Below are 56,134 nucleotides of genomic sequence, written 5' to 3' on the forward strand. Positions count from 1 at the left end.
TGCTTTCATCAGGACAAGAGTTGATCAGCATGGTTGAGTCCGGTGAAGTTGCACCAACAACAGCCGTTGCTTTAAGCCGTGAGCATGGTGCCAGCGCTGGCCGGATTGCTACACAGCAACTGGAAAAAGCCAAAGCCAGCGGGAAGAAGAAACTGACCCGTTCCGCAGCTATGCCTCAGTTCAGCGCAGCCAAAGCCCGCCGTCTGGTCGAGCTACTGTGTGATGCCCGTTACATGGGTGTAGTTGATGGTGAAGCAGTGCTGTATCACGATGATAAATATACTGCTGAAGTCATTTCCATCCTCAACGAATACCGCGATGCCAATGAGCAGAACGGGGAGGGCGAATAATGCCTTACCAACTCATCTACGCCGATCCCCCGTGGCCCTACAACAACAGCATCAGCAATGGTGCTGCTACCGATCACTATCAAACCATGTCGATGACTGACCTTAAGCGCCTGCCCGTGTGGGCGCTTGCCGAAGAAAACGCGGTGCTGGCTATGTGGTACACCGGCACCCACAACCAGGAGGCCAGAGAGCTGGTGGAATCGTGGGGATTCCGTGTGCGCACTATGAAGGGCTTCACCTGGGTGAAACTGAATCAGCTGGCCGAGAAGCGCTTTAACCGCGCACTGGAAGAACAATCCATTCACGACTTTAACGACCTGCTGGACATGCTCAACGCTGAAACCCGTATGAATGGCGGCAACCACACCCGCAGCAACACAGAGGACGTATTGATCGCCACACGCGGCACAGGGCTACCACGCGCCAGCGCATCGGTTAAGCAGGTTGTGTATTCATGCCTGGGCGAACACAGCGCCAAACCTTGGGAGGTGCGTAACCGCCTGGAGAAACTTTATGGTGACGTGTCACGCATTGAATTATTCGCGCGTACCGCCGCCGAGGGGTGGGATTGCTGGGGTAATCAGTGTGACAGCAGTGTGCAACTGATCGCCGGGAGGGTGGCGTAATTATGATTGCTCATTTCAAATTTATGATGGTTATCATAATCACATGGATCACTGGTTTGGCGCTTGGTTGGATGGTGACGCACGCGGAGTGGTTTCGAATTACATGCTCAATTTTGTTTTGCTGTGTAGCAGTCTTTTGGCTTTCATCATTCCTGAGCAGGAGGTTTTTGTAGGATGAAATTAACCCTGCCATTCCCCCCAACCGTAAACACCTACTGGAGAAACACCAGAAAGGGAGTATTAATCAGCGCCTTCGGGCGCTCTTTCCGTTCAGAGTCCATTGTGTCGGTCTGGAAGCAGTTGAAGCGCAAACCCAAACCGATCACCACTGATGTTCAGGTGAATGTGATCCTGTTCCCGCCATCCAGTATAAGGCGAGACCTTGATAACTACCAGAAAGCGCTATTCGACAGCCTGACTCATGCCGGTGTATGGCTGGACGATAGCCAGATTAAGCGAATCATCATCGAATGGGGGCCAGTTATCAAAGGTGGCAGGGCAGAAGTGACAATCAGTGATTATCAGGCGGTGGCAGCATGAGGGCATTACTTACCGCTGAACTGGTCCCAAACATTGGAATTGTGTTGTTAAAGCCTGGCCGTGATTTGCTCCCGTTATTCCGTGGCCGGGTGCTGATCAGCACTCCACCGGGTGAACTGGCAAACCTTCCATCGGGCTTAATCAACGACAGCAGCCAGCCATTACTGGACGAAACCCAGCTGAAAGACTTCTTCTCTGCTGACAAAGTGATCATCGCTGCTGGTGGATGGGAAGCGCATGATGCGTGGGTGCAAAAAATTAACGCCTGCCAGCGTGAGGAAAAGGAATCCTATCATCATCCGCATTACACTACCCTGCGGACCGAATCGGGCACGGTTTGCCTGTGCTATCACCATGATAATTACTGCCGGGCGAATGGTTTGCCGGAGCAGCTGGAAGAGGTTGCAGCGGGCAATCTGGCGAGGTGGATTATCGAATCAGCATGCTTGCAGATGGGGTTAGGTGTTGACCATCGCATGACGTTACCTGAGCTGTGCTGGTGGGCATCAATCAAAGACGTGATCGACCTTATCCCGGAAGCGCCAGCGCGGCGTGTTCTGCGCATGCCAGCAGAGAAAAAGGCTACTGGCGCAATGAAGGAATCGCACATCCAGCCGGAGAAGGCCGCACGGGAAGTGATTCAGGAAGCGGCAGAAATAGTTAAAGCCGTTGTTGGCCTGGCTATCGACCCTGAATCGCCAGAGTCATTCATGAAGCGCCCAAAGCGCAGACGCTGGGTTAACGAGAAGTACACACGGTGGGTCAAAGCGCAGACCTGCGCCTGTTGTAATAAGCCTGCGGATGACCCGCACCACATCATCGGACACGGACAGGGAGGGATGGGAACTAAGGCACATGATTTATTTGTGATACCGCTTTGCAGGGCGCATCACGATGAACTTCACCGGGACCCGGTGGCGTTCGAAGACAGATACGGCAGTCAGCTTGAACTGCTGTTCAGATTCCTTGATCACACGATTGCAGTCGGGGTTATCGGGACGGCGAAAAAATAAAACGGCATGGAGATAAAAGGGCATGAACCTTGAATCAGCGTTAAAGCACTTTGCCCCGAAGGGTATGAATATCAGCGATAGTTCACGCGCAACAGCGAGTGAAGCGCTAACCGGCACAGATGTTATGGGGGCCTTAGGTATGTGCCAGGCTAAATCCCCGTTGGGTTTCTCTGCTGTACTGGCTAAGGCTGGCATCAGCGAAGAAGACAAAGAGCGAGCAATTCAGCATCTGCTGGCATACGCACGCGAGAACACGCCACGACTTATCGTTAAGGGTGCCGGGAATAATCTCGGCAAATGCCTCGCCATCCTTTGCAGGTTGGCATTCGAAGAATATACCCGCTCTGCCGCAACTACTCATACCTGCCCGGACTGTCAGGGCAGAGGCGTTATTAACGGGATTGCTAATGTTCTGGTTCATCCGGGATGCGGAGAAAAAACACCGGCAAAATATCGTATCGAACCTACAGAAACGCAGTGCGTGACGTGTCACGGCAAAGGAAAGATGTCGGCTCGCTGCCGCTGTAATGGTTCTGGCCGTGTTCGTGATATTGAGCAATCCAGGATTAGAGGATGCATTGTTGAAAAGGATTGTGAGCGGTGCAGCGGAGTAGGTTTTCGCAGAAGCCCGGCAAGTAGGGCATTTAAGGTGATAAGCCACCAGCTTAAGGATTTACACATCCGCACCTGGACACGGAACTGGAAGCCATTTTTAGACGAGCTGGTAACAAAACTGGAATCAGAAGAGAATCACGCTGATCTGGTATTTAAGAAGGCGACACGTTCATCGTCATTTGCTGAATAATCGCACCATGTTATCAACAAATAGCTTGCTTTTGTCCGAAAATGGATTAATATCTTCCTCATGGTGGGCGTTCTGCACATTTACCCCAGCATCACAACGCGGAACGCACACAACTGACCCTGCCATCTGGCGGGGTCTTTTATTTTCTGCGTTTTTAAAATTAACCCTGCGGCTGACGAGCCAGGAAATTACCGCCGATGTGCGTCAGGGTTTTTCTCCATCTAGTAAACAAAAATGTTGACCAAGTAATCATTAATGCTTACCATAATCACATGTTCAACAGAATGGAGGAAAGGTGAAGCAAAGCGAGTTCAGGCGGTGGCTTGAATCTCAGGGGGTCGAAGTTTCAAACGGTACTAACCATCTGAAACTGAGATACAACGGGAAGCGAAGCGTAATGCCAAGGCATCCCGGCGCTGAGATAGCAGAACCACTGCGAAAGGCCATACTTAAGCAGTTAGGCCTGAAATAACAAACCAGCCCTTCGGGGCTGGTACTCGCGGAGATTCATCAAAACGATATGCGATACCCTATAAATCTTGAGCCATGCGACGGCGGATTTTTCGTATCGTTCCCGGATATCCCGGAGGCTTTGACACAGGGTGAAACCCGTGAAGAGGCTTTAGATATGGGGCTTGATGCGCTGGTGACGGCCTTTGAGTTCTATTTCGAAGACGGTAATAAAATCCCCGCGCCGGGGGAAGTAACCGGTGATTTCGTGGAAGTACCTGCAAGCGTGGTGGCGAAAGTCATCATGCTTAATACGTTTGTCGATTCCGGCTTAACCCGTGTTGAGCTGGCTAATCGCATGGGTGTTAAAAAGCAGGAAGTGACCAGAATATTCGATCTTCAGCATTCCACGAAAATAGACACTATCCAGAAAGCGATTTTAGCGCTCGGTAAGCGATTAGATATCGTCGCTGCTTAATTTTCGCTAACAACATGCTCAAAGGCTCACTTCGGTGGGCCTTTTCTATTTTCGCCCCTGCCAATCAATGTGACCTCACTGGATTTCCCTCAGTGGCGGAGGGCGATTTTTCTTTGTTACTACAGACAGCCACCCCAAACAGCGGGAGGTGGAGATGAAGCGCATGCCGGAAAAAGACGTTGGGTTTTGGGCCAGCCTGATCGCCTGGTTATATGCCCACAAAAACGAATCGGGTTATGCCGGTCTGGCGGGTGTTATGGCGATCCTCAGAGCAACTTACATTGGCAAAGATACGTGGCCACGGCGTTTGCTGGATGCGGCTATGTGCAGTGTCTTTGCTTTTTTTCTTCAGCCAACACTACAGGTGCTCGGCGCAGTATTTAACTGGAATTTCAGCGACGACACGACACGCGTTGCGGCTGTGTTCCTCGGCTTTCTCGGTGTTGACTGGCTTTCATCAAAGCTGCGCCGGGTTCTTGATAAGCGGTTAGGGGATAACAATGCTGACGGCCAATAAATTTCAGCTGGCAACAGGAATCTCCCTGGGAGCCGCTGCAACATGGTTTCCATCTGTCGCCGCTGCAATGGCTGATTTCCAGATCAACACCCCGTTACGGCAGGCCCACTTTCTGGCGCAGACCGGGCATGAATCAGCTGGTTTCACCAAAGTGGAAGAGGGTCTGAATTACAGCGAGAACGCGCTGACGTCAATGTTTCGCAATCGCATCACCGCAGAGCAGGCCCGCGCATACGGCAGAAACGCAATGCACGCCGCTAATCAGCCAATGATTGCCAGCATCATTTATGCCAATCGTAACGGCAATGGTGATGTTAAGTCGGGTGATGGATATCGCTATCGCGGCAGGGGGTTAATTCAGATCACCGGTAAAGCCAACTATGCAGCGCTTGTTAAGCAACTGAGCGCTGACATTGTGGCAAACCCTGATTTGCTGACCGGCTATCAGATGGCGGCAGCATCAGCGGCGGCATGGTGGAAGAATCACGGCTTAAACGAGCTTGCCGATTCTGATGATGTTGACCGCATCACCAGAATCATTAACGGCGGCACGAACGGACTGGACGACAGGAAATCCCGCTTAACCAAAGCTAAGGGGATTCTATGCTCAACGTAATCAGCTTCATCCGAAATTATTCACACCTCATCATCATTGGCCTCATCTGCGTTTGCCTGTGGGGACTCAATGCCCGTAATTCACAATTGTCTGCGACTAATGACCGGCTGGAAAAGCTAACCGACAGCAAAGACAGCCAGATTAATGACCTTCGTTCCAAGAATGATGATCTCGCCACCAGCGTGGATAACCTTGCCAAAGCAGTAGACCGGCAAAACGTCGTGATGCAGCAGGTTGCAGATCAGCGCGCCGCAACAGCAGAGCAAAACAGGAAATTGCAGGATGAAATCAAGCGTTATCTCGCAGCGGATAAATGTGCTGCTGCTGCCGTTGACAGTCGCGCTGTTGAGCGGTTGCGCGAAGCAGCAAAGTCAGCCAGTGGTGGAGTACCGGACAATCAGCCAGCCACGGCTAAACCTGCCAGTGGAACTGACAAGCCCGATTAGTGTTCCTGCCGTCCCGGACCCGATGACATTCGGGGATAGTGTCGGGCTTAACGCTCAGTTATACGACGCGCTTGGCCTGTGTAACTTACATCGCGCTGCGATACGCAACATTGAGGCAGGACAGAAATGAAATTCATTGAATGGCTGAAAAGCCTGTTTATTAAACCCAAAGAAGAGAAAAGCGAAATGCCTGATGAAAATGAAGTAGTACAAACTGAACAACCGGCAGCAACTGACATCACTGAAGTGGTACTGGCAAAACTGAAAGAGCTGGTGGTTGCTGCTGGTGATAAGGCACATACGGTGATTGATGACCTGATCGCCGTGGCTAAAAAGCTGGCGTAATCATCACAAGGCGTATTCCTGTGAATGCGCCTGATGATGATCATTCGCGAGGCCATTATGAGCAACCTGAAGATAAAAGATTGTCAGGGTGTAACGCGCTGTGTTATCAGTCAGTATCCCGATGCACCAGTAACTAAAGCGCCGTCTGAATATGAAGACAAGCAGCAAGAGGAAAGCTTGGTTGCAGCAACTGTATTCACCATGATCGTGTTGGCAATTATCTGCCTGCTTTGCCTGACACAAACAGGCAGGGAAATTTTGCAGGCGTTATGCTGGGGCATGGCAATTGGCGTGATTGTCACAATGGCCTCCCGCTAAAGAATCCTCCGACAAGGGATAACGGTTAGCCACGCTGTGAAGCGTTGTGAAACTGTTTAAATCTGCGGGAGCACTCAAAGTTGAAGTGATCTATTCGCAAAATACAAATTAGTCAACTAATCTTCTTCTAATCTATCCGAGAAGAAGATTAGCTGACTTTGAAAACTATCGATATAAATATTTTCGCAATAGAAATTAAAAAATTGGCAGCTGAGCATCAATCGGGTAGACCGCTTAGTGAAGTTAAAACTGACGTGGATGGAGTAATTCAATCGCTCAGAGTGATTATTGGTCCTGACAAGGAAGCTCAGATTGAGAATTGGTCATTCCTTCTTGAATCATTAGATGGATACCGTAATAGTAGAGCAGATCCGAAATGGAGTACGGTGATTTCTCATGCTATAAAGAGAATAAAAAACCGCAGGAGTAGCGCGAAATTCAGCCGCGGACGTTTTATTAAAAATTAATCTCAATAAGCAGCTCATTTTTTAGAGCCGCTTATAAGAGTATCCGTCAGTAGCTGTTTTTATACAGTCTATATGCTTAGGGCCGCTGGTGAATGTTGCGAAACTTTAAATTGGCTAACGACAGGGGAAAATATCACTGATTAGAGATAAATTTACCTGCCAACAGGGTATCTCTTAATGCAGAATATGTAATGCCACGCCCAATATTAAAGTCCTCTCTTGAAGGAGTAAAGACCTGCAACATTCTTTCAGAGGATTCATAAGTTGGGTAATCAGATTTTTTAGAGACTTCTTGTCTGTTAAAGCGCCCCATTCTTACAAGCATTTCTGCAATACTAATCAGCCTGCTCTCAGCCTTACTATTGAAACCAGGGAATGTAAGTGAATTCTCCGGTGAAAAACCGGGAACCTCTTTTGCCAGGAGAGCCTGCTCTGTGGATGATAGACGTTCATATGTGAATTTAAGGATGTCGTACATCACCAGAACATCGCAAACATGTTTAACCTCTGTAGGGTTGTCAGCGTTACTGGATAAAGAATCATACTCCCATTCAAGTGCCCAAAGGTTGTTAGTTTCTACAGCTTCTTTAATGAAATTCACGTCGAGACTATTTTGTATTCCAAGAGCTTTATGAATGTCACAAAGAAGTAAAATTTGAAGCTTTTCAGCCTGAGTTAAGCTCATCTGTATCTCCTTATGGATGTTGGATGAATGGTAACAGGATTATGAAGTGTAAGAATCTGATTTTTTTGAGGTGTTGATGTCGAGGTATTAGATGTCATCCAGCATCGCCATAGAAAATAACCAAAATGAAAATATTAGAGTTTCCTACAATCTTTCTGCTTAAAATACATGCAAATGAAGAACGGAACGTGAGCGAGTTACTAAATGGAGATACCTAACAAGCAATTACTGTAGTGAAGACTGGCGTACAGGACTTTGAGCAGGCTTTCCAGTTTGTGGCTGATGGTGTGGCCAAACTGGGTGCGGGTGCCAAAGACGAGCTGATAGCGCTGGCTAAAAAGTATTTATAAAATTCTGCAAAAGGCATTCTATCAGTGCCTTTGACAGAATAAACGATCTGATTAGCTGTCTGGTGGTATCGAAAATTACCGGCAGGATATAAAACCTACCAGCAGGAAACTCTGAATGGACGTTGTGATTGATGGTGTGAGATACGCGCCAGTGTCAAAGCGCGCCTCAAATATTGGCATCGCGATCACCACACATAATCGGCATGAAGTGTTATCCCGCGCGCTGGAGCATCACCTTAAATATCTGCCTGCCGGTACGCTGGTGGTTGTTATTGATGACGGGTCAGCCAAACCGGTAACAGTGCCGGAAGGTGTGAGGCTGATTCGCTGTGACATGTCACGCGGTATTGTTGCATCAAAGAATACCAGCCTTGAGGTGCTGATTGATGCTGGCTGCGAACATCTGTTTCTGTGGGACGATGACGCATGGCCAGTTGGTGGTGGATGGGAACATCCTTACATCGAATCACCTGAGCCTCATCTCGCTTACCAGTTCATGGACTTTGCGACAGGCCAGAAGCTGGGTGATATCGCGGTCCTGTATCGGGATGATAAGCATATCGCCTATACCGGCCAGCGTGGAGTGATGCTGTATTACCATCGCAGCGCGATTGAAAAAGTTGGTGGTTTTGACCCCATCTATCAGCGCGGCATGTATGAGCACTCTGATTTAGCCCTGCGCATTCACAACGCAGGGTTGACCAGCTGGGCTTTTGCCGATGTGGCAGACTCTGAAAAGCTGATTTACTCGCTGGATGAGCATCAGGCAGTTGAACGTTCCGTGCCGAAACCAGACCGCGAAGCGCAGGTTAAGCGAAACGTCACCATCCACAATAAGCGGCGTGATGATGGCTATTCAGGTTATGCGCCGTTCCGCTGCCAGCGAAACGTGGTTATCACAACCCTGCTGACCAGCCAGCCAGACCCGCAACGCAACAGCAAAATACAGCCATCGCCTGACCTGCTGACAAAGTGGGCGGCATCAATTCGCGGATGCGGGCGTATCGTGCTGGCTGATGAGTTGACAACAGCACCGGCTGACGCTGAATTGCACCGCATGCCTGACGTGAAAATGAATGTCTATTTCCGGCGCTGGCTGCATATCTGGCAGCACCTTCGGGATCATCCTGAATATGAGTTCGTGTGGTGTACCGATGGCACGGATGTTGAGATGCTGCGCGAGCCGTGGCAGGAAATGGAACCCGGAAAAGTTTACGTTGGCTCGGAACCAAAAACTTACGCTGACAGCTGGGCTGTTAAACATCACCCGGAGGCAATTTATCAGGCATTCCTGGGTGAGCATCGCAACGATGTAATGCTGAATGCTGGCCTGCTGGGTGGATCACGCGCTGACGTGATGGCAATCGCGCACGGAATTGTCAGGCTGTATTACCACCTCGAATCAATGCGCTTCTGGCAGAAAGAAAAGGCAGAGGCAGCGGTGGGCGACATGATTGCCTTTGGCATTGTGGCGCATCGCTACAGTGACAGGCTGGTGACCGGCCCGCGCGTGCATACGGTTTTTAAGTCAGACGGAATCGGTAAGGAGTGTGCCTGGTGGCAACACAAATAAAGTTTGTGGTGGTCGGCCATCACACCCGGAGCTCTGCCGCTGTGCGGCTGGCTAATTCGATTGGTGCTCATCTGCTGATTGATGATGAAAGCAGGGGAGCCAACTGGAATCACCACCGTGCTATCGAGTGGGCGGCACAACAGGATTGCCGGGTTGTCATCCTTGAAGATGATGCGCAGCCCGTTGAAGGTTTCCTGTTGCTGGTGTCCGAATGGCTGGTGCGATTCCCTGATGATCTGGTGAGCTTTTACCTCGGCACCGGCAGGCCACCGCAGTACCAGCCTGTGATAGCGCAGCGCCTGATTGAAGCAGATCGGCATCGGTGGGACTGCATCACGCTGCCGCGCCTGATTCATGGCGTCTGCTACAGTCCGCCACAGCACGCGCTGGCAGGCATCCTGACGCGCTGGAACGAAGACAAGCCAGCTGACTTTGCGGTTGGTGATGCGTATGGCGCAGCTGTCATCTACCCGTGCTACTCGCTGGCCGACCACGCTGATAGTGCAGCGGTTGAGGTGCATCCTGATGGTGAGGTCAGGCGGGAGCGTCGCCGGGCCTGGCGTCTGGCTCAGTCGGCATCAAATGCGAACGGTTCCCATTCGCACCTGCATTATTCATGATAATGAGAATGATTATCATTAACGGGTCCCTCCGGAGGGGGACCCATCCACGGGGCGGCTCACTCGCGGAAAACGGCTAGTTTTCTGCATTTCATCAGAATCATCATCATTCTGTTAACTCTCTGATATTTCAGTCGTGAGATTTTTCGCGATGTCGAAATGATTAAATTTTGTTCATCATCATGGATAACGAATTAAAGAATTTCCGACTCAATATCAACCAGATCGCTACGCTCACCGATCTGCACCGCCAGACGGTGTCCAGCAGGCTCAGTAATGTGCAGCCTGCGCCGGGGAGCAACGCAAAACTCAAACTGTATTCGCTACTGGATGTTTTGAAGGAGCTGCTGACCAGAACCACATCTGACGAGCTGGTGGATGTAGACAAAATGCTGCCGCCAGACAGAAAAGCGTGGTTTCAGTCAGAGCGTGAACGGCTGAAATTTCAGCAGGAGACCGGCGAGCTGATACCGGCATCTGAGGTAGCCAGAGAATTTTCTTCTATGGCTAAAGCAGTGGTCCAGGTACTTGAAACATTGCCCGACATCCTGGAGCGCGACTGCGCTATGACTCCGGCAGCGGTTGTAAGGGTCCAGAAAGTTATTGATGACCTGCGTGATCAAATCGCTTTGAAGGTTGAGATGGCTGATACACCCCAATACGAGGAGGATTTGCCAGAAGAGGAGTAGCCATGCGTCAGGCCACGGCAGCAGCGATCAGGAAAAATACTGCCACGATATTACGTGCGCCGCGTAAGTTACCCGTTGCGGAAGCAGTTAATAAGTTTATGCGCGTTCCTGTCGGGGTGGGTAACTCTGTCGAATGGGACCCCGATGTTGCTCCTTATATCATTGAGCCGATGAACTGCCTGGCGTCCCGTGAATATGACGCCGTGGTTTTTGTTGGTCCGGCGAGGACGGGTAAAACCATCGGCCTGATAGACGGCTGGGTTGTTTATAACGTGGTCTGTGATCCTTCTGACATGCTGGTTGTCCAGATGACAGAAGAAAAGGCGCGTGAGCATTCCAAGAAGCGCCTTGCCCGTACATTTCGCGTCAGTCCCGAAGTGGCGAAGCGACTCAGTCCGCTGAGAAATGATAATAACGTTCATGACCGGACATTCCTGGCGGGCAATTACCTGAAGATTGGCTGGCCGTCAGTCAACATCATGTCATCGTCCGATTTTAAATGTGTAGCGCTGACGGATTATGACCGTTTCCCGGAGAATATTGACGGTGAAGGCGACGGATTCTCGCTTGCCTCTAAACGTACCACAACGTTTATGTCAGCCGGTATGACGCTCGTTGAAGGTTCACCGGGCAGGGAAATTACCGACACGAAATGGAAGCGGCAGACCCCGCATGAAGCGCCGCCGACCACTGGAAGCCTGTCTCTGTATAACCGTGGCGACCGTCGCCGACTTTACTGGCCCTGTCCTCATTGTGGTGAATACTTTCAGCCTTCTATGGAGGCGATGACAGGCTACCGGGAAGATACTGACCCGGTTAAAGCCAGTGAATCGGCTCATGTCTGCTGCCCGCATTGCAATAAAGTCATCACAGCAGATAAAAAGCGTGAACTAAATAAGGCGCATGTCTGGTTACGCGAAGGGGAGAAAATTGATGCTGCTGGCAATCGTTCAGGAGAGCCGCGCCGCTCGCGTATTGCTTCTTTCTGGATGGAAGGCCCCGCAGCAGCCTATCAGACCTGGGCGCAGCTTACCTATAAGCTACTGACAGCCGAACATGAATATGAGACGACCGGCAGTGAAGAAACGCTGAAGGCGGTTATCAACACTGACTGGGGGCGTCCTTATCTGCCACGGGCAGCGACCGAAACCCGTAAAGCTGAAACCCTGATGGCGCGAGCTGAGACGGTAAACCGTCGCACTGTGCCGGATGGTGTGCATTTTCTGGTGGCAACGGTGGATGTGCAGGCCGGTAAAAATAAACGCTTTGTTGTTCAGGTGACTGGTTACGGTGCTCATGGCGAGCGCTGGATTGTTGACCGATACAATATCCGGCATTCCCTGCGATGCGGACCCGATGGTGAAAGTTTGCCAATCAATCCAGGTGCGTACCCGGAAGACTGGGACCTGCTGCGATCTGATGTGCTCGATAAGCACTGGCCTATGTCATCTGACCCTTCGGTTTCGCTCCCTTTACTGGCAATGGCAGTTGACTCTGCCGGTGAGGATGGCGTAACCGATAACGCTTACAAATTCTGGCGCAAATGTCGCCAGGACGGCGTGCACAAACGTGTGTACCTCTTCAAAGGGGACAGCGCCAGCCGCAGCAAGCTGATCACCAAAACGTTACCTGACAACACCGACAGGCCAAACAGAAGCGCTGAAGCGCGTGGCGATGTGCCTCTGTATCTGCTTCAGACAAACCAGCTTAAAGACAGGATAAATAATGCGCTTCTGCGTGATTCCCCCGGTCCTAATTATGTGCATTTCCCTGACTGGCTGGGTGAATGGTTTTATGACGAACTGACCTACGAAGAGAGAAGTACAGACGGGAAATGGCATAAACCGGGCAAAGGCGCTAACGAGGCGTTTGACCTGCTGGTTTACGCCCAGGCGCTGGTCATATTACGTGGGTATGAGCGCATTAACTGGGACAGCCCACCGGAGTGGGCGCGGTCACCGGATAAACCGTCCAACCATCCCAGAGTCCAGCAATCTCAGCCGGTGGCACGGCAAACCGAACCTGAAATAAAACAAACGGAGACACGCCAGGCAGCAACGCCTTCAGCGTGGGCACCCGCATCTAACGGAGGCTGGCTATGAATCAGGCTGATATTGAAAATATGTTACAGAAGTACATTGATGCAGAGCTGGCAGCGCTTGATGGTAAGACAGTTGAAATCAATGGGCAGTCCTATACCACTCAGGACCTGGCAACCATCCAGAAAGAGCGGGCAAACCTTGAGCGACGTTTGCAGGCATGCATTAACGCCCAGCGTCGCCGACCGCAGTACGGCCTGGCGAGGTTTCCACGATGACATTACTGGATAACGCCATCGGGCTGATTTCACCCGGCTGGAAAGCGGCCCGACTGCGTTCCCGGCTGGAAATCCGGGCCTATGAAGCCGCTATGCCGACACGTACGCACCGGGCCAGGCGTGAAAACCGCAACGCTAATCAGGTCAATCAGTTCGGTGGACGCTCAATCAGAGAGCAGGCCCGATGGCTGGATAATAATCATGACCTGGTTATCGGACTGCTGGACAAGTTAGAGGAACGAATTGTAGGCAAACAGGGAATAGTCGTTGACCCTCAACCGATGCTTAAAAGCGGGTTACTAGCTGTCGATTTCTCAAGGCAAATCCGTACCGCTTGGGCTGAATGGTCGGTATCGCCAGATGTCACAGGTAAATTTACGCGGCCTTCCCTTGAGAGGTTAATGGCGAGGACCTGGCTAAGGGATGGGGAGGTATTTGCCCAGTTAGTACAGGGTGAGGCTCCTGGCCTGAATAAACCTAATGGAATCCCTTACTGGTTAGAGGCTCTTGAGCCGGATTTTGTCCCGCTTGAATTGAATGATCCGGGCAAGTCATTAACGCAGGGAGTCTACCTGAATGACTGGGGAGCACCGACGAAATACGCTGTTTATAAAAACCTGGCCGCAAAAGGGTTACTTCTTGGCGACACTAAGGATATTGCCGCCGATAACATGCTTCATCTGAAATTCACCCGCCGATTGCACCAGGTCAGGGGGAACAGCCTTCTTACCGGCATTCTTATCCGTCTGAGCGCAATGAAAGAGTACGAAGACTCAGAACTGACCGCAGCGCGTATCGCTGCGGCGCTCGGGATGTACATAAAAAAAGGCGACGGCATGACGTATGACGACGCCAACACCTCTGGCGCGCGTGAACTCGATATTCAGCCGGGCATGCTTTTTGACAATCTTATGCCGGGTGAAGATATCGGCATGATCAAGTCAGACAGGCCTAATGCCAATCTTGAATCGTTCCGCAACGGCCAGTTACGCGCGGTGGCCGCAGGCAGTCGCAGCAGCTTTTCCAGTATTTCCCGAAACTACAGCGGCAACTACAGTTCCCAGCGTCAGGAGCTGGTGGAGTCATTCGAAGGATATGGAATTCTTCAGGATGAATTCGTGGGAGCCGTAACCCGACCGATGTACCGTAAGTGGCTGAACATGGCAATCATTTCCGGTGTTATTAAAGTTCCCGCCGAGGTAGACCCGTCAACATTAATGACCGCAGTTTACAGCGGTCCGGTGATGCCGTGGATTGACCCACTAAAAGAGGCTGGCGCGTGGAAATCAATGATCCGTGGCGGCTCTGCAACGGAAAGTGACTGGGTGCGCGCACGCGGCGCTAATCCGGGTGAAATTAAGCGCCGCCGCAAAGCGGAGATTGATGAAAACAAAGAGCTGGGTCTGGTATTTGATACTGATCCGGCAAACGACAAAGGGGCGACCAGTGGTCAGCAAAAAGAAGAGTAAAACACGCTTTTCTCCGCGTGCGTCATCCGGTGATCACAGCTGGTTTCGCATGAAAGCCAGCGGTGAGAGTGCAGCGGATATTTATATCTACGATGAGATTGGGTACTGGGGCGTCACTGCCCAGTCGTTTGCCGCCAGCCTGAAGGCGCTCGGCGACATTGATCACATCAATCTCCATATTCACTCTCCAGGCGGCGATGTGTTCGACGGCATTGCCATTTACAACCTGCTGAATGCCCATTCAGCCACCAAAACGGTTTACATCGATGGCATTGCCGCTTCGATGGCGTCCGTGATTGCAATGGTCGGCAACCCCATCATCATGCCTGAAAACGCCATGATGATGATCCATAAGCCCTGGGGAATTACCGGTGGTGATGCCAACGATATGCGTGATTACGCCGACCTGCTGGATAAGGTGGAAGCAGTGCTCATCCCGTCTTATGCCAAAAAAACCGGCAAAACCACTGAAGAACTGGCCGGAATGCTGGGTGAAGAAACCTGGATGACCGCGCAGGAATGCATTGAACACGGCTTTGCCGATCAGTTAACCCCCGCAGTGCAGGCGATGGCCCGCATTAACTCCAAACGTATTGAGGAATTCGAAGCTATGCCACGTTCTCTTAAAAACCTGCTGAATACTGCCCCGAAAGCGACTACCCCGACCAATCAGCAGTCAGCACCACAGCCCACTGCACCGGTATCACAAGCCTTGCCGGTTGCAGCACCTGATGAAGCAGCCATCCGTGCGCAGATTCATGCCGAGCAGCGCCAGCGTGCGGAAGGTATCCGAAACCTGTTTGCCAGCTTTGGTGGTCGCCACCAGGAATTGCAGACCCAATGCCTGGAAGATATCGACTGTTCTGTTGATCAGGCAAAAGATAAACTGCTGGCCGCGCTGGGTAAAGAAGCTACGCCGACCAACCGCAGCGCAGCCGCTACACACATTCATGCGAGCAACGGTAATTTTACCGGTGACAATATCCGTCAGGCACTGATGGCGCGTGCTGGCTATGAAAGCCGCGACAGTGAAAACCCGTTCAATGCCATGTCCATGCGTGAATATGCCCGTATGTCACTGACTGAGCGCGGGATTGGTGTTGCGTCGTACAACCCGATGCAGATGGTGGGGCTGGCACTGACGCACGGCACCTCTGATTTCGGCAATATTCTGCTGGATGTGGCGAATAAATCCATCCTGATGGGCTGGGATGATGCGCCGGAAACGTTTGAAGAGTGGACCAAAAAAGGGCAGCTGTCGGACTTCAAAACGGCGCATCGCGTTGGCCTGGGTGGCTTCCCGTCACTGCGTCAGGTGCGTGAAGGTGCAGAATACAAATATGTCACCACGGGTGATAAGGGTGAAACCATCGCACTGGCGACTTACGGCGAAATCTTCTCCATTACCCGCCAGGCAATCATCAATGACGATCTGAACCAGCTGACCGATGTTCCGCTGAAGATGGGCCGCGCCGCAAAAGCGACCATCGGCGATCTGGTGTACGCCATTCTGACCGGTAATCCGAAAATGTCTGATGGTAAAGCACTGTTCAGCGCCGATCACGGCAACCTCGCCAGAGGTGGTATCGATGTGACCGGACTTGACGCCGCCCGTCAGCTGATGCGCCGCCATAAAGATGGCACTTCCAAGCGTACCCTGAATATCCGTCCGGCATTCCTGCTGGTACCGACCGCACTGGAAACCCTCGCTAACCAGACGGTGAAATCTGCCAGCGTAAAAGGTGCGGATGTTAACGCCGGTGTCATCAACCCGATCCAGAACTTCGCCAGCATCATTGCTGAGCCGCGACTTGACGATGACAGCGCATCCAAATGGTATCTGTCAGCAGCCCAAGGTATGGACACTATTGAGGTTGCTTACCTTAACGGTGTGGATGCGCCTTACATCGACCAGATGGAAGGGTTTAACACGGACGGCATCGCCACGAAAGTGCGCATTGATGCCGGTGTGGCCCCGCTTGATTATCGTGGTCTGGTCAAATCTGACGGAGATCAGGGTTCCTGATAGTCAACCAGCAGTTAACCGCCCGTAAGGGCTTTTTTTATACCTGAAATCCGGCTTCCGGGCCGGATGGAGAAAGAAGATGGCTAAGAATTTCGTACAGAACGGTAACACTATTCCCTTGCTTAACTCAGGTTCAGAAGTGATTGCCAGCGGTGATCTTGTGGTGGTCGGCAATATTGTGGCGATCGCCATCACCGATATTGCGGAGCAGGACACGGGCGACGGCTTCACGGAGGGCGTTTTCCAGCTGCCGAAAGTCAGTGCGGATGCGTTCACACAAGGTGCAGCGGTGTATGTCAGTAATGGCACTGCGCAGGCCAGCGCAGTGGATGGCACCTTTGCCGGTATTGCCTGGGAAAGTGCGGTAGCTGGCACCACGGTGGTGAATGTGAAGATCAATGCAGGCGCAGCACCGGCTGCGGCGGCAAGTGGCGGCTAATCTGTTTGACCGGATGGCCGCACGCATGGATGACGTGACGGCCAGACGGTTTGGCCGGGTTGCGGCTATCAGCGGCCAGGAGGTGACAGTCGTTGAAAGTCATTTCCTGGCTGAAATGGGCGCACTGAGCGGTGACGGGCTGTCGCTGGTGGTTTTTGACGCGGTATACCGGGCCAGAACAGGTGACAGCGTTATCTATCAGGGCAATGAATACAGCGTGACACGTCACGCTGTATTTAATGGAAAGTCACAAATCTGGCTGGAGTAGCTGATGAGCATAAAAGGACTGGAGCAGGCGATAGCTAACCTGAACAGCATCAGTAAGACTGCCGTTCCGCGCGCTTCATCTCAGGCCGTTAACCGCGTGGCCGTTCGGGCCATAGGGCGAAGTAGCTCCGTTGTTTCGCGTGACACCCGCGTGCAGCGAAAGCTGGTTATGCAGCGATCTAAGCTGAAAAAAGCCTCCGTGAATAACCCGGTGGCTACCCTGCGGGTTAACCGTGGCGATTTGCCTGCCATCAAGCTGGGCCTGGCTCGTGTGCAGCTTTCCCGCCGTATCGGGCGCACGCGCGGCGCTGATAGCGTGCTGAAAATCGGGAAATTCGATTTTCCGGGAGCGTTTATTCAGCGGCTGGCAAACGGGCGCTGGCACGTTCTGCGAAGGACGGGGAAAACCCGTTATCCGGTTGAAGTGGTCAAGATTCCGATGTCCGTTCCTCTCACCACAGCTTTTAAGGACCAGCTTCCGAAGCTGATGGATACGGATATGCCAAAGGAAATGGCCGCAGCCCTTAAAAATCAGTTCAGGATAATCATCAAGCGATGAATAAGCACATTCTTATCCGAAAGGCCGTTATTGATTCACTGAATACGGCTATCACTGACGCATCAGTACGCTGGTATGACGGGCGACCAGCAACCCTTAATGCTGATGAATTACCTGCCGTGGCGGTTTACCTGACAGATGCACAGCCTACCGGCAGCGTACTTGACGCCGATGAATGGCAGGCCGTTCTGCATGTGGAGGTGTTCCTGAAGGCGTCCAGCCCTGATTCCGAGCTGGATAGCTGGGTTGAAAACAATATTTACCCTGCTTTTGCTGATATGCCCGCGCTGTCGGCACTGGCTGAAACGGTTGTTGCGGAAGGGTACGACTACCAGCGCGATGACGAAATGGCGACGTGGGGGTCTGCTGACCTGCGTCACACACTGACGTATTACCTGTGAGGATAGCATGCCTACTACATCTACTACTGATCCGGTCAAAGGTGCCGGGACCACCCTATGGATTTACAGCGGCGACGGTGACCCGTATGCGAATCCCCTTGAGGATACTGACTGGACGCGCCTGGCGAAAATCAAGGACCTGACGCCGGGAGAAATGACGGCAGATTCCTATGATGATACCTACCTGGATGATGATGATGCGGACTGGAACGCAACAGCGCAGGGGGCAAAATCATCCGGTGATACCTCATTCACACTGGCATGGAAACCCGGTGAAACGGGGCAACAGGACCTCGTTAACTGGTTTTACTCCGGTGATGTGCGGGGTTACAAAATCCGCTATCCCAATGGCACGGTAGATGTATTCCGTGCCTGGGTGAGCAGCCTGGGTAAAGCCGTACCGGCCAAAGAAATCATTACCCGTACCGTAAAAGTGACTAACAGCGGTCGCCCGTCCCTGGCTGAAACACAGCTGGCTGAATCCGGCTCATAAGGAGGTTTCATGTTTCTGAAGAAGGAAGAGTTCACCTTTAACGGTGAGTCAGTAACGGTTTCTGAGCTTTCCGCTCTGCAACGCATTGAGATGCTTGAATACCTTGCCAGAGAAGAGAGGGCGCAGAAGTCTGTGTCTGAAAATGAGCCGGAAGAGGTGAAAGCCGCAGGTCTGGTCGGGGTGAACATTCGCGCCGGTGCGCGTCTGGTTGCCATGTCGCTCTGGCATGGCACCGATAAAACGCTCTCCGTTGATGATCTGCATCAGCAGGTGCTTGAGACATGGCCCGTAGAGGCAATCGGAAAAGCTGATACGCAGGTAAAGCTGCTGTCGGGCATGATCAAGCCTGTCACCTCCGATGAGGAAGCAGCAGAGGATACCGCAGAGGAAGAGGCCGAGCCGGAATCCCTGCAAAAGTCCTGACCCGCGAGCAGAAATTTGTGATGAAGCTGGCAAGGGAGTTTCACCGGCCTGACTGGCGTGCAATGCTCGCCGGTATGACGTCCAGTGAGCTGGAGCAATGGCACGAATTTTACCAGGAAAATCATTTCTCTGATGCCCTTCTTGATGCGCATTTCGCCGCGCTTAACCTTACCGTCTTCACGCTTGCTTGCGGGGAAAATGACCTGACCCCCGGCCACTTCAGCCTGCTTTCCCCTGCCTTAACCCGTGCATTACCTGAGCCGGATGAGGACCACGATGAAAAAATGATGGCGCTCGCTGAGGGCGTTCACGGAGGTGTGCGCTATGGCCCAGTCAGTGGGTGATCTTGTCGTCAGCCTTGATGTAGACAGCACAAAATTTACTGAGCAACTGACCATTGCCCGAAATCAGATTAAGGGTTTCGGCACGGACTCGGACAGCGCGACGAAGCAGGCCGTCAATGCTTTTACCCGTCAGGAGCTGGCCGCGCAGCGCGCAGGGATTTCACTTGGACAGTATCGCGCCGCAATGCGCACACTGCCCGCACAGTTTACGGATATCGCTACACAGTTAGCGGGCGGTCAGAGTCCCTGGCTCATCCTGTTGCAGCAGGGCGGGCAGATTAAGGACTCTTTTGGCGGGCTGCGCCCGATGTTCACGGGGTTACTGAGCACCATCACCCCGACAGCCCTCGGTGTTGGTGTACTTGCCGCTGCGGTGGGCACGCTGGGCTACGCCTATTTAAAAGGTCAGAGTCTCGCCAGTGACTTTAACAAATCACTGGTGATTACCGGTTACCGGGCCGGACAGACAGCGAACAATCTGCTGTTTATTGCCGAGACGATGGAGAAAAGCGGCGCATCTTTTACGGGGGGTGTTGATGCACTGAATGCCCTGGCAAAAGCAGGAGCCAATCTCGGTACGCAATATCAGTCCGTTGCGTCATCTATTTCTGCTCTTTCTGCGGCCACTGGCACCAAAGTTGAAGACCTGGCGGCAGTATTCGGCAAAATTACCAGCGACCCGACCAGTGGTCTTACTGCAATGGCGCAGCAGTACGGCCATGTTACCGCTCAGCAGCTTGATTACGTCCAGTCTCTTCAGGATGCGGGAAAATACACTGACGCGCTGAATTATGCGAATGGTGTTGCATCAGCAGGATTTGCTGAAATGGCCGGTAACGTCCGCAACAACATGGGGTCTCTTGAAACTGCTGCCGCAGCCGTAGGCAGTGCGTTTAAATCCATGTGGAATTCACTGCTTGATATCGGTCGCGCGCAGTCCCTCCAGTCACAGCTGGCAGATGCTACCGATAAACTTTACGACCTGGATAAAGCGCTGCGTAGTTCCAGTGCGCAGGGTCAGCAGCGGGTGGGGCTGGAAAATGCCCGTGATCTTGCCCGTCAGCAGGTCGCATCACTCACCGATCAGCTGCATGCCGAGCAGCGTAAAACCGATGAGCAGCAGAAACAGGCCACACTTCAGCAAAGCTCTCTGCTGAATCAGCAGCATTTCCAGACCCTTGCCGATGCCGGTCTGACTAAAGCCGAACAGCGCACGCAGGAAGAGGCGCGACTCAACGAATACATCGAGGAGCGGCGTAAACTCGGGCAGGCGTTAAGCAATGAGGAAATTGCGCAGATTCGCAAAGGCATTGCGGAGAAGTACAAGGACCCGAAGACACCCAAAACACCCGGCGTAAAGGTTTCAGCCGGTGATCAGGCTTCTGACAGCGCGCAGGGTGAGCTGATTGCTCTGCAAAGCCAGCTGGATGTGCTTAAGCAGCATACCAGTGTTAACGATGTCATCAGTCAGCAGCGTAAGGACCTCTGGCAGACTGAAGCGCAATACAGTGTGATTGAACAGGCGTCTCAGACAAGATCGCTGTCAGCACAGGAAAAATCCCTGCTGGCACACAAGGATGAAACGCTGGAGTACAAGCGGCAGCTTGCCGACCTGGGCGATAAAGTTGCCGCCCAGCAGCGCCTGAACGCGCTTGCAGATCAGGCAAATAAGTTTGCACAGCAGCAGTCAGCGAAACGGGCAGAAATTGCCGCGCAGGAGCAGGGTATATCGCAGCGGCAGGCCGAGCGCGCCGCAACGATGCAGCGTTTGCAGGAAGCCTATTCCTATAATCCCCAGGCACTTCAGAGCGTTCTCCAGGAGCAGCAGAAAACCTACGATGCAGAGGATGCATTACGGTCTGACTGGCTGGCCGGTGCAAAAGCAGGCTGGGCAGAATACCAGGATGATGCCAGCAATGTTTTCACCTCCGTTCAGCAGATCGCACAGTCGGCCTATTCTGGTCTTGCGGATCAGCTGACAAGCCTTGAAACGACCGGTAAAGCCAGCTTTAAAAACTTCACCTCATCCATTCTGAAAATGATAGTGGAGGTTATTAACCGCCTGCTGGTGGCTTATGCCATTCAGGCGGCGATGGGCTGGATTACAGGAAGTGCAGCAACGGGTTCGGCAGCTTCAGCAGGGGCAGCATCCGGGACCGGCGCTATGGGTCTGCCGACCAGTTACACAGGGTACGACTCGGGCGGATTTACTGGTCCGGGTGGAAAATACGAGCCAGCTGGTGTTGTTCACCGTGGGGAGTTTGTTTTCACCAAAGAGGCAACCAGCCGACTCGGTGTTTCCAATCTTTACAGTCTTATGCGGGGTTACGCAACGGGCGGGCTGGTGGGTGGCAGCATGATGACGTCATCTTCGGGAGGCGGTATCAGCGTCTATGCGCCGGTCACGATTGGGCAGCAGGGCGGCGATGGCAGTATCAACACGGCCAGCACCACCAATACGGCTAATCAGTTGCAGGGTATTATCCAGACTCTCCTTACTGACAGGCTCAGGAAAGAACTTAGTCCGGGCGGAATTCTCTATAAAAGGGGCTAATGGTGACAGATACATTCAGCTGGAAAACGCGTAAATCTGCCCAGGGCACGGAATCAGTAAGTACCGTTCAGGCGCAGTTCGGGGACGGCTATAAGCAGATAGCCGGGAATGGAATCAATACGGCGTCAGAAGTCTGGAATCTCGACTGGACCGGGACGCGGGCGGATGCGGCAGCACTGCGCGATTTTCTGCGCAGCCACGTTATTTCGTCATTCTGGTGGATAAACCCATGGGGAGAAAAGAATCTTTACCGGGTTAAGTTTGACTCTATAGCGGTCAGCTTTCCTACCGGTAAAAAGGCCACGCTTTCGTTCACTTTTGAACAGGCATTCGCGCCCTGACAGGGCAGATAACTAACAGGACGCTCGGGCGTCCTTTTTTTATGGGCTAAATATGAGCTTTACAGCGGATATTCAGCAGCTGGAGCCGGGGCAGCTGGTCCAGCTTATTGAGATTGATGGCACCGGTTTTGGCATGGCAGACATCCTGAGATTTCACGCCCTCAATATTTCTTCTGAAGGCTGGGCAGCTTTTGCTGCCGGAAATCTTCCGGCCATCATCTGGCAGGGCAATCAGTATGATCCTCACCCCTACGAGCTGAAAGGGGTGGAGCTGAGCAGCACCGGGTCACAGCCAGCGCCAACGCTTTCCGTAGGCAACGTCGGAAACTATGTAACGGCGCTATGCCTTCAGTATGACGATCTGGTCAAAGCGAAGGTAAAGATACACACCACGCTGTTTAAATACCTGGATGCGGCAAACTGGACGGCAGGTAATCCTAATGCCAGTCCGGTAGATGAACGCGTTCAGCTGTTTTATGTGAATGAGAAATCGAAGGAAACCCGCAGCCAGGTTGATTTTGAACTGTGTTCTCCTTTTGACCTTCAGAGCCTGCAACTCCCTTCCAGGCAGATCACACCGGTATGCACCTGGTGCATGCGGGGCTGGTATCGCACGGGCACCGGCTGCGACTACAACGGTACGGATTACTTTCTGAAAGACGGCACGCCAACGGCTGATCCCTCCCTTGATGTGTGCGGCGGGCGGCTCAGTGACTGCCGGTTGCGATTCGGTTCTGAAAACCCGATGCCATTCGGCGGCTTCCCCGCTGGAAACCTTCAGGGCAAATAATCATGCGTGAAAAAATCATGAACGCCATACGTGAGCACGTCGCGGCAGAGTACCCGAATGAAGCATGCGGGGTGATTATTCAGGACGGTCAGTCACAGGAATACATCCGCTGCCGGAATATCTCCGATACGCCCAAAGAGCATTTCACGCTGTCACCTGATGACATGGCTGAAGCGGAAAGTCGGGGCGAGGTTCTGATGGTAGTTCACTCGCACCCGGATGTGGTGCAGCTGATACCGTCTGAGCTTGACCGCATTCAGTGTGACCATTCCGGCGTTGAGTGGGGGATCATGTCGTGGCCTGACGGGGATTTTTGCACGATTTCCCCGCGTGGCGATCGCGAGCTGGCCGGGCGGCGCTGGGTACTGGGACATGCCGACTGCTGGTCGCTGGTCCGTGATTATTTCCGGCTGGAACACGGCATTACGCTGGGTAACTGGTCCGTTGATTACGAGTGGTGGGTGGACGGCAACGAAAACCGCTACGACGATAACTGGCAGCGCGAGGGCTTCATGGAAGTCGATGCAACCGCCATGCAGCCCGGCGATGTGATCATGATGCGGGTACGGGCACCCGTGACCAACCATGCTGCCGTGTATCTTGGCAATAACAACATCCTCCATCACGCCTTTGGCAACCTTTCCGCCCGCGTGCCTTACGGCAAATATTACCGTGACCGTACCGTGCGGATAGTCCGGCATAAGGAGTTATTCAGTGCTTAAGAAAATGATCCTCACCGGTGGTCTGGCGAAGAAATTCGGCAAGGTGCATCAGTTCCACGTAGCTGACCTGAATGAAATGCTGCGCGCCATGTGTTCACAGGTTAAAGGATTCAAAAAATATCTCTCTAATGCGCACCTCAGTGGGGTGAGTTTTGCTTTCTACAGCGGCGGTAAAAATATCAGCCTGAAAGAATTTGATATGTCATCCGGCGCAACTGAGTACCGGATGGCGCAGATCATTGAAGGCAGCAAGCAGGCGGGTGTGCTCCAGGTTGTTGTGGGAGCGGTGGCGCTGGTATCTGCCTATTTTACAGCTGGCGGGAGTCTGGCGCTCTGGGGCGCGACGCTCACCGGCGCGGCGGGTGCGGCAACAGGTGCAGCCGCAGTTGCGACCGTCATGCTGAGCGGAATGGGCGTAAGCATGATGCTTGGTGGTGTAATCAGCATGCTAACACCCCAGCCCAGCTATAACGTTGGCGCATCATCCAGCGCGGATAACACGCCAAATTATGCGTTTGGCTCCCCCGTTAACACTGTCGCAATGGGTTATCCCATTCCTCCGTTATATGGCACGCGGGAAATTGGCGGCCCTATTATCAGCGCGGGCATCTACTCCAGCGACCAGCAGTAAAAAACAGAATTCAAGCCAGCCACCTCCGGGTGGCTTTTTTTATGGGTGAAATATGCGACTTCTTGACGGTGGATTAATTCAGGGCAGGAAAGCGGGCAGCAGCAGCGCCCACACGCCTGTTGAAGAGCCTGATGACTTATTATCGGTCGCCAAAATTAAAATGCTGCTGGCAATTGCTGAGGGTGAAATACAGGGCGAACTGACAGCACAGAATATTTTCCTGAATGATACCCAGCTGGCTAACGAAGACGGCACCTACAATTTTACCGGCGTTGTATGGGATTACCGCAACGGCACGCAGGACCAGACCTACATCCAGGGCATGCCGGAAATCAATAACGAGTCCTCTGTAGGCGTTGAGATAACGACCACTGCACCGTGGACCCGTCAGTTTACCGATCTGACGCTGGATGCCGTGCGCGTAAAACTGAGCCTGCCCTTGCAGTATCTGTACAAAGATAACGGCGATATGGTGGGTACGGTCACGCAGTACGCTATCGATCTCTCAACCGATGGCGCAGCCTGGGTCAATGTGGTTAACGGCAGCTTTGACGGCAAAACCACTTCGGAATATCAGCGCGATCACCGTATCAACCTGCCAGCAGCCACAACCGGCTGGTCTGTACGTGTGCGGCGTATCACTGCTGATTCAACTTCAACGAAGCTGATTAACGCCTTCAAAGTGTTCTCTTTCGCGGAAGTCATCGACAGCAAGTTACGCTACCCGAACACCGCATTACTTTACATCGAGCTGGACTCCAGCCAGTTCAACGGCAGCGCGCCGAAAATTACCTGTAAACCGAAAGGGAAGCTGGTACGCGTCCCGACAACCTATGACCCGGTAACCCGCACATATAGCGGTACATGGGCGGGTGATTTTAAGCTGGCCTGGACAGACAATCCCGCGTGGATTTTTTACGATCTGGTGCTCGATGAGATTTACGGCATGGGCAACCGTGTTGACGCCACCATGATTGATAAATGGGAGTTGTACACCATTGCGCAGTATTGCGATGAGATGGTGTCAGACGGCGCAGGCGGCACGGAGCCACGTTTTACCTGTAACGTGTACATCCAGAGCCAGGAAGATGCGTACACCGTGCTGAAGGATATCGCGGCGGTGTTTCGCGGGATTACCTTCTGGGGCAATGACCAGATTTATGTGAAAGCAGACGTACCACAGGACGATGTGGATTTTGTTTACCACGCCTCAAATGTGATTGACGGCCTGTTTACGTATGCTGGTGGCTCCTACAAAAACCGTTACACCTCCTGTCAGGTGTCATGGTCTGATCCGCAGAATCATTACTCCGACACGGTTGAAGGTGTTTATGAGCCTGATCTGGTTCAGCGTTACGGTGTCAATGAAACCCAGCTGACGGCCATAGGCTGCACCTCTCAGAGTGAAGCGCACCGACGCGGGCGCTGGGCCATTCTGTCAAACGCGAAGGACGGGACGATATCTTTTGGCGTGGGTCTGGATGGTTATATTCCATTGCCTGCTGAAATCATTGGCGTTGCCGATCCTTTCCGTGCGGGCAAACAAAACGGTGGACGCATCAGAACCGTTAACAGCCTGAGTTTCGAACTGGACCGCGAAGCGGATTATGCCGCAGGTGATCGCCTGGTGCTGAACCTGCCAGACGGCACCGCACAGACCCGCACCATTGCGTCAGTCAGCGCTGATAAGAAAACGGTAACGGTCAGCACTGCATTCAGAATGACGCCAGCAGCGGGTGCGGTATGGGCCATCGACAGTGATAATCTGGCAATTCAGTATTTTCGCGTAACCTCGATTGCGTCGAACGATGACGGCACCTTTACGATTGCTGCTGTCCAGCATGACCCGAACAAATACCGCTACATTGATGACGGCGTGAAAATCGACCCGGCACCGATCACCGTGACGCCACCAGGTGTAATGACTGCGCCACAGAATATCACCATCACCCAGGTGGATTACGTCGAGCAGGGGCTTAACGTTGCCTGCATGCAGGTGACGTGGGACGCCGTGACAAGCGCAATCAGCTACACCGCACAATGGCGCAAGGATAACGGCGACTGGGTTAACGTGGGCCAGCAGAGCGCGAAGGGCTTCACCATTTCCGGTATTTACGCGGGTGTGTATGACGTGCGCGTGCGTGCCGTAAATGCGGTCGATGTATCGTCTCCGTGGGGTTATGCGCAGTCAACCACGCTGACGGGCAAGGTAGGCAAGCCCGGCACGCCGGTCAGTCTTCTGGCCTCTGATGATGTTGTGTGGGCTATCGATATTCAGTGGGGCTTCCCGGAAGGCTCCGGCGACACGGCTTACACCGAATTGCAGGTTGCCACTACAGCAGACGGGCAGAACCCGCTGTTTCTGGCTTACGTGCCATATCCCGGCGTCAGTTACCAGCATGGTCCCATGCCCGCAGGCGTGCGCCGCTGGTATCGCGCCCGGCTGGTGGACCGTATCGGGAATGTGGGCGACTGGACGGAGTTTGTAACCGGCGCAAGCAGTGTTGATGCGACGGCGTTGTTGGGTGACATCACCGAGCAGGTATTACAGACCGATGCTGGTAAGCAACTGGTATCGAAAGTGGATACTAACATTGAAGGAATGCTCCAGAATGCCCTGGACGGTGATGCCACAGTTGATCATCAGTTCCAGCTGTACGGACAAAACCGCGCTGACATCCTCACGGTTAAGCAGACGATTGCAACCAACGACCAGGCCTATGCTCAGAAGTTTGAGCAGGTACAGGCCAGCATCGATACGAACACCGCCGCTGTGCAGCAGACATCAACGGCGCTGGCTGACACCAACGGTAAACTCTCCGCACAGTATTCTGTCAAGGTTGCGGTAGACAGCAACGGACGCCAGTACGCTGCCGGGATGGGTATCGGTGTCGAAAACTCACCATCAGGCATGCAGACACAGGTGTTGTTTCTGGCTGACAGGTTTGCAGTGATGAGCCAGGTAGGGGCAACCCCTAAAACCTTCTTCGCAATTCAGAATGGACAAACCATCATCGACACCACTTTCATCGGTGACGGCACCATTACTAATGCGATGATCGGGGCTTACATCCAGTCAACAAACTATGTTGCGGGGATTTCAGGCTGGCGACTGGGGAAAGATGGAACGTTTGAACGCAATGCGGCAAATGGTTCCGGTCGTGTAATAGATACCGGCGTGCTAAGGCAGGTTTATGATGCAAATGGCACGCTGCGTATCAGAGACGGACTTTGGTAAGGAGATTATATGCCCTGCGGACTACAATGCTGGGATGCAACGGGCAAATTGATAGTAGATATTGGTGATTACAATACGCGATATCTTGGAAGGACAACCGTCACTATTCCCGCCAATTCAAACATTGCCACCGGTTCTTTTAGCGGAATGACGGATACAGGATCATTTGTCGTCGTTGTCTCAGCAACAAGTACATCTTATTTCACTCCTGCTAATTTTGCTGCGCGGGCTTATAGCGGCGGCTTTCGTGTATTTAAACTCTCTTCATACACTGCCGCCGTTACACTCACACTGGATATGTATGGGTTTTTATGAGTGGATATCAGGTATTTAACTCTTCGGGTGCTCTTGTAATTGATTCTGATTATAAAGGTACTTATTACAAAGACACTGTAGCCTATGCCGGATTAACCGACATTGGCTATTACAATATTTCCTGCCAGTTAGGTGACTCGACTGATATGGGTCATGTAACCAACAGCGTTGCCCTTGATGACCATTTGAGATGGTTTAAGCCGAATAATAATGCAAAGATGTTTTTTACTGGGCCGGACTGGATGACGGCAAATGCCGGTTCGATGGCACGAACGCGCAGCGATATGCCAGTGGAAAGCGGATACAGGGATATTTTTAATGCGTCTGGAGAATTGATATGGTCTGCGGTTATGGCTGCGAAAATCCCACGTATTTTAGGTTTTTTCGATATACCCGCTAATTTTGACCTTGATAACAGCGTGTACTCGCAAAGTATTGGCACAAGCGTTTGGCTTCTTGTCAGTTCAGTTCCGGGTGGAAATATATCAGATGATGGTGCTGTTACTGGCTTTTCTGGTCCCTTTTTTAGATTTACCAATGGAACACTGCAATGCCAGTGGGTAAACCAGAAACAGCTTTCATGGGCTAACACCCTAAAACCTTATGGACTGCGCATTCCTTATGGGATTCTATCAAATCTAGTATGAGAGAATTAGATCATTAAGATCTATTTTATGAATTGAAATGAAAGACCATTGCCGCTTTTATACCTCTAGCTCAGGAGGATATATGCGAATAATTATCTTTGTGTTTTCAATAGTGTTATCAACAGTGGCATTTGCTAACAATATCATTACCTATCCAAAACGCGCTGAGAACCTGCGCATAGAAGGTGAGGTCAATGTGCTTTATGACGTGAATGCACAGGGAAAGACGGAAAATATCCGTATTATCAGCATGCAACCGAAGTATGTATTCAATCGCTCAGTTCAAAATCAGATAGCACGATGGAAGTATCCAGAAGGGCATGCTGAAACTGACGTACCGCTAAAAGTCATATTTAAAGCGAACTGATAAAACCAAATTATCGAAACCCGGCCATTGCGCCGGTTTTTTTTCTTGCCCGGAGAAAATATATGCCAGCAGGCACTATTACCCTGACAAACAATTCCGCAACAGTATCAGGAAGCGGTACAGCGTTAGCGTCTGAATTAAACGCTAATGATTTTCTGGTGGCTATTGTCGGCGGTGTGACTTATACGCTGGGCGTTAAGTCCGTTGAATCCGCTACCAGCCTGACTTTGATTACAGCTTATGGCGGGCCAACATCATCAGGCTTGGCCTGGACAGCTGTACCTAATGCGGCGCTGGTGGGTATTACTGCTCAGGTGGCCGCTGACGTAGCAAAAGCGATTCGTGGCCTGAATCTGGATAAAGCCAACTGGCAACAGATTTTCACTGGCACAGGCAACGTTACCGTTACCCTACCTGACGGTACAACCTATACGGGGCCAGCCTGGAACGGAATTACAACTACGCTCGCAGGTAAAGCGGCAAAAGGTGCGAACAGCGATATTACATCGCTCACAGGATTGACCACCGCCCTTAGCATTGCGCAGGGTGGTACAGGAGCTAAAACGGCGTCTGATGCCTGGGTAGCATTATTAAATGGACGAACAGCTGCAACCGCCAGAAACGATCTAAGTCTTGGCACTTCACAGGTTCCTTACTTTTCCTCTATTGAACTTTCTAGTGCAACACCATTTATTGACTTCCATTATGGAAGTGGTTCAACCGACTATAACGTCAGGTTAATAAATAGTTCAAATAACTTGTTATCCTGTTCTGGTGTATTTGATGTTGTTCAGGGAATTGCCTCAAGGGCGGGATTAGGCGGTGCAGTAGACTCTAATGTTCCATTCTTCTTTTATTGGAACTATGTAACAACAGCAACAGGATTATACGGTTTTGTTGGAAATACCGGTTTAGGGAATATTAGCTTTGTTGCTGCATCAGATAAGATGCTAAAAACAGAGCCTGTATACGCCGACAATAATGATGATGCGCTTGATCAAGTCAAAAACTGGAAGGTTGCTAGCTTTAAGTATAAGGCAAGGGGCATCATCCCCGAGAGTGATGAAAGACTTGGCTTTATCGCTAATGACATGGTTAAGTTTAGCCCGGAATGCGTTAAGGGTGATGGTTTGCCGGATGATTACGATATTGAAAATGATCCTAACAATACCGGTTATTACACCCTTGACCAGATTGCTATTATCGCCAAATTGACCCAGGCGGTGCAGGCCCAGCAGCAGCTGATTGAAAACCAGATCGAGGCTATTACTGCTTTGCAGGAACGGCTCACTGCACTGGAAGGTACCGGGTCATGATGAAAAAATTGCACAGGCCAGCCTTGAGTCCAGCCTGTGCAAAGGTCGTGTAGATAATGTCATTTTTTTAGTGGCGGAGAAAACTTACCTAAAACAGTTCATATTTTCAACAAAAAATCCCGCGCCCTAGATAGGTTCAGGCGCGGGCAATGTTGAGGTATTACTGATGACCAAGAAATCATTACTCTGATAAGTTTACTTTTTCAAAATATACAGCACGGAAAGCTAAAATCCTGACCTATGTTTCCCTGCAATAATCAATTCAGGCTGAGATATAAGCGGGAATGCATATGGAAATTGATGAAGAAAGAATGCGTATGATGGTTTCTGCGATAGGCCGTGCAGCAGTTGATTTGAAATTCAGTGGACGGCCGGTAACCGAGCAGACTATTGCAGAAAAACTGGACCAGTTCAGGCGGGCAGAGCCTGGAATCGTTGGTAAGAAAGTGTACATGGACGCTGCCGACATTATGCGATACGGCAGATTACAGTGAGAACCAGTGATCCTTCCTGTATACACGCCTTAAGTAACAAGACATAAAAAAGCCCGCGCTCTGGGTTGGAAGAACGCGGGCAAGTTCTACCATGGATATTCAGGTTGCGGCATGTCGGTGTGGCATGCCGCTATATGAGTTTAGCAACATCCGTTTGGTGTGCAAAAAAAAGCCCGCATCAGCGGGCGAAATTCGTTACATGGGATTATCCATGTAGTTTATGACCCGCTATCCCCCTAAAGGTTCAACTCTCTCCGCATTTAAATTTCCTTTCCTGACAATCCCTTCTCAGAAAGATCTGACGATCTACTTGATCGATTCTGTCGATCAATAATACTGTATGGGCATACAGTAATTATCGGGAGTTGATCACCATGCCACGCTACCGCGACATACAGAACGCCTTTCGACAGAGCATCAAGATGGATGTGAGAGGCCAGAAAACAGTTACAACGGGTGATTTCGTTGCCGAGCTGGAGCGCCATAACCATCACTGGACGCTGAAGCGCGCTAATGCCTGGATAGAGAATCAGATCAGCTATTTCATCGACATCACTCCAGACTTCAGCGAAGACAGGAAATTCAAGTTGAACAGCCAGAATGGGCCTTATTGATGGGCTTCCCGTCTCCGGCAAAGGATTATGCGGAAGGGAGATTAGACTGGAACGAGATAATGGGTGCTCACTATGAAGGCGTACTCATAGTGGAAACTGCTGATGGCCTGGTAGTAGTGGACACCTCAATCAGACCGAGGCATGGCGACACGATTTATTTTGAAGCGTGGGATATGCGGCAACTCGGCAAACTCGCCCCCACTGCGATCATCTGTGATGACGGCGACACGATAGAGGGTGAACCGCTGGAAGAGGTGGTGGTGATCGGTGTTGTCACCTGGGTGGTTACCCGGGCGTGGGATGGTCCATGCCCATAAAAAAGCCCGTGCTACGGCTCCCGAACAGCACGGGCAAATGCTTGCAGATAAACTCACCTCGCGGCATATATAAAGACACTCCGCCTTATCAGTTTATGCATCAGTAATAATGTATGTAAAAAAATGCCTGCTGAGTGTGCAGGCTTAAATACTCCAACAGGGAAAAATCTCATCGCACCACAATTGCTGTGTGCAGTGCATCTCTATAATAGCGACAGTGAAACATTTGTACACATTCACACCGATGATAAAATTTTCTCGATTTGATTAATTTTTGTTAGGTATAGTCCGAAAAGAAGCCCGGGCAGTGGGATAAGTTTGCCCGGGCAAAAGGTGTATCATGATCAATGTTAAGTTTAATCCGAGATGCTGATTATGCGAGCGTAGCGGCAGCAGCTTAACGGTTTGAATTCATCACCCGTGAAACCAGTCGTCTGCCGACTCCCAGGCATCCTGAAGCACCTTTGAGACTATTTCTCTGTCGCCTTCCTTATCTTTCGCCCGCAAAAGTGACAGCCCGTCATTGCTGGCGGTCTTAACCACCACGCTCACATCATCATAACTGCGACTCAGGCGCTTAGTGAGTTCCTCCCTAAGCGCCTCCACTGCACCCTTCGGCATTTTCCCTGCTTTCTCTTTAGCCACCATCACTTCGACTATCATATTTCCCCCCGGGTAACTGTATCGATATCCACTATCAAGTTGGATACTGGTTGCATGAACAGTTATTTTATATACTGTGAATTCATACAGTTCAATAAGCACAAGTGAAAGTCATAAGTTCTCCATTCGTAACCTGATGTGCAATATGAAAAAATAACTGTAAGTTCAGAATGTTAACTGCATTTGAAACTTTATGTTTTCGAACTACTGTTAACCTTAAGTCAAACAAATCCTTCAAATTACTACGATGAATGAAATGAGATCGAACCGAGCAGGAATGATTGGATGCGCCATAGGGGCGGCTGTAATCGAACTGACGGCAAAAGGTGTGCCGATAAACAAGAGCAATATTTTGTATGAGCTTGAGCGTATGGCTGCGTTATCTAAACAGCTGCCTGCAAAAGCGGTTGCCAGAGATGCAGCAAACCTTCTGAGAAAAGGATGTAATTAGCAGGAACACATGCCCTCCATAATGAAGAAAGACACATGCTTAATTTGCTCGTAATGATTCATGCCTGGGGTTGTCCAACCGGTCCTTTACTCATTGGACCGTTCGGAACTGATTGTTCCGTCGGCACATTTGGTCGCCCATCAGGGCCAATTGGTCGATCTGGATGGTAACATCCGGTCAAAGCGAAAAGATTCACAAGGATGATTATTAGCCAATTTAATGAACGTCTCATTTAAGCAACCCCCTGTCATGCAACTCAATGTTGCCACATAAGCATAGCGTATACCTGGTTCCCTAAGCTGAATCAGTTCGTATACTTCATCTTTTTACTCATCAGGTTAATGGTTAACGTCTGTGGTAATGTTCGGCATTATTACGTGAATAGCTACCAGTGCGTGGGACGGGGTAGGGCCGCCAATTTGAGCCACAAAAGCTGGTGGGTTTTACCATCATTTTGCCATAGTTTTACCATCGCAAAATTGAGGCAAAAAAAAAGCAGCCGTAAGAGGCTGCTTTCTTTGGAGATTTTGGTCGGCACGAGAGGATTTGAACCTCCGACCCCTGACACCCCATGATTAAGTGTTATCAGCGAGTGAGACTTATTATTGCATCTATTGCCTCGGGGAAAAGACAAAGTCTAAAATATGCATTTTTTTTACGGTAAGCATCTTTCCATGCAACAAACTCTTCTTCATCAGCTTTGCTCGCACCGAAATAATAAATATCAGATTCTGATTCGCCAATATTTTGCCAAATGTGTTTATCTGCTTGATGTACTCTGACGCCAATAATAAATATTTTTGAAGTCTCATTTATACTTTCGTTCCACATTTCTTGCTGAGCCGAAACATAGTCAGGGCAAACTGTAACTTTTTTTCCTTCAGCATACATGGCAATGGCTGGTGCGATACTGTCTTCTGTGGTCGATTTCAATATGGATTGATATTGGTTCAGTGGTTTAACCTGAGCAGAAATAGCCGCGCTAAAAGACCCAAAGAAAGAAACCCCACGGATAATGGATTTTCCCAAATCAGGCCAGAAGTTACAAGATCCATGTATTTTTAATAATCTAATATTTCTTGGTGCAAGCCGATTTGAGTAGGTGATACCATAACCTAATGAGTTAGCTGATAGCTCAAATAAAAGATCATAGTTTAAGCTGCAATATGTAAATCTTCTATTGTTTAGTGACTCTATTAATCTGATGTAGTGATTTCCTTGGAGCGGTTTAAATCTTGCGAGATAACCTGCCAGCTCTCGTTGGAAAGACATAACATTCCCATTCGCGAACTCATTGTATGCAGCCATGCCACTTTCAAAATTTTCTCTGAAAAGATCTTTCAATTCGTTTGGTAAACTGGCAGCAGTATTGCCCAGCTCTTCTAACTTAGTAAAAAGACTGTTTCCTAAAGGAGGAGCATAAGGTAAAACACTACCGCTACCGAAACTTGCTCCAGCACCCAAAAGAATCATATAGCCCATACAGCCCTCTCAGTGGTAATGATGTCTTTGATAATGATAATTAGTATCAACGTAAAATTTTCATAATATGGAATTCATTTAGCACATAACTTGCTGATTATAAAAAGGCCATTTTTGTGCTGCTGTTATGATAAGTCAATCTAACATATTGTTATTATTAACTATAAAGCCTGATTTAAAATCCCTCGATCGTAAGGTCGTGCGGGTTCAAGTCCCGCCCCGGGCACCATATTTATCTGCCGATAAAACCGAATAAAATCAAAGCAATATGCAGTAATGTCGTAACCGCCCAAGGGCGGTTTTTTTGTTTGGGATTTCCTGATATTCGCTGCTCTTTTTCTGACCACCCACCGCAGGAACTCCTGCAATTTTGCAGATCAAGAAAACTCCGCATCGCAGGGTCAGGATTTGGGGGAAAGTGCAGGAATGACATGTTGCGGATCACGTTCAATAGCGCGTAATAGCGCTTTCGCTGGGCCGGTAGGTTCTCGTCTGCCTTGCTCCCAGTTTTTTAACGTGTCAACGCTGACTGAAATCAGCTTCGCAAAACCAGATTGAGAAAGGCCACTTGCCGTACGAATAGCTTTAACCTGAACTGCGGTAACCGTGGTTTCACGAGAAGGTTCGCGGGAGCCTTCAATAATTTCATTCATTTGCGTCATGCTTTCTTTCAGACGCTCAAATAATTTTTGGTCCATTACCAGCCCTCGTTAAACGCCCGTAACTGACGCTTTTCGTCCACGGATAAATCATCCTGAACGCCTTTCTTATAGATAAGTAGCAATCTGATATGCGAGTCAGACACTTTGTGAAAGTAAATTACCCGAACACCGCTGCGTTTACCTTTGCTTTTGGCAGACCAGCGCACTTTGCGCAGGCCACCAGTATGGGGAATGACGTCTCCCCAATCAGGATTATCTGCCATAAACTGTTGAAACGCGGCGTATTCATCATCAGTCAGCAGATCCTTAACATCTTCCGTAAAAATAGGGGTCTCAATAAATAGCATCTAAGTACATCCTTTGTACGTCAATGGCGTATAGCAGAGGTGATTTTATCACCGATAAAGTATGCGTCAATGGCGTATACCCTATCTTTTCACCTGTCAGTGAATGGATTTTGATCGCGGGTGATAGTAACGAGGTCACTCCACCCCTGATCGTTGGGTGTCCAACTTTCGAGGGGCAGTTCAGCCGGAGAGCCGTTGACTGACGGTCTCTGCTCTAGCTCCCATCCAGGAGCTGGCGCAACTCAGCGATGCTCATTTCCCGTTCAGGAATAAATTCCAGTTGGTTCAGTTTGGTGAATTCCTGCCATTCTTCCGGCAGTAATTCATACCCAGGTTCATACATATCGCCCTTATCATCGTCATGATTGGCGTAAACAAGATAAAAAATATCACCTGCATCCTCTTGTTGTTCATCAACGACAATAACGTCGGTCACAATCAGTCTGACAGACGGGTCTTGCTTTGAAACATACAGGCCTGCAGAGGGGATGGTGTGTTGTGCAGTCATAAGAATTCCTTTTGCAAAATTACGTCAGGAAAGAAATGAACCGGGCAGGGCACAATCTAGCATCATGAAACAAGTCGATCACATTCGATGATCACGTTTGTCAAATGATCTGACTTCGCAAAATAGCTCATCTGGCAACCCCCCTGTGTACTGACATCGACAAAAAACCAGGAAAACGCCTAATGATTTATCAGCCTATTTCGAGGGGGGTTAGCCTGGCCTTTTTGCGGAAGATGCGGCAACAATGTTGTTACACATCACGACAAGACCATGACGTGTCACACATCGCACTGTTTCACACCAGTGATATGAGTGCTGGTATTGCTGGGAAACATGATTGACCGCTATGTGCAACTTTTGCCGGGGGAACTCAATGATTATTTCTCAGGAGAAAATGATCGTCCTGCACCGCATGCAAAAGGGAACGAAGTTCCTGTTACGCGGTGATAAAGCAATGGGGTATGAAGTCAGGCACGATATCAGAAGCCATAAACACAGGGAGGTTAATTGTCGCAGTCTGGCTCCCCTGATACGGGATGGGCTGGTGGAATTTGTTTTTTACCCAACGGATATTACGCGTTATTACGAGGTAAGACTGACGGAAGAAGGCCAAAGGTTAGTCAGCGAAGAAATCAGTTATCGCTGTGGCTGACGGCATGGTGAGAGACGTCAGCATGGCCAAAAAGGCCGCACAATGGCGGCCCGTGGTTAGCTTTTTAGCGACTGGTCATAAATATCAATGGCTGCCGTAATAATTGCACCCTGGGAAATCCCTTTCAGATTCGCGAGCGATTCTATCCGTGCGATCGTGCTCAAAGGGAGCTTATAGGTTTTGGGCTTAATACCGCGTTTTTCGTCGCTGCGTTTTTGAATATCACTGGCTGATTGAATCATGGTTCAACCCTTTGTCTTCGAGATAGAAATTGCTGAAATCGACCTTCTCACCCTGAGCGCCCATTAAGGCCGGGCGGCATCGGCTCAAAGAGTAAACAGAATGATCATACTAAGTGTAGTTCAATCCCTACATTAACTATTGTTTAGATAAGCTTTTTTCATTTCTGAGCCCCTGAATAACATCTCTGGATCCCATGGATGTCAGCCTGGTTCACTTTCGCTACCAGGAACGAAAAGCTGGCATTCCCCCCTTTACGATTTAGTATTTTCCGCCCTTATTTGCGCGCAAACCAAACCACTCAAAGGTCATACTGGCAGTGGTTACAAGCTTAACGTTAGCGCTATAGGCATCATGCCGGGCATTTACCGTCGCGATATGGTTGTTGTAGCAATCATTTTCAGCGGTTAAAACATCAAGTAACGTGCGTTTTCCCAACCGTAACCATTGCTCATAGTAAATTTTGCTAACCCTATCGGTTTCCCGACTGAGTTTTTGGTATTCGCGGCTTTGTATCTCCGCAGCGTCTCTGTTTTGGCTGAGATTGTGGATTTGATACTCCATATCCATGCGTGTTTGGGCGAACTGCGATTTCCTGGCCGATGCCCGCGCCGATGATGCCTGAATAGCGGCTTTTTCCGCTCCACCGGTGAAAGCATTCCACTGAATATTCAGTCCCGTGTACCACTGACCAGGGTTGCCATAACTGTCTTTGGCGGTGTTTTTAGCAATCACCCAATTAAGCTGTGGCAGCGTGCTGGCTTCCGCTGCCGCCACATCATGCACCGCAGATTCAGCTTCTGCCTGTGCCTTTAGCCATGAAGGGTGTTTATCTACCCGACTGATCACCAGTGAAGTGGGAATGGGTTGCATCGTCCAGTCGAAATTATCCGGTAAACTGACGTGTTCTCCGGTCAGACGGAACAGTGTGATCTCCGCTTGTCTGCGCTGGTCAGTGACCCGCTGCATGCTGGCTTCTGCCGCCAACAGCTTTGCTCTTGCCTGCACCAACTCACTGTGTCTTCCTGCATCAGTTTGGGTGATTTCCACCAGCATATTGACCAGGGTGCGCATGCGTTTCACATAAGCTTGCGTAATTTCCTGATTTTGCTGGTAGCGACTTAATTCGATAAGTTGGCTCAGCGTGTTGTAAGCAATCTGTTGTTGCTGATAATCATATTGGTACGTTGCCGCGTTAGCCTGCTGTGTGGCGCTGCCAATATTTTCGCGATTCTTCCCCCAGTCAAACAACGTGGTGGTGACATTCAGTGAGAGGCTGCTGTCATCCAGATGATTATTCCCCGTGTGGTTGCCACGGCCAAAAGAGGCCATCGGTGCCGTCGTGCCGAGCTGAACCTGGGGCCAGCGCGCACCTTTTACCCGGTCAATGTCGAAGTCGGCGGCTTGTTTGTCAGCGCCAGCAACCCGGATTTCAGGGCTGTAATCCAACGCCTGATTGACGGTTTTCGCCAGCCAGACGCGAGTCGCGTTGCTCATCGTCGTGTCGTGCGTCATGGGAGTAGTAACGGGTGCGGTGATACCCGCACGGCTGATGGTCAGCATCAATAGCGTAATCATTGCCTTGCGCATGTTTTATCTCTCCCTGAACGCTTCGCGCGCTTTTAAAACCGGCTTGAGCAGATAAGACAGGATGGTTTTTTCACCCGTTTTGATCTCTACGCTGGCGGTCATCCCTGGAATAATGGGGAAACTTTTATCTTTGACATGTAAATCCGTGCCATGGGTGCGGATATAAACCCGGTAATAGGTCGCATCCTCACGGCCCGAACGTGCTTTAGTTTCATCAATAATGGTATCGGGGCTGATACTTTCTATGACGCCGTCAAGGCTGCCATAAATGGCGAAGTCATAGGCGGAGATTTTTACCGTAGCGGGCAGGTCAGGACGTAAAAAGGCGACTTCGGTGGGTTTGATGCGGGTCTCCAGCAGCAAATTATCCTCTGACGGGATGAGAGACATAATCTGTTCGCCGCGCGAGATAACGCCATCAATGGTCGTGGCTTTGATACTGTTGATCGTCCCTCTGACCGGAGCAGTAATCAGCGCATGCTTAATCACATCTTTGCGTCCAATCAGCCGTGCCTCGACCTGGGCCAGGTCAGACTCCAGCCGGGTCAACTCGCTGTTGGCGTCGGAATGGTACTTGTTGGTGCGGTCGGCTATTTGTAGCCGGAGATCATTTGCCTGTCGCCGCAGGCGGAGGATCTCCATGTCTGATATCAATCCCCGTTTCGCCAGCGGTTCTGACAAATTGACCTCTTCTTCCGCCAGCTTCAGGTTGTGTGAAAGGGAGCTGATGCTCTCCTCCAGCAATTTGCGTCGGGTCTGATAGGCCTGAGTTTCATCCTGAATCAGAGTGTGAAAGTCTTTAATTGCCTCGGGAAAAATTAAGGTTAAATCATAGGCTTCCGCTCTGGCGCGTGCGATTGCCGCTTTCAGGCTATAGGATTTGGACAACTCTTCCTGATAATTTGCCTCTGATCGTGTTGAATCCAGTTTGAGCAGTGGCTGACCTTTTTCCACCAGGTCGCCTTCTTTCACAAACAGTGCTTCCAGTGTGCCATCCTCAAAACTTTCAATGATCTGTTCATGGCTGGCGGGGATCACTTTGGCCTCACCTTTGGTCACTTCTTCAACCACGGCGAAATGCGCCCACACCAGAGCCGTGACGACCACGAACAACAGCAGCCACAAAACCAGCATGCTTTTTGGGGTTTTCTGCAGAATAATCGCGCTTTGCAGATCGTCGAGAAACGGCATATCAGTCGGCTGGAGCTGGGTTTTCTCACGCATGGGGCGCCTCCTTACGTCCGGATGTGGCCGGTAGTGACGATTGGGAAAGCCTGGCCAGAATCGGGGCCTTGGGGCCGTCAGCCAGAATTTTTCCGTCTTCCAGTACAATGATGCGTTCAACCAGGCTCAGCACCGCCGCGCGGTGGGTCACAATCACCAGGGTTTTCTGCTGGATGACTTGCTTCAGTTGTGCAATAAACTGCGCTTCTGACGTGCTATCCATTGAGCTGGTGGGTTCATCCATCAGTAAAATCGAGGGATTAAGCAGTAAACAGCGGGCGAGAGAGACCAGTTGCTTTTGCCCGCCTGACAACCCTTGCCCCATTTCGCCAACCGGCATGTCGTACCCTGAGGGGTGACGGCGGGCGATAGCATCAATGCCCGTTAATGTCGCCACCTGTAAAAAGTGTTCGGTACTGACGGCAGGATTTCCCATAATGATGTTTTGCCGTAACGTTCCCTGAAACAGGCGATTATCCTGGCAAACATAACCACAGGCGGAACGCCAGTCGGCGGGATCGATTTGGTTGACGTCGAGGGAATCCATCGTCATTTGACCCTGGGTGGGCAAATAGAGGCGGGCGAGAATTTTCAACAGCGTCGATTTACCACTCCCGATACTGCCTAAAATGGCGACGCGTTCACCTGGTCGAATGTTGATATTTAACGGATGCAGAATGGGTTGAGGATCATGAAGACCGGTTTTGGGGTAATGAAAACCGACGTGGCGCAGTGCTATTTCCCCTTTCAGCGGCGGTGCAGGTAAAAAGTGCGCCTGTTTATCGCGCTCTGTCGGCATCGCCATCAGTCGATTCAGGGAATGTAAGGCGGTTTTTGCCTGCTGGAAGCGAATGGCGAGGCCAACCACGGCAGCCAGCGGTGATAACGAGCGCCCTGAAAGGATCACCATCCCGACCAATGCGCCCATGGTCATTTCCCCGGCATGAATCAGATACACGCCCCACAGCACGATCAGAATGGTACAGACCTGCTGCACGTAGCTGACAAAATTACTGGTCAGACTCGACAGATAGCGGGTTTTCATGGACGATGCCGCCGCCAGCGCGCTGAAATCATTCCAGCGTTTTTGCATCACCCCTTCACCTTTAGCCGCTTTAAGGGTTTCCAGCCCGACGATCGTTTCGATAACCAATCCCTGTTTCTGCGAAATCTCACTGATGTTCTCTTGCATATACCGTGACAGCGGCCACTGGATCGCGACACCAGCAATGATAATCACCGGGATTGCCAGTAAAGGAATCATCGCCAGCGGCCCTCCGATGGCAAACATGATGCTGATAAACAGCAGACAGAAGGGGAGATCGGAAAGCGTCGCCAGTGTAGCCGAAGAGAGGAAATCTCTGACCGATTCAAATTCCCGTAGCTGGTTAGCAAACGAGCCAGCGGAGCGGGGTTTGCACTCCATGCGCATCGCCAGCGTTTTGCGAAACAGCAGCGAACCCACCAGCAAATCGGCTTTTTTTCCGGCGGAATCGACCAGCCAGGTTCTTATCTGTTTCGCGATGAATTCAAAGGTAATGGCGATCAACACCCCGATTGCCAGTGACCAGAGCGTGGCATAAGCCCCGGTTGGCACCACCCGGTCATAGACATTCATGGTGAAAAATGTGGTCGATAACGTCAGCACATTGGCGAGTAGCGCAGCCAGTGCGGCACTGTAGAAATACTGGCGAAAGCGCCAGAGGTTGGAAAAGAGCCAATGTCCTGACCGATCGCTATCAGGCAAAATTTCCTGGTCGCCACGGGGCGCAGGTTGAACCTTTAACTTTGTCAGCAAGGCAAAACCTGTAGTCTCATTAGCCAATGTCTCTGGTGAAACATGGCGCAGGGTCCCATTGGTGGGCGTCAGCAGGCTGTATCGTCCCTGATGTTTTTCCAGCAGGATGACATATTCGCCGCTGGTCATGGCGAGGATGACCGGGTAGAGCGATTCAGACACGGTCAGAATATCTCTCTCTACCCATCCCGCCTGAATCCCAGCCTGTTCCAGCATCAGCATGGCAATATCGGGAGCCAGGCGTTCCCCGCGCGGCAGACCCGCATAGAGCACGTCCTCGCTGGCCGATTTTCCATGGTGTCTGACAAGCCAGGTTATAGCGCAGAGTAAGGTATCTTTTTCCTGAAGTGCAGAAGATGACGGGTTATTATTTTCTTTCATAATGAGGTTTTCTAATCCTGGATAATGGTAATGTCATCTGCCTTTATTTTTCTTTTCTATATTTTTTTATTTTTAAGTTGTACTGGCATGGGATGAAAAGATTGGCGGGGGATAATAATAGGGAGTTTGACTTTATTCCTGTGATTAATTTATGAGATCTGGATGCGATCCTGATTTTGTGATTTATATTTTTATTTTTCAGTCTGTTATCTATTTTTTGTGGTTGTTTATTAAGTTGATGGCGAGGCTTTTATCAGGACTCTTTCACGTATATAGCTGCCCCGATATATATATTTGTGTTAATTCAACATCTATCATCCTCCGAGTTGCTTGCCTTTAATAAAGCGACATTTCAGATAGACCTTAATCCTGTGCTTTAGCACAGCAAGAATGCTAAAATACAACACCGGGAAATTAATATGACATATTCATCGTCAACGGACGACTTAGTGAATCGTGCAGCGAATATTAACGCCAGCGAAAATAACGTTATCATCAAAGTTGAGCCGTTAACGCAATTAACTATCCAGTCACCACCGCATGGCCAGATTGGCATTAAAGCAGGTGCAGACATCGCTTCCATCAAAAGCCTGAAGTTTGTCCGTCATGGTGATGATCTGGAAATTTTTACCGAACAGGGTAAGCATCCCGTGGTGTTGATTGAAGATTACTATGCGCAGGAGACACCGCCGGAAATCTATGGCATAGACGATCAGGGACATCGCTATAGCTGGTCATCAGCTGGCGATGCTTCGCTGGTCAGCGCGCTGACAGAGGGTGAAAGCAGTACCCGGCAAGCGATGCCCGCTCAGGAAGGCGACAGCAGTCTCTCTGCCCAGGTGGCAGATGTCAAAGCACCCGAGCAGCAGGATGATAACGACGATAAAGGCGCTGCGGGTCTATTCGGCATGTCCGGTGGCTGGGCGGCAGCGGCAGCAGGTCTCGCCACCGCAGCCATTGCTGGCGGGGTGATAGCAGCGTCACATCATGGTAGCGGATCGGACAAACCTTCAGGCAACGACAGCAGCGATCGCCAGCCCAATCCCGCCTATGACATTGCGATCAGCGATAAGGATGGCAATCGCATCACTGGCAATACCACCAACATCGCGACCCCGACTATTCAGGGTAAAGCGGAACCCGGCATGACCGTCACCATTAAAGATGGCGACAATGTTATTGGTTCTGCCGTGGTTGATGAGAATGGTGACTGGCAGATCATCCCGGATGTCCCGCTGGCGGAAGGCGACAGCAATTTGCAGGTGGATGTCACCCATCCCGGAGGTGGCAGCACTTCATCCGATATGGCGGTCAATGTTGATACCACGCCACCTCCAGGCACACTGTCTGATCTTCAGTTGGTTAACGACAATGATCCGGGCAATCCATCGGTGATTACCCATGGCATCACTAACGACGCCACGCCGACGATTACCGGTACTGTCGCCGGTGCAGAGGCGGGTGATCGTGTGGTCATTAAGGATAACGGTACGGTGCTGGGCTATGTGGACATTGATGCCAATGGTCACTGGATCTATACGCCAGATCATAACCTGGCTGAGGGCCAGCATCAGCTTAGCGCTGAATTACAGGATGCAGCGGGTAACAGTGGCGCATCACAACAGGTCGATCTGCACGTCGATACCACGCCTCCGGACAGCGTCAGCACCATCCGCATCACCAATGATGCCAACGAGACGATTGATGGCTCAAAGCCGACTAACGACAGCACTCCGCATATCAGCGGCCACGTAGACGGTGCGCAGGCGGGGGATAAGGTGATCGTCAGGGACGACGGTAAGATCCTGGGCGAAGCCGCAATCGACGCAAATGGCGACTGGACGTTTGTCCCGGATCCCGAGCTGGGCGATGGCCCACACAAAATCACTGCGACGGTCGCCGATGAGGCGGGTAACCAAGGCACGCCATCCTTCACGGTGGAGTATGACCAGAATACTCAGCCGGAAGAGGGCACCAGCACCCTGAAGATCACCGACGATGATGAGAAGATCGTCGATCGCAACCATCCTACCAACGACAGTACGCCACATTTCAGTGGTCATGTTACCGGTGCGAAACCAGGCGATAAGGTCATCATCAAAGACGGCAAAGATCAATTAGGCGAAGTTGCCGTTGATGCCGAAGGTAACTGGACCTTTACCCCGGACAACGGTCTGGGCGAGGGGCCACACCATATTAGCGTGACCGTCACCGACTCTGCGGGGAATTTAGGTGCCACCACCGGCCCGGTGGATTACACCCAGGATACCGTTCCTCCAGCGCCAGCGACCGATATCGTGGTCACCAATGACCAGACCAACGAAGTCATTTTGGCCAATGGCGTGACCAACGATAAATCGCCGACGCTCAGCGGTACAGCGGAACCCGATTGCACGGTAAACATCCTCGATAAGGATGGCAACGTGTTGATATCGGTGAAAACAGATGATCAGGGGGCGTGGCGTACCCAGGTACCTGATCTGGCTGATGGTCGCTATGACCACATGCAGGTTCAGGTGGTGGATGCGGCTGGCAATCATAGCGAAACGGCGGTGCCGGTGTTCCATGTGGATACCACCAACAACAGCAGCACCACCATCGTCACTGACTCAGAAAAAACCGATGCTACGCCAACGTTTAGCGGGCAGGTCACCCTCAAGGATGATGACACGTACGATACAGTGACGGTCACTATTAAGGATGATCAGGGCAAGATTATTGCCAGTGACGTGAAAGTCGATCCTGACGGGAGCTGGAGCTTTACCCCTGATAAGGATCATCCGCTCGATACCGGGCCGCATCATATCAGCGCGGTGGTGGTGGATCAGGCGACTAACGAATCGGGACCGGGTTATCTGAACGGCAGTGCAGACGGTAGCTGGACGGTACTGCCCTCGGCGCCCGTAGTCCTTTTTACTGAAGAAAGAGAGGGAACCGGGGACAACTTTGGTTATGCCATTACCACTACCGAAGACTTCATTTATATCACCGCGCCCAGAGGGGGTCTGAACGGCGCTAAAGGCGCAAATTATCAGGGGGTAATTTACGCAGTTGCAAAAGAGTTTGCCTGGATGATTACCGAAAGTACCAGCATGGAAGCGCTGTTCAAAGCTCATCCGGAAATTGGCACCATTATTACCAACAGCAGTGCCGTGGCTAATGCCAATGGGGATGACAGTGATCTGATGGGTTATGGCATCAAAGCGCTGGATGGTGGCTGGGTGGCGATTTATTCACACTGGCATGACAAAGTATTTTTCGTTCATGAACCATTGCCGAATAATTTCGATCTTAAAGAGATTGCTAATGCTGAAGGTGGTCACAGTCCTCATGGCTTTATGATGACTGATACGGATTGGGGGAAATATTTTGGCTTCAACGTGGGATCCGTTGCTAACGCGAATGGTACGCTGACATTCCTGATCAGTGACATTTCCGCTCCGCGCGGTGAGCAGGGGGTGATTACCACCGTCACCTTTGATCCTGAAAGCGGAAAATGGGGGAACATTAAGCTACAACCCGACCCGACAAACGGGACTCCGCATGCTCCGTGGGTGCCGATGACCACACCGGATGGCATGGTGGTGGGTAATATCGATTATGAAGATTACACCGACGCCAACGGTTCGACCCAGAACTACAACTTCGGCTCCGATATGCAGATGCTGGGGGATATTGTCGGCGATCAACATCAGTACCTTGCCATTCAGGATGCGGAGGCCACGGTGAAGGGCGGTAGCGGGCAAGGCACCTGGTATCTGTATCAAATGCCAGAAGGGGGGTTACCTGCGAGCTTCAAAATCGCTGATGTGGATCCGAGCCAGTTGATCCGCATCCATAACATCGGTGCGGGTAAGTTAAATGAAATCAATGCACGCCCGATTGCCGATGGCGGTGGGGCTGAACAAATTCCGCACAACCATAATATTGCCAATCTTGGCGGGTTCAGTAATGGCACCGATACGGACATTGCGATTGGTTCCAGTACCGATAATTTCGGTACCACCAATGGCAAGGTATGGGTGCTGCATGCCAATAAGATTAAGGGCGATATCAATATTGGGGTCAACGGGACGGTTCAGGATTTCGATACCCAATACGGCTACGGCATCATCAGTACCAATCATCCCGGTAGCCAGCAGGGTTTTGGTCTCAACGTAGTTGGCGGTTATGACTTCAATGGCGATGGCGTCAAAGATCTGGTCATTAGCGATCCGTTGGCGGTGAATAACAACAAAGTTGTCGGTGCGGTGTATATCGTTTATGGCGGCCATGAAAAGGATTATGAGGAGGCACTGAAAGCCAACCATGGTCAGATCGATATTCAGACCATACTCGACAACGGCTGGGGGGAAGTGCATTACGGCAGCGTTGAAAATCAGTTTTTTGGCTGGTCAGTGGATGTTGTTGATATGAACAGGGATGGCCAGCCGGATTTGATTGTGGGCGCACCTTCGCAGCTGGGTGTGGCACTTACCAATAAAAATCCTGATGTACACAACGATCAATTCAATGGCCAGGTGTATGTGATTTATAACAGCCATGATGCACCGGTGGTGGACGATACCACGCCAGCGGCCCGTGCGTTCAGTGTTGATGAAGCAACCCATCACGATGACAGCGGTATTGCATTGCTGCTGGATGGCGATCATCAGAACGTTGATCTGGCCAATCTGGTGGATGCGCTGAAGGATATGCACAACATTGATATGTCCAACGGCAACAACACCCTGAAAGTGGATAATCAGACGCTGGATAAGGTGGAAGGCGAAAATCATGATGCGCTGTTCGTCACTGGCGAGAATGGCAACGTTGAACTCAGCGGTGGGGCGGATAACTGGCAGGATAACGGCACCGTCACCATAGATGGCAAGGTTTATCATGATTACCACAGCAGTGGTCAATCGGAAGTACTGATTGAAGACAGGATCCACGTCACCATCCTGTAATCACATCATAAAACGTCAGGGGCCAGCGTGGTAACACGGCTGGCCCCTGCTATTTATGCGAAAACTTACCCCAGCGTCCCCGTCAGGCGACGATGGAAATCACTGCTGCGGTTATCCAGCCCGATAAAGGTTACGGTGGCACCATGACGTTGATAGCGATATTCAATGGCGTCCAGCGCCGCGACGCTGGAGGCATCCCAGACCTGTGCATGGGTCAAATCAATCGTCACTGATTTTGGGTCGTGCGCGTAGTCAAAATGTTCGAACAGGTCGTTGCTGCTGGCAAAAAACAGCGGGCCACGCACGGTGTAATGGACCTGCTCACCGTCTTCACTCAGCTGACGTTCGGCGTGAATCACATGCGCAATGCGGCGTGCGAACAGCATCATGGCCAGGATCACGCCAACTAACACACCCAGCGCCAGGTTACCGGTCCAGACTGTCACGGCGACGGTCAGCACCATCACCAGCGTTTCTGACCACGGCATGCGTTTGAGTGTCGTGGGTTGCAGGCTATGCCAGTTCACAGTTTTCACTGCCACCACCATCATAATTCCCGCCAGCACCACCATCGGGATCTGCGCCATAATGCGGCTCAGGCCGGTCACCAGCAGCAGCAGAACCAGCCCGGCGGCCACGGTGGAAACGCGGGTGCGGGCTTTACCCAGTTCCACGTTCACAATGGTCTGGCCAATCATGGCACAACCGGCAATCCCGCCATAAAAACCGGCCAGAATATTGGCGATGCCCAGTCCCCAGGACTCGCGGCGTTTGCTGGATGGGGTGTCGGTAATATCGTCCACCAGTTTCGCCGTCAGCAGTGATTCCATCAGGCCAACAAAGGCAATGCTAAGCGCCGTCGGCCAGATGATTTGCAGCGTTTGCAGGTCAAGCGGCACCAGCAGCGTAGTGAAACCCGGTAATCCGGCGGTCATCGGGCCTTCATCACCGACATTTGGCACGCGATAACCCAGCAGCAGCGCCACAGCGGTCACCACCACAATCGCCACCAGCGGGGAGGGGACGCTTTTCAGCACTTTCGGCAGCAACAGCACAATCGCCAGCGTAACGGCGAACAACACCCACACCAGGCCAGACTGGCCCCAGACATGGGGTACCTGCGCAAAGAAAATCAGAATCCCGAGCGCGTTGACGAAGCCAATCATCACCGAGCGCGGAATATAGCGCATCATGCGCGCCATACCCGCGAGGCCAAACAGAATCTGAATCACGCCACCCATCACCACGGCTGGCAGAATATATTCCACGCCATGCGCGTGCACCATCGGGCCGATGACCAGCGCCACCGATCCGGCGGCGGCGGTGACCATCGCCGGGCGGCCACCCAGCAGGGATAATGTCAGGCACAGCACCACTGACGCCACGAGACTGACTTTAGGATCGACACCCGCAATCACGGAAAATGAGATGACTTCAGGAATCAGGGCCAGTGCCGTAATGATCCCGGCCAGGCATTCACGGGTGAGTAGGGCAGGCGAGCGTAATACGCGGCTTACCGTGAGATCTTCGGTTAGATGGCTCATAAATTGTGCAGGCTCTTTTATTATGTTGCGCTTACCGAACGGTAAGGCAGTAACCAGATGAGAAACAGACAGGGAAAGGGATGTTACCGGTCAATGCAGTAGGATGCCAGACTAAATCTGTCGTCAGGCAGGGGGATTCCATCCATGGAATCGTAATTCAGACCGAGATATCATCCGGTGTTTTATGCACGACGATCTCCAGCAACTGGCGATAAATATCCAGTTGGGCCTCATCATTTTCCTGCTCAAGCCGGGCAATCAGGGCAGAAATAATCGCCTTATTAGTGACTGGCATACCGGTTTGCAGGATTTCAGCAACGATTTGGCCAAACACGGCCATTTGCTTGTCTGCACCTTCACTCGCCAGATTGAAATAGTGCGCGATGGCCTGATCGCGGCTTATTACGGCGTTTTGCATGTGTAAAGTCCTGAATTCGGTCTGATAAGGGGTATCAGACCGGCGATGATAAAACTCTCACGCGGACAGGCGTGAAAGACCCAATGTCATCTCACTCACAAAAAAACACCTTTGGAGGTGGAAATCCACAACACCTGCAGAGGCGGCACAACGTGCATCATTCGTTACAGGACTGTTAACCAGTCCCTGGGGAATAAACTTATACAATGACCATCAATTTGTACAAGGTAAATCATGAACATTTTGTGCCATTCTTTAACTTACAGCCAGATAAATAGACGGTTACTTCGCAAAACTTATACAACAAGGCTGTACAGCTTCACTGTTTTAGTCAAATTTCGCACTACAATGATCAGCGTGAATTATTGAGGGATTCTGGCGTGTGAGTGGGTGCTTTTCATTCGCAACCGGGTCTGCGTATAATAACGGTACTGTTTAGTTAGGTACCTAACCATTAGGTAACTATCCTTTGACTGACTATCCACAACCTTTCTCCCGTTTATTACATCTCACCGCGCACGCATGGCGGCTGGCGGTTGACCGTCGTTTAAAAGAAAGCGGGCTGAGTATGAGTAGCTGGATGGCTATCGCCACGGTGGCAACGGCAAATGAACCACCGACGCAAAAAGCGCTGGCGCAACTGCTGGGCCTGGAAGAGGCCAGTGTGGTGCCACTGGTGGATCGGTTGGTGAAACAGCAACTTTTGGCGCGTGTCCAGCCCCAGGAGGATCGTCGCAAGCGCCTGCTGATGCTGACGGAGCAGGGCAACGTTGCTTTCGCCGAAGTCAAAACTCAGGCCGATACGCTACGCGCCCAGTTGCTGGCGGATATCGACCCGCAGGCGCTGGCGGTCACCGAGCAAGTGTTGCAGCAATTGCTGACGCGGCTGGGGACGTTATAACCGTGGCAAAGCGCATCATCGATCTGGGGGATGGCTGGAAAGGTTGATCATCATGCATCCGCGCTATTTTGTGGTGGATATTCCGGTTTAATCACAGACTTATCTGATATTCCGTGAGTACATTCTGATAATAAAGTGATTTATGCTTTTTTCTCTTGTTTTTGCACCATGCGGCATTACTCTCAGCGCGCCAGAGGGCGAAGGGTTTGCTCATAACAGGGGAAAAAAGGGAAATGATGATGAAAACATGGGGCGTGGCTTTGGTGGTCACGGCGACGTTGTTAACCGGTTGTGTCTCTCGTACTGCGCCGATCGCGGCGATCAATCAAACGCTGAGCCAGCGCTACAGCGACAACCAGATGAAAAACACCATTATTGAAGCGGGTCTCAGCCGTCAGTGGGTGATGACATCGGCAGGGCCGGGGGTGATCAATGGCCGCCTGACACAACGTGGCCACACCGCAGAAATCCGGGTGACCTACAGCGCACAAACTTACAGCATTCAATACGTTGGCAGCCAGAACCTGTTAGCGGCGAATGGTCAGATTCATCGTAATTACAATCGCTGGGTACATAACCTCGATCAGGACATCCAGCTGCGTTTGGCGGCACTGGCGGCACTGGCGACGCGATAAGCGCGTCTGCGTGCAGGTCTGCCACCAGGTTATAGAATTAGTCAGTTGCCCGCCTTCTTTAATCGGCAGACATCCGTCACCGCGGATGACCGGAACCAGGCAGGGAAGGGATGCCGCACCAGCAAAATCTGACCTTCCCTCTGGCTTATAAAAAGAATGCAGGTATGAAACTCGCTTACACACTCATCGACTGGCACGCTTTGGCACCTGGCCTTGATACCCTCAGCGCCTGGCAGCATTGGGCTGGCCAGGCTCCGCACATTGATGCCACTCTGCCGATGGCGAAACCCCAATTTTTGCCGATGATGACGGCGCGCCGTCTGAGCAGCGGCAGCCGTGCTGCGGTGGAGTGCGGCCTGGCGTTGCTGGCGCGTCAGCAGGTGGATGCGGTGGTGTTTACCAGCCGTCACGGTGAACTGGAGCGCAACCTGCGCATACTTGAAGCCCTGGCACAGCAGCAGGCGCTTTCCCCTACCGATTTCGCCATGTCCGTCCATAACTCTGCCGTCGGTAGCCTGACCATTGCAGCACGTCAGCCTCTGGTATCCACCTCGCTGGCGGCGGGGATGGATAGCTTCCAGCAGGGGTTGCTGGAAGTGGCGGCACTGCATCAGGCCGGTTATCAGCAGGTGATGCTGGTGGATTTCGACGGCCTCGTACCGGAATATTATCGCCCCTGGCTGGCAGAGATGCCGTTCAATGCCCCTTATGCGGTGGCGCTGTTATTGCGTCGTGGTGACGACTGGCGTTGTCAGGCTCGGCCACAACGCCCAGGCCATCCTGCATCATTGCCGCAAAGTTTACTGTTTCTGCATGGTCTGCTCGCACAGCAGTACACCGTTTGTGTGCCAGGAGAACGGCATGAATGGGTGTGGGAGCGTGCGCATGATTAAGCGCAGTGGCGGCGGCTGGAATTATTACTGGCGGCTGCTGATGACGGCCGTCAGTTTTACTTTGTTCAGCGTCGGCGGGCTGTTGCTGTCGCTGGTCTGGTTCAACCTGTTGCTGCTGGTGCAGCGTGATGCAGCGCGTCGCCGTCAGATCGCCCGGCGCAGCATCGCCCGCAGTTTCCGTTGTTTTTTGCGCTTTTGCCGCTGGGTGGGCGTCTATGACTATCGCATCGACGGAGCTGAGTTGCTGCAACAGGATCGTGGCTGCCTGATTGTTGCCAACCATCCTTCGTTAATCGATTACGTGATGATCGCCTCGGTGTTACCCGAGATGGATTGCCTGGTGAAGGCCGAGTTGCAACATAACTTCTTTTTGCGTGGCGTGATCCGTGCCGCGGATTATCTGATCAACAGCGAGGCCGCCACGCTGCTGCCCGAGAGCCAGCAGCGTCTGGCACGTGGCGATACCATTCTGATTTTTCCCGAAGGCACCCGTACTCGTTACGGCGAGCCACTAAAATTACAACGGGGCGCGGCCAATATCGCCGTGCGTGCCGGATGCGATCTGCGCGTGGTTCATATCAGCTGCACCCAACGTATGCTGGATAAGCAGAGCCGCTGGTATCAGATTCCACCGGTTAAACCGCTATTTACTGTACGCGTACAATCACGTATTGCCAGCCAGCGCTTTTATGAAGCGCATGAAGATGCGCAGCCACTGGCGGCACGTCACCTGACGCGTCACCTGCAACAGGCTCTGACTCCTGAAGAGACCAACTAAGCTATGCAAGCCATGATCAACGAAATTAAACACATGATTATCGACACGCTAAATCTGGAAGATATCAGCGTGGACGATATCGATACCGATGCACCGCTGTTTGGTGAGGGTCTGGGACTCGACTCCATCGATGCGCTGGAACTGGGTCTGGCGGTGAAAAATCGCTTCGGCGTGCAGCTATCCGCAGAAAGTGAACGGCTGCGCGCGCATTTCTTTTCCGTGGCCACGCTGGCCGCGTTTATTGAACAACAGCAAGCCTGAGAGCGGTATGCATGATGAATAAAGATGAGATTTACCAGGAAGTTGCAGCGCTGCTGACCTCGTTGTTTGAAATTGAACCTGACGACATCCGCCCGGATGCGCGTCTGTATGAAGACCTCGAACTCGACAGCATTGATGCCGTCGATATGGTGGTGCATCTGCAAAAGCGCAGCGGTCACAAGTTCAGCCCGGAAATGTTCCGCTCGGTGCGTACCGTGCAGGATGTGGTGGATGCGGTGGCACAACTGACGCGCGAAGCCTGAGGACGCAATGCGAGCGGCATTGCGTCTGCTGAACGGCATTGCGCTGCTCGCCTGGCCGTTGCTGGTGTGGCTGGCACTGACTTATCCGCAATGGCGTCTGCTGTTGTTGTTGCTGGCCTTGCTGTTTGCGCTGCGTGTCTGGAGCCTGCGTCATTCGCACGGCGCAATGGCGCGTATTGGATTACTGATGGCGCTGGTGGGCAGTGTGCTGTGCCTCGCCAGCCTGATGTTACGTGGGCAGCATCTGCTGCTGTGGTATCCGGTGGTGGTCAACGCCCTGATGTTGCTGTTGTTTGCCTCATCGCTGTGGCGCGGCATGCCGCTGGTGGAGCGCATTGCGCGCCTGCGTGAACCGCAGCTCCCGGCGCGTGCGGTGCGCTATACCCGACGGGTCACCCAGGTGTGGTGCGGCTTTTTTGTTTTCAATGGCGGCGTGGCGCTGATGACCTGCCTGCTGGCGGATCTCCGGCTCTGGACGTTATGGAATGGTTGCATCAGCTATCTGCTGATGGGGGCGCTGATGGGGAGCGAATGGTTGCTGCGTCAGCGGATGAGGAAACAGGCATGAAAGCTCAGGCCATCGCCCATTGTCTGCGCGCGGAAGATCGCGTCGTTGCCTGGCAGGGCGCGCAGCAACATCGGTTAGCCAGCATGCGGCGGCAGGTGATGGCGTTGTGCACGCGGCTGCGGGCGCTGCCGGAGCAGCAGTGGGCGCTGTGCTTTGACAACAGTTATCACTTCACCGTGGCACTGCTGGCGGTGTGGCATGCGGGGAAAACCCCGGTCATCCCTGGCCATTGTCGCGCGGCGCAGCTGGAAGAGATGACGGGCTGTTTCGACGGGGTGATCAGTGATATGCCGCTGGTCCTGACGCTGCCGCATCTGCGTTGGGATGGTGCAGAGGCTGACGCTGAACTGACGGACATCGCCCCGGATGCCGCGCTGGTGCTGTTTACCTCCGGATCGACCGGCACCCCGCGTCCTGTGGTGAAATCAATCCAGGCGCTGGACACCGAAGCGCAGTGGCTGGCGGCGTTGTGGGGGGATCGACTGCGGCTGTGCCATGTGGTGGCCTCCGTCAGTCACCAGCATCTGTATGGCCTGACGTTTCGCGTGGTGCTGCCGATGGCGCTCGGTTTACCCTTTGCCGCGCAGCAACTTTTGTACAGTGAACAGCTGGCGGACCTTGCCCCGGCGCACCGCTATGCCTTTATCAGCAGCCCGGCCTTTTTACGTCGGCTGGACCCGTCACTCAATTTGCCGCGCTGTGCGCTGATTATCTCTGCCGGTGGCGCATTAGCCTGGTCTGATGCCCGTCACACGCAACAGCGCCTGGGTTGCCCGGTGGATGAAATTTATGGCAGTACGGAAACCGGCGTCATTGCCTGGCGTCAGCTGGATGCGGAACAGGTGGCCTGGCAATGTTTTCCGCAGGTGCGCCTGCGACAGCAGGATGACGCGCGCTGGCGCGTCTTCTCGCCACTGCTGGAGCTTGCGGATGGCTGGTTGCTGGATGATCACCTGATACAACTTGAATCCGGCCATTTTCAGCTGGCGGGGCGTCAGGATCGTGTGGTGAAGATTGAAGATAAACGCGTGTCACTCAGCGAGATTGAACGCCGTTTGCTGGCTCTGCCGGAGATTGAGGATGCCGCCGCGCTGGTGATTCAGCGTCATGGACGCCAGGCGATAGGCGTGGTGCTGGCGTTAGCGCAACCGCTTGATCCGGCCATGCTGGCGCAACGTAAACAACAATGGAAACAGGCGCTGCAACCCTGGCTGGAGTCGGTAGCCATGCCGCGTTACTGGCGGGTCGTCACAACCATTCCGGTTACCGCGCAAAGCAAGCGCGCCTGGCCGCAAATTGAGGAGCTTTTTCATGTTGCCGGTTGAACTTGATGCTCAGCAGCAGGCTACCGCACTGACCCTGCGTCTGCATGTAGCTGCCGATTTGCTGTGGTTTCGCGGTCATTTTCCCTCCCTGCCGATTCTGCCTGGCGTGGCGCAACTCGATTGGGTGCTGTACTACGGCCTGACGCGTCTGGTGCCGGGCAAGGCGTTTGCGTCGATCGAGAACATAAAATTTCAGCAACCGGTGCTGCCGGACGCCGAGCTGGAACTGCATATCAACTGGCAGGCGGAGAAATCCGTGCTCAGCTTTCAATATCGGTTGTTATCCGACGACGGCACGCCGGTCGCCAGCAGTGGGAAGATCCGCCTGTGTTAAATGCGCCTTTTACCCCCTGCGTGCTGATCCCTTGTTATAACCACGGTGCGATGCTGGCGTCGGTGCTGCAACGCCTGGCGCCGTTTAATTTGCCGATCATCATTGTTGATGACGGTAGCGATGCGCAGACCCGGCAGCAAATCGACGCGCTCAAAGCCCCGCAGCTGCGTATTCACCGCTTAGCTGAAAACCAGGGGAAGGGCGCTGCGGTGATCGCCGGGATGCGTGTAGCAGCGGCGGCAGGTTACAGCCATGCGCTGCAACTGGATGCCGATGGCCAACATCAGGTGGAAGATACGCCACGGATGCTGGACGAAGCGCGTCGCCATCCGCAGTGCCTGATTTCCGGGCTGCCGCTTTACGATGACTCAATCCCCAAATCGCGCCTGTATGGTCGTTACATCACCCATTTCTGGGTGTGGATCGAGACCCTTTCCCTGTCGCTGAAAGACAGTATGTGTGGTTTCCGCGTTTATCCGCTGGAGCCGTCACTGGCCCTGTGCGATCGAAAGCCGCCAGGTCAGCGGATGGATTTTGATACCGAAATCATGGTGCGTCTCTACTGGCAGGGCACCCCAAGTCGTTTCCTGACGACGCGCGTCACTTATCCGCCGAGCGGTGTCTCGCATTTTGATGCGTTGCGCGACAACCTGCGCATCTCATGGATGCATACCCGTCTGTTCTTCGGCATGTTGCCACGTATCCCGCAGTTGCTGCGTCAGCGTGGTGAGGCGCGCCACTGGTCGTCAACACCGGAACGTCGCGGGCAATGGGGGCTGCGTTTTATGTTGTGGCTCTATCGACGTGCCGGACGGCTGCCATTTGTACTGTTGTTATGGCCGGTGGTGGCGCTGTACTGGCTTAGCGGACGACGCGCGCGTACGGCATCGCAACAGTGGCTGGCGCGGGTACGGCACTGCGCGCAGCAGCAAAATCAGGTATTGCCCGCGCCACTCAGTAGCTACCGTCATTTCCTGCGCTTTGGTGACAGCATGCTGGATAAGGTCGCGAGCTGGCGTGGTGATCTGCGCTGGGGACGCGATATCGATTTTGCGTCCGGTGCCGAAGCGGTGATCCGCGCGGCTGAAGGCCAGGGCCATCTGATCCTCGCTTCACACCTCGGCGATATCGAAGCCTGCCGCGCCATGGCAAAGCAGGTGAGCGGCCTGGTGATCAATGCGCTGGTGTTTACCGACAATGCCCAGCGTTTTCGAACGGTACTGGAAAGCATTGCGCCGCAGGCCGGTGTCAATCTGATGCCGGTGACGGATATCGGGCCAGACACCGCGATTCTG

Annotated in this window: 64 protein-coding genes and 1 pseudogene (2 of these 65 only partly in view); 53 read left to right on the top strand and 12 right to left on the bottom strand. The window is 52.0% G+C overall.

From position 1 onward, the window contains the following. From HA50_RS07195 to HA50_RS30990, 14 genes are all read left to right on the top strand, one after another. On the top strand, positions 1-350 hold the final stretch of the coding sequence (locus HA50_RS07195; RefSeq protein ID WP_084873783.1) for a ParB/RepB/Spo0J family partition protein. Its footprint begins 481 nt before the window's first position; 350 of the gene's 831 nt are visible here — the last part of the coding sequence; the start codon falls outside the window, past its left edge; its stop codon occupies positions 348-350. Further along, positions 350-976: an MT-A70 family methyltransferase gene (locus HA50_RS07200; RefSeq protein WP_084873784.1), complete on the top strand. Its 627-nt coding sequence runs from the start codon at positions 350-352 to the stop codon at positions 974-976. The genes HA50_RS07195 and HA50_RS07200 overlap by 1 nt, the downstream gene beginning before the upstream one ends. A 174-nt stretch (positions 977-1,150) precedes the next feature. After that, positions 1,151-1,516 carry a RusA family crossover junction endodeoxyribonuclease gene (locus tag HA50_RS07205; RefSeq protein WP_084873785.1) on the top strand — a complete coding sequence of 122 codons (366 nt, stop codon included), beginning with the start codon at positions 1,151-1,153 and terminating at the stop codon, positions 1,514-1,516. Then, entirely contained in the window at positions 1,513-2,529 is a 1,017-nt protein-coding gene (locus tag HA50_RS07210) for a DUF968 domain-containing protein (protein ID WP_084873786.1), read from the top strand. Before HA50_RS07205 ends, HA50_RS07210 begins: the two co-directional genes overlap by 4 nt. A 22-nt stretch (positions 2,530-2,551) precedes the next feature. Beyond that, positions 2,552-3,334 (top strand): antitermination protein Q, encoded by a 783-nt coding sequence (locus tag HA50_RS07215; protein WP_084873787.1) that lies wholly within the window; start codon positions 2,552-2,554, stop codon positions 3,332-3,334. A 295-nt stretch (positions 3,335-3,629) separates the two neighbouring features. Beyond that, entirely contained in the window at positions 3,630-3,806 is a 177-nt protein-coding gene (locus tag HA50_RS07220; protein ID WP_084873788.1) for a type II toxin-antitoxin system HicA family toxin, read from the top strand. 48 nt (positions 3,807-3,854) lie between these two features. After that, positions 3,855-4,262, top strand: coding sequence for a type II toxin-antitoxin system HicB family antitoxin (locus tag HA50_RS07225; RefSeq protein WP_084873789.1), 408 nt, complete (start codon positions 3,855-3,857; stop codon positions 4,260-4,262). A 154-nt stretch (positions 4,263-4,416) separates the two neighbouring features. Further along, the gene (locus tag HA50_RS07230) at positions 4,417-4,779 is read left to right on the top strand and encodes a phage holin, lambda family (RefSeq protein ID WP_244193563.1); all 363 of its coding nucleotides are present in this window, start codon (positions 4,417-4,419) and stop codon (positions 4,777-4,779) included. Then, positions 4,763-5,395, top strand: a complete 633-nt coding sequence (locus HA50_RS07235) for a glycoside hydrolase family 19 protein (RefSeq protein ID WP_084873790.1) — start codon at positions 4,763-4,765, stop codon at positions 5,393-5,395. The genes HA50_RS07230 and HA50_RS07235 overlap by 17 nt, the downstream gene beginning before the upstream one ends. Then, positions 5,383-5,841 carry an Rz lytic protein gene (locus HA50_RS07240; protein WP_084873791.1) on the top strand — a complete coding sequence of 153 codons (459 nt, stop codon included), beginning with the start codon at positions 5,383-5,385 and terminating at the stop codon, positions 5,839-5,841. Before HA50_RS07235 ends, HA50_RS07240 begins: the two co-directional genes overlap by 13 nt. Beyond that, positions 5,777-5,971: an Rz1-like lysis system protein LysC gene (lysC, locus tag HA50_RS32120; protein ID WP_420851457.1), complete on the top strand. Its 195-nt coding sequence runs from the start codon at positions 5,777-5,779 to the stop codon at positions 5,969-5,971. Before HA50_RS07240 ends, lysC begins: the two co-directional genes overlap by 65 nt. Continuing rightward, positions 5,968-6,186 (top strand): PLC family EF-hand domain-containing protein, encoded by a 219-nt coding sequence (locus HA50_RS07245; RefSeq protein WP_084873792.1) that lies wholly within the window; start codon positions 5,968-5,970, stop codon positions 6,184-6,186. Before lysC ends, HA50_RS07245 begins: the two co-directional genes overlap by 4 nt. 24 nt (positions 6,187-6,210) lie before the next feature. Further along, a complete protein-coding gene (locus tag HA50_RS07250; RefSeq protein ID WP_084873793.1) occupies positions 6,211-6,504 on the top strand; it encodes a hypothetical protein in 294 nt (97 codons plus the stop codon). 158 nt (positions 6,505-6,662) lie between these two features. Continuing rightward, complete coding sequence (locus HA50_RS30990) at positions 6,663-6,971, top strand: hypothetical protein (protein ID WP_139810903.1); 309 nt, start codon at positions 6,663-6,665, stop codon at positions 6,969-6,971. Positions 6,972-7,104: 133 nt separating this feature from the next. On the opposite strand, the gene HA50_RS07255 is transcribed toward HA50_RS30990, so the two are convergent. Next, positions 7,105-7,656, bottom strand: a complete 552-nt coding sequence (locus tag HA50_RS07255; RefSeq protein ID WP_084873794.1) for a YfbU family protein — start codon at positions 7,654-7,656, stop codon at positions 7,105-7,107. A 465-nt stretch (positions 7,657-8,121) separates the two neighbouring features. Here HA50_RS07255 and HA50_RS07260 point away from each other — a divergent pair, with 465 nt between their 5' ends. The 27 genes and pseudogenes from HA50_RS07260 to HA50_RS07380 all read left to right on the top strand — a co-directional run bounded on the left by HA50_RS07260 (position 8,122) and on the right by HA50_RS07380 (position 31,972). Beyond that, a complete protein-coding gene (locus HA50_RS07260; protein WP_084873795.1) occupies positions 8,122-9,579 on the top strand; it encodes a glycosyltransferase family 2 protein in 1,458 nt (485 codons plus the stop codon). Then, complete coding sequence (locus HA50_RS07265; RefSeq protein WP_084878396.1) at positions 9,561-10,199, top strand: hypothetical protein; 639 nt, start codon at positions 9,561-9,563, stop codon at positions 10,197-10,199. The genes HA50_RS07260 and HA50_RS07265 overlap by 19 nt, the downstream gene beginning before the upstream one ends. Positions 10,200-10,381: 182 nt before the next feature. Continuing rightward, complete coding sequence (locus HA50_RS07270) at positions 10,382-10,888, top strand: DUF1441 family protein (RefSeq protein WP_084878398.1); 507 nt, start codon at positions 10,382-10,384, stop codon at positions 10,886-10,888. A 2-nt stretch (positions 10,889-10,890) separates the two neighbouring features. Then, positions 10,891-12,990 (top strand): phage terminase large subunit family protein, encoded by a 2,100-nt coding sequence (locus HA50_RS07275; RefSeq protein WP_084873796.1) that lies wholly within the window; start codon positions 10,891-10,893, stop codon positions 12,988-12,990. Continuing rightward, positions 12,987-13,205: a hypothetical protein gene (locus HA50_RS07280; protein WP_084873797.1), complete on the top strand. Its 219-nt coding sequence runs from the start codon at positions 12,987-12,989 to the stop codon at positions 13,203-13,205. Before HA50_RS07275 ends, HA50_RS07280 begins: the two co-directional genes overlap by 4 nt. Then, positions 13,202-14,674: a phage portal protein gene (locus HA50_RS07285; protein WP_084873798.1), complete on the top strand. Its 1,473-nt coding sequence runs from the start codon at positions 13,202-13,204 to the stop codon at positions 14,672-14,674. Before HA50_RS07280 ends, HA50_RS07285 begins: the two co-directional genes overlap by 4 nt. Before the next feature lie 49 nt (positions 14,675-14,723). After that, on the top strand, positions 14,724-16,700 hold the full coding sequence (locus tag HA50_RS07290; RefSeq protein ID WP_244193608.1) for a ClpP-like prohead protease/major capsid protein fusion protein: 1,977 nt from the start codon (positions 14,724-14,726) through the stop codon (positions 16,698-16,700). A 79-nt stretch (positions 16,701-16,779) separates the two neighbouring features. Further along, positions 16,780-17,139, top strand: coding sequence for a DUF2190 family protein (locus tag HA50_RS07295; protein ID WP_084873800.1), 360 nt, complete (start codon positions 16,780-16,782; stop codon positions 17,137-17,139). Further along, on the top strand, positions 17,129-17,407 hold the full coding sequence (locus tag HA50_RS07300) for a hypothetical protein (RefSeq protein ID WP_420851458.1): 279 nt from the start codon (positions 17,129-17,131) through the stop codon (positions 17,405-17,407). Before HA50_RS07295 ends, HA50_RS07300 begins: the two co-directional genes overlap by 11 nt. Before the next feature lie 3 nt (positions 17,408-17,410). After that, the gene (locus HA50_RS07305; protein ID WP_084873802.1) at positions 17,411-17,965 is read left to right on the top strand and encodes a phage tail protein; all 555 of its coding nucleotides are present in this window, start codon (positions 17,411-17,413) and stop codon (positions 17,963-17,965) included. Further along, positions 17,962-18,366, top strand: a complete 405-nt coding sequence (gpU, locus tag HA50_RS07310) for a phage tail terminator protein (RefSeq protein ID WP_084873803.1) — start codon at positions 17,962-17,964, stop codon at positions 18,364-18,366. Before HA50_RS07305 ends, gpU begins: the two co-directional genes overlap by 4 nt. A gap of 7 nt (positions 18,367-18,373) precedes the next feature. Continuing rightward, positions 18,374-18,832: pseudogene (locus HA50_RS30995) on the top strand (phage tail tube protein); the annotation flags it as partial. Between the two features lie 36 nt (positions 18,833-18,868). Next, positions 18,869-19,282 carry a phage tail assembly chaperone G gene (gene gpG, locus HA50_RS31000; RefSeq protein WP_139810905.1) on the top strand — a complete coding sequence of 138 codons (414 nt, stop codon included), beginning with the start codon at positions 18,869-18,871 and terminating at the stop codon, positions 19,280-19,282. A 20-nt stretch (positions 19,283-19,302) separates the two neighbouring features. Beyond that, on the top strand, positions 19,303-19,626 hold the full coding sequence (locus HA50_RS07320) for a phage tail assembly protein T (RefSeq protein ID WP_084873804.1): 324 nt from the start codon (positions 19,303-19,305) through the stop codon (positions 19,624-19,626). Further along, the gene (locus HA50_RS07325) at positions 19,607-22,180 is read left to right on the top strand and encodes a phage tail tape measure protein (RefSeq protein WP_084873805.1); all 2,574 of its coding nucleotides are present in this window, start codon (positions 19,607-19,609) and stop codon (positions 22,178-22,180) included. The genes HA50_RS07320 and HA50_RS07325 overlap by 20 nt, the downstream gene beginning before the upstream one ends. Beyond that, a complete protein-coding gene (locus HA50_RS07330; RefSeq protein WP_167379238.1) occupies positions 22,180-22,521 on the top strand; it encodes a phage tail protein in 342 nt (113 codons plus the stop codon). Before HA50_RS07325 ends, HA50_RS07330 begins: the two co-directional genes overlap by 1 nt. Before the next feature lie 52 nt (positions 22,522-22,573). Next, positions 22,574-23,311 carry a phage minor tail protein L gene (locus HA50_RS07335; protein WP_084873806.1) on the top strand — a complete coding sequence of 246 codons (738 nt, stop codon included), beginning with the start codon at positions 22,574-22,576 and terminating at the stop codon, positions 23,309-23,311. A 2-nt stretch (positions 23,312-23,313) separates the two neighbouring features. Further along, positions 23,314-24,033, top strand: a complete 720-nt coding sequence (locus HA50_RS07340; protein WP_084873807.1) for a C40 family peptidase — start codon at positions 23,314-23,316, stop codon at positions 24,031-24,033. Then, entirely contained in the window at positions 24,026-24,664 is a 639-nt protein-coding gene (locus tag HA50_RS07345; RefSeq protein WP_084873808.1) for a tail assembly protein, read from the top strand. Before HA50_RS07340 ends, HA50_RS07345 begins: the two co-directional genes overlap by 8 nt. A gap of 52 nt (positions 24,665-24,716) precedes the next feature. Next, positions 24,717-27,902, top strand: coding sequence for a TipJ family phage tail tip protein (locus HA50_RS07350; protein WP_084873809.1), 3,186 nt, complete (start codon positions 24,717-24,719; stop codon positions 27,900-27,902). Positions 27,903-27,911: 9 nt separating this feature from the next. Further along, positions 27,912-28,217 (top strand): hypothetical protein, encoded by a 306-nt coding sequence (locus HA50_RS31005; protein WP_139810906.1) that lies wholly within the window; start codon positions 27,912-27,914, stop codon positions 28,215-28,217. Further along, positions 28,214-28,864 (top strand): hypothetical protein, encoded by a 651-nt coding sequence (locus HA50_RS07355; protein WP_084873810.1) that lies wholly within the window; start codon positions 28,214-28,216, stop codon positions 28,862-28,864. The genes HA50_RS31005 and HA50_RS07355 overlap by 4 nt, the downstream gene beginning before the upstream one ends. Positions 28,865-28,946: 82 nt before the next feature. Further along, positions 28,947-29,231, top strand: a complete 285-nt coding sequence (locus tag HA50_RS07360) for a TonB family protein (protein WP_244193564.1) — start codon at positions 28,947-28,949, stop codon at positions 29,229-29,231. Positions 29,232-29,293: 62 nt separating this feature from the next. Continuing rightward, a complete protein-coding gene (locus HA50_RS07365) occupies positions 29,294-30,547 on the top strand; it encodes a tail fiber domain-containing protein (RefSeq protein WP_084873812.1) in 1,254 nt (417 codons plus the stop codon). 290 nt (positions 30,548-30,837) lie between these two features. After that, the gene (locus HA50_RS07370) at positions 30,838-31,041 is read left to right on the top strand and encodes a hypothetical protein (RefSeq protein ID WP_084873813.1); all 204 of its coding nucleotides are present in this window, start codon (positions 30,838-30,840) and stop codon (positions 31,039-31,041) included. Positions 31,042-31,415: 374 nt separating this feature from the next. Then, the gene (locus HA50_RS07375) at positions 31,416-31,655 is read left to right on the top strand and encodes a hypothetical protein (protein ID WP_084873814.1); all 240 of its coding nucleotides are present in this window, start codon (positions 31,416-31,418) and stop codon (positions 31,653-31,655) included. Between the two features lie 59 nt (positions 31,656-31,714). Next, the gene (locus HA50_RS07380; RefSeq protein WP_244193565.1) at positions 31,715-31,972 is read left to right on the top strand and encodes a hypothetical protein; all 258 of its coding nucleotides are present in this window, start codon (positions 31,715-31,717) and stop codon (positions 31,970-31,972) included. 414 nt (positions 31,973-32,386) lie between these two features. On the opposite strand, the gene HA50_RS07385 is transcribed toward HA50_RS07380, so the two are convergent. From HA50_RS07385 to HA50_RS07410, 5 genes are all read right to left on the bottom strand, one after another. Continuing rightward, a complete protein-coding gene (locus HA50_RS07385) occupies positions 32,387-32,635 on the bottom strand; it encodes a DinI-like family protein (RefSeq protein WP_084873816.1) in 249 nt (82 codons plus the stop codon). 1,036 nt (positions 32,636-33,671) lie between these two features. Next, positions 33,672-34,568 carry a hypothetical protein gene (locus HA50_RS07395; protein ID WP_084873817.1) on the bottom strand — a complete coding sequence of 299 codons (897 nt, stop codon included), beginning with the start codon at positions 34,566-34,568 and terminating at the stop codon, positions 33,672-33,674. 401 nt (positions 34,569-34,969) lie between these two features. Continuing rightward, the gene (gene nadS, locus HA50_RS07400) at positions 34,970-35,266 is read right to left on the bottom strand and encodes a NadS family protein (protein ID WP_084873818.1); all 297 of its coding nucleotides are present in this window, start codon (positions 35,264-35,266) and stop codon (positions 34,970-34,972) included. Further along, on the bottom strand, positions 35,266-35,577 hold the full coding sequence (locus tag HA50_RS07405) for a toxin HigB-2 (protein WP_084873819.1): 312 nt from the start codon (positions 35,575-35,577) through the stop codon (positions 35,266-35,268). Before HA50_RS07405 ends, nadS begins: the two co-directional genes overlap by 1 nt. A gap of 214 nt (positions 35,578-35,791) precedes the next feature. Next, on the bottom strand, positions 35,792-36,085 hold the full coding sequence (locus tag HA50_RS07410) for a DUF8087 domain-containing protein (RefSeq protein ID WP_084873820.1): 294 nt from the start codon (positions 36,083-36,085) through the stop codon (positions 35,792-35,794). 373 nt (positions 36,086-36,458) lie between these two features. On the opposite strand from HA50_RS07410, the gene HA50_RS07415 reads away from it, so the two are divergent. Beyond that, positions 36,459-36,737 carry a hypothetical protein gene (locus tag HA50_RS07415; protein WP_084873821.1) on the top strand — a complete coding sequence of 93 codons (279 nt, stop codon included), beginning with the start codon at positions 36,459-36,461 and terminating at the stop codon, positions 36,735-36,737. 56 nt (positions 36,738-36,793) lie between these two features. Here the strand turns inward: HA50_RS07415 and HA50_RS07420 are convergent, their stop codons facing one another. The 4 genes from HA50_RS07420 to HA50_RS07435 form a co-directional block, all read right to left on the bottom strand. Further along, the gene (locus HA50_RS07420) at positions 36,794-36,979 is read right to left on the bottom strand and encodes a ribbon-helix-helix protein, CopG family (protein ID WP_084873822.1); all 186 of its coding nucleotides are present in this window, start codon (positions 36,977-36,979) and stop codon (positions 36,794-36,796) included. A gap of 259 nt (positions 36,980-37,238) precedes the next feature. Next, positions 37,239-38,567 carry a TolC family protein gene (locus tag HA50_RS07425; RefSeq protein ID WP_084873823.1) on the bottom strand — a complete coding sequence of 443 codons (1,329 nt, stop codon included), beginning with the start codon at positions 38,565-38,567 and terminating at the stop codon, positions 37,239-37,241. A gap of 3 nt (positions 38,568-38,570) precedes the next feature. Continuing rightward, complete coding sequence (locus tag HA50_RS07430) at positions 38,571-39,791, bottom strand: beta-barrel domain-containing protein (protein WP_084873824.1); 1,221 nt, start codon at positions 39,789-39,791, stop codon at positions 38,571-38,573. Further along, positions 39,784-41,970, bottom strand: a complete 2,187-nt coding sequence (locus HA50_RS07435) for a type I secretion system permease/ATPase (protein ID WP_084873825.1) — start codon at positions 41,968-41,970, stop codon at positions 39,784-39,786. Before HA50_RS07435 ends, HA50_RS07430 begins: the two co-directional genes overlap by 8 nt. 419 nt (positions 41,971-42,389) lie before the next feature. Between HA50_RS07435 and HA50_RS07440 the strand changes: the two genes are divergently transcribed. Further along, on the top strand, positions 42,390-46,919 hold the full coding sequence (locus HA50_RS07440) for an Ig-like domain-containing protein (protein ID WP_084873826.1): 4,530 nt from the start codon (positions 42,390-42,392) through the stop codon (positions 46,917-46,919). A gap of 65 nt (positions 46,920-46,984) precedes the next feature. Here HA50_RS07440 and HA50_RS07445 read toward each other — a convergent pair whose 3' ends face one another. Next, a complete protein-coding gene (locus HA50_RS07445) occupies positions 46,985-48,463 on the bottom strand; it encodes a SulP family inorganic anion transporter (protein WP_084873827.1) in 1,479 nt (492 codons plus the stop codon). Between the two features lie 157 nt (positions 48,464-48,620). After that, positions 48,621-48,881: a biofilm/acid-resistance regulator YmgB/AriR gene (locus tag HA50_RS07450; RefSeq protein ID WP_084873828.1), complete on the bottom strand. Its 261-nt coding sequence runs from the start codon at positions 48,879-48,881 to the stop codon at positions 48,621-48,623. Positions 48,882-49,350: 469 nt separating this feature from the next. Between HA50_RS07450 and HA50_RS07455 the strand changes: the two genes are divergently transcribed. From HA50_RS07455 to HA50_RS07500, 10 genes are all read left to right on the top strand, one after another. Then, entirely contained in the window at positions 49,351-49,782 is a 432-nt protein-coding gene (locus HA50_RS07455) for a MarR family winged helix-turn-helix transcriptional regulator (RefSeq protein ID WP_084873829.1), read from the top strand. A gap of 233 nt (positions 49,783-50,015) precedes the next feature. Beyond that, positions 50,016-50,417 carry a hypothetical protein gene (locus HA50_RS07460; protein ID WP_167379239.1) on the top strand — a complete coding sequence of 134 codons (402 nt, stop codon included), beginning with the start codon at positions 50,016-50,018 and terminating at the stop codon, positions 50,415-50,417. A gap of 164 nt (positions 50,418-50,581) precedes the next feature. After that, positions 50,582-51,310, top strand: a complete 729-nt coding sequence (locus HA50_RS07465; RefSeq protein ID WP_084878406.1) for a beta-ketoacyl synthase chain length factor — start codon at positions 50,582-50,584, stop codon at positions 51,308-51,310. Continuing rightward, positions 51,279-52,088 carry a lysophospholipid acyltransferase family protein gene (locus tag HA50_RS07470; RefSeq protein ID WP_084873830.1) on the top strand — a complete coding sequence of 270 codons (810 nt, stop codon included), beginning with the start codon at positions 51,279-51,281 and terminating at the stop codon, positions 52,086-52,088. Before HA50_RS07465 ends, HA50_RS07470 begins: the two co-directional genes overlap by 32 nt. 3 nt (positions 52,089-52,091) lie before the next feature. Then, positions 52,092-52,349 (top strand): phosphopantetheine-binding protein, encoded by a 258-nt coding sequence (locus HA50_RS07475; protein WP_084873831.1) that lies wholly within the window; start codon positions 52,092-52,094, stop codon positions 52,347-52,349. Positions 52,350-52,360: 11 nt separating this feature from the next. Further along, positions 52,361-52,612, top strand: coding sequence for an acyl carrier protein (locus tag HA50_RS07480; RefSeq protein WP_084873832.1), 252 nt, complete (start codon positions 52,361-52,363; stop codon positions 52,610-52,612). Between the two features lie 7 nt (positions 52,613-52,619). Continuing rightward, entirely contained in the window at positions 52,620-53,180 is a 561-nt protein-coding gene (locus HA50_RS07485) for a COG4648 family protein (protein ID WP_084873833.1), read from the top strand. Beyond that, positions 53,177-54,505 carry an AMP-binding protein gene (locus tag HA50_RS07490; RefSeq protein ID WP_084873834.1) on the top strand — a complete coding sequence of 443 codons (1,329 nt, stop codon included), beginning with the start codon at positions 53,177-53,179 and terminating at the stop codon, positions 54,503-54,505. The genes HA50_RS07485 and HA50_RS07490 overlap by 4 nt, the downstream gene beginning before the upstream one ends. Then, positions 54,492-54,839 carry a 3-hydroxyacyl-ACP dehydratase FabZ family protein gene (locus tag HA50_RS07495; protein ID WP_084873835.1) on the top strand — a complete coding sequence of 116 codons (348 nt, stop codon included), beginning with the start codon at positions 54,492-54,494 and terminating at the stop codon, positions 54,837-54,839. The genes HA50_RS07490 and HA50_RS07495 overlap by 14 nt, the downstream gene beginning before the upstream one ends. After that, positions 54,833-56,134, top strand: the 5' portion of a protein-coding gene (locus tag HA50_RS07500) for a glycosyltransferase family 2 protein (protein WP_084873836.1). It continues 393 nt past the right edge of the window; the window shows 1,302 of its 1,695 coding nt (coding positions 1-1,302); the start codon lies at positions 54,833-54,835; the stop codon falls past the right edge of the window. The genes HA50_RS07495 and HA50_RS07500 overlap by 7 nt, the downstream gene beginning before the upstream one ends.

Source organism: Pantoea cypripedii (genome assembly GCF_002095535.1).
Taxonomy (GTDB): domain Bacteria; phylum Pseudomonadota; class Gammaproteobacteria; order Enterobacterales; family Enterobacteriaceae; genus Pantoea; species Pantoea cypripedii.

Bases quoted from the DNA above. Each gene is read 5' to 3' on its own strand.
- HA50_RS07200 (WP_084873784.1), top strand. From the start codon at position 350: ATGCCTTACCAACTCATCTACGCCGATCCCCCGTGGCCCTACAACAAC.
- HA50_RS07205 (WP_084873785.1), top strand. From the start codon at position 1,151: ATGAAATTAACCCTGCCATTCCCCCCAACCGTAAACACCTACTGGAGA.
- HA50_RS07210 (WP_084873786.1), top strand. From the start codon at position 1,513: ATGAGGGCATTACTTACCGCTGAACTGGTCCCAAACATTGGAATTGTG.
- HA50_RS07215 (WP_084873787.1), top strand. From the start codon at position 2,552: ATGAACCTTGAATCAGCGTTAAAGCACTTTGCCCCGAAGGGTATGAAT.
- HA50_RS07225 (WP_084873789.1), top strand. From the start codon at position 3,855: ATGCGATACCCTATAAATCTTGAGCCATGCGACGGCGGATTTTTCGTA.
- HA50_RS07230 (WP_244193563.1), top strand. From the start codon at position 4,417: ATGAAGCGCATGCCGGAAAAAGACGTTGGGTTTTGGGCCAGCCTGATC.
- HA50_RS07235 (WP_084873790.1), top strand. From the start codon at position 4,763: ATGCTGACGGCCAATAAATTTCAGCTGGCAACAGGAATCTCCCTGGGA.
- HA50_RS07240 (WP_084873791.1), top strand. From the start codon at position 5,383: ATGCTCAACGTAATCAGCTTCATCCGAAATTATTCACACCTCATCATC.
- HA50_RS07245 (WP_084873792.1), top strand. From the start codon at position 5,968: ATGAAATTCATTGAATGGCTGAAAAGCCTGTTTATTAAACCCAAAGAA.
- HA50_RS07250 (WP_084873793.1), top strand. From the start codon at position 6,211: ATGCGCCTGATGATGATCATTCGCGAGGCCATTATGAGCAACCTGAAG.
- HA50_RS07255 (WP_084873794.1), bottom strand. From the start codon at position 7,656: ATGAGCTTAACTCAGGCTGAAAAGCTTCAAATTTTACTTCTTTGTGAC.
- HA50_RS07260 (WP_084873795.1), top strand. From the start codon at position 8,122: ATGGACGTTGTGATTGATGGTGTGAGATACGCGCCAGTGTCAAAGCGC.
- HA50_RS07270 (WP_084878398.1), top strand. From the start codon at position 10,382: ATGGATAACGAATTAAAGAATTTCCGACTCAATATCAACCAGATCGCT.
- HA50_RS07275 (WP_084873796.1), top strand. From the start codon at position 10,891: ATGCGTCAGGCCACGGCAGCAGCGATCAGGAAAAATACTGCCACGATA.
- HA50_RS07280 (WP_084873797.1), top strand. From the start codon at position 12,987: ATGAATCAGGCTGATATTGAAAATATGTTACAGAAGTACATTGATGCA.
- HA50_RS07285 (WP_084873798.1), top strand. From the start codon at position 13,202: ATGACATTACTGGATAACGCCATCGGGCTGATTTCACCCGGCTGGAAA.
- HA50_RS07290 (WP_244193608.1), top strand. From the start codon at position 14,724: ATGAAAGCCAGCGGTGAGAGTGCAGCGGATATTTATATCTACGATGAG.
- HA50_RS07295 (WP_084873800.1), top strand. From the start codon at position 16,780: ATGGCTAAGAATTTCGTACAGAACGGTAACACTATTCCCTTGCTTAAC.
- HA50_RS07305 (WP_084873802.1), top strand. From the start codon at position 17,411: ATGAGCATAAAAGGACTGGAGCAGGCGATAGCTAACCTGAACAGCATC.
- gpU (WP_084873803.1), top strand. From the start codon at position 17,962: ATGAATAAGCACATTCTTATCCGAAAGGCCGTTATTGATTCACTGAAT.
- gpG (WP_139810905.1), top strand. From the start codon at position 18,869: ATGTTTCTGAAGAAGGAAGAGTTCACCTTTAACGGTGAGTCAGTAACG.
- HA50_RS07320 (WP_084873804.1), top strand. From the start codon at position 19,303: ATGAAGCTGGCAAGGGAGTTTCACCGGCCTGACTGGCGTGCAATGCTC.
- HA50_RS07325 (WP_084873805.1), top strand. From the start codon at position 19,607: ATGGCCCAGTCAGTGGGTGATCTTGTCGTCAGCCTTGATGTAGACAGC.
- HA50_RS07330 (WP_167379238.1), top strand. From the start codon at position 22,180: ATGGTGACAGATACATTCAGCTGGAAAACGCGTAAATCTGCCCAGGGC.
- HA50_RS07335 (WP_084873806.1), top strand. From the start codon at position 22,574: ATGAGCTTTACAGCGGATATTCAGCAGCTGGAGCCGGGGCAGCTGGTC.
- HA50_RS07340 (WP_084873807.1), top strand. From the start codon at position 23,314: ATGCGTGAAAAAATCATGAACGCCATACGTGAGCACGTCGCGGCAGAG.
- HA50_RS07350 (WP_084873809.1), top strand. From the start codon at position 24,717: ATGCGACTTCTTGACGGTGGATTAATTCAGGGCAGGAAAGCGGGCAGC.
- HA50_RS31005 (WP_139810906.1), top strand. From the start codon at position 27,912: ATGCCCTGCGGACTACAATGCTGGGATGCAACGGGCAAATTGATAGTA.
- HA50_RS07355 (WP_084873810.1), top strand. From the start codon at position 28,214: ATGAGTGGATATCAGGTATTTAACTCTTCGGGTGCTCTTGTAATTGAT.
- HA50_RS07360 (WP_244193564.1), top strand. From the start codon at position 28,947: ATGCGAATAATTATCTTTGTGTTTTCAATAGTGTTATCAACAGTGGCA.
- HA50_RS07365 (WP_084873812.1), top strand. From the start codon at position 29,294: ATGCCAGCAGGCACTATTACCCTGACAAACAATTCCGCAACAGTATCA.
- HA50_RS07370 (WP_084873813.1), top strand. From the start codon at position 30,838: ATGGAAATTGATGAAGAAAGAATGCGTATGATGGTTTCTGCGATAGGC.
- HA50_RS07375 (WP_084873814.1), top strand. From the start codon at position 31,416: ATGCCACGCTACCGCGACATACAGAACGCCTTTCGACAGAGCATCAAG.
- HA50_RS07380 (WP_244193565.1), top strand. From the start codon at position 31,715: ATGGGTGCTCACTATGAAGGCGTACTCATAGTGGAAACTGCTGATGGC.
- HA50_RS07385 (WP_084873816.1), bottom strand. From the start codon at position 32,635: ATGATAGTCGAAGTGATGGTGGCTAAAGAGAAAGCAGGGAAAATGCCG.
- HA50_RS07395 (WP_084873817.1), bottom strand. From the start codon at position 34,568: ATGGGCTATATGATTCTTTTGGGTGCTGGAGCAAGTTTCGGTAGCGGT.
- nadS (WP_084873818.1), bottom strand. From the start codon at position 35,266: ATGGACCAAAAATTATTTGAGCGTCTGAAAGAAAGCATGACGCAAATG.
- HA50_RS07405 (WP_084873819.1), bottom strand. From the start codon at position 35,577: ATGCTATTTATTGAGACCCCTATTTTTACGGAAGATGTTAAGGATCTG.
- HA50_RS07410 (WP_084873820.1), bottom strand. From the start codon at position 36,085: ATGACTGCACAACACACCATCCCCTCTGCAGGCCTGTATGTTTCAAAG.
- HA50_RS07415 (WP_084873821.1), top strand. From the start codon at position 36,459: ATGATTATTTCTCAGGAGAAAATGATCGTCCTGCACCGCATGCAAAAG.
- HA50_RS07420 (WP_084873822.1), bottom strand. From the start codon at position 36,979: ATGATTCAATCAGCCAGTGATATTCAAAAACGCAGCGACGAAAAACGC.
- HA50_RS07425 (WP_084873823.1), bottom strand. From the start codon at position 38,567: ATGCGCAAGGCAATGATTACGCTATTGATGCTGACCATCAGCCGTGCG.
- HA50_RS07430 (WP_084873824.1), bottom strand. From the start codon at position 39,791: ATGCGTGAGAAAACCCAGCTCCAGCCGACTGATATGCCGTTTCTCGAC.
- HA50_RS07435 (WP_084873825.1), bottom strand. From the start codon at position 41,970: ATGAAAGAAAATAATAACCCGTCATCTTCTGCACTTCAGGAAAAAGAT.
- HA50_RS07440 (WP_084873826.1), top strand. From the start codon at position 42,390: ATGACATATTCATCGTCAACGGACGACTTAGTGAATCGTGCAGCGAAT.
- HA50_RS07445 (WP_084873827.1), bottom strand. From the start codon at position 48,463: ATGAGCCATCTAACCGAAGATCTCACGGTAAGCCGCGTATTACGCTCG.
- HA50_RS07450 (WP_084873828.1), bottom strand. From the start codon at position 48,881: ATGCAAAACGCCGTAATAAGCCGCGATCAGGCCATCGCGCACTATTTC.
- HA50_RS07460 (WP_167379239.1), top strand. From the start codon at position 50,016: ATGATGATGAAAACATGGGGCGTGGCTTTGGTGGTCACGGCGACGTTG.
- HA50_RS07465 (WP_084878406.1), top strand. From the start codon at position 50,582: ATGAAACTCGCTTACACACTCATCGACTGGCACGCTTTGGCACCTGGC.
- HA50_RS07470 (WP_084873830.1), top strand. From the start codon at position 51,279: ATGAATGGGTGTGGGAGCGTGCGCATGATTAAGCGCAGTGGCGGCGGC.
- HA50_RS07475 (WP_084873831.1), top strand. From the start codon at position 52,092: ATGCAAGCCATGATCAACGAAATTAAACACATGATTATCGACACGCTA.
- HA50_RS07480 (WP_084873832.1), top strand. From the start codon at position 52,361: ATGATGAATAAAGATGAGATTTACCAGGAAGTTGCAGCGCTGCTGACC.
- HA50_RS07485 (WP_084873833.1), top strand. From the start codon at position 52,620: ATGCGAGCGGCATTGCGTCTGCTGAACGGCATTGCGCTGCTCGCCTGG.
- HA50_RS07490 (WP_084873834.1), top strand. From the start codon at position 53,177: ATGAAAGCTCAGGCCATCGCCCATTGTCTGCGCGCGGAAGATCGCGTC.
- HA50_RS07495 (WP_084873835.1), top strand. From the start codon at position 54,492: ATGTTGCCGGTTGAACTTGATGCTCAGCAGCAGGCTACCGCACTGACC.